This window comes from Micromonospora sp. NPDC049662, from assembly GCF_040675055.1.
Classification (GTDB): Bacteria; Actinomycetota; Actinomycetes; order Mycobacteriales; family Micromonosporaceae; genus Micromonospora.
In genome coordinates this window covers 1-52290 of sequence record NZ_JBFAOC010000045.1, presented here as the reverse complement: position 1 = coordinate 52290, position 52290 = coordinate 1, and the positions used below count along the sequence as shown (strand labels likewise).

The window sequence follows — 52290 nt, the reverse complement described above, 5'->3', positions numbered from 1 at the left end:
CGCGTCCGTACCCATCACGTCATGCTCCCGTCTCGTCGTGTCCCGTCACACCTATGACGGGTGCGGGCACGAGAACTCATCACCCGCGCCGACCGGGCGCGGCCCCACCCAGGCCACGGCGACGTCCGTCTCACCCTTGAGGAACCGGTGGGCACGCACGCCGCCGGTCGCCCGGCCCTTCGCCGGGTACGCCTGAAACGGCGTGACCTTGACCGTCGCTCCGGTGGAGGTGACCACCATCGGCTCGCCGTGACCCGGATCGTCGGTGCGTACCGCGCCGAAGAAGACCACCCGCGCCCCGGCCGGCAGGCTGATGCCGGCCATGCCACCGCCCTTGAGGCCCTGCGGGCGCACCACTGAAGCCGCGAAGCGCAGCAACGACGCCTCCGAGGTCACGAACGTCAGCGTCTCGGTGTTGTCGGTCAGCCAGGTCGCCCCGACCACCTCGTCACCGTCCCGCAGGCCGATCACCTCGAACTCGTCGGACCGCACCGGCCACTCCGGGGCGCAGATCTTGACCACGCCCTGCCGGGTGCCCAGCGCCAGCCCGGCTGAGGCGTCGGCGGCGCCGGCGAGCGGGGCCAGACCGACGACGGTCTCCCCCGCCTCCAGCGGCACCAACTCGGCCGCGGACATGCCGCCGCGCAGCGACACCGTGCCGGCCTGCTCGGGCAGCACCGGTAGCGGCAGTACGTCGATCTTGAAGGCGCGACCCGCGCTGGTTACCAGCAGCACCCGGCCACGGGCCGTGGAGTGCACGATCGCGCGTACCGTGTCGTGCTTGACCCGGCCGTTGCGCCGACGCCCCTCGGCGCTCTCCTCCGACTCGGCCGCGGTCCGGGCGACCAGCCCGGTCGCCGAGAGGATCACCTGGCACGGGTCGTCCGCGACCTCCAGCGGGCCGGCCGGCGCGGACGCCGCCAGCACCTCCTTCAGGTCACCGTCGACAAGGGTCGTACGCCGTTCGGTACTGAACTGCTTGACCACGGCCGCCAGCTCGTCGGAGACCAGCTTCTTGAGCACCCGCTCATCGTCGAGGATCGTGGACAGCTCGGCGATCTCACCGCGCAGCCGGTCCTGCTCGGCCTCCAGCTCAATCCGGTCGAATTTCGTGAGGCGGCGCAGCGGCGTGTCCAGGATGTAGGTGGCCTGGATGTCGGAGAGGCCGAACTGGCTCATCAGAGCGTCCTTGGCCGCCTGCGCGTCGTCGCTGCCACGGATCAGACGGACCACCCGGTCGATGTCGAGCAGCGCGATCAGCAGACCGTCGACCAGGTGCAGGCGCTCTTCGCGCTTACGGCGGCGGTAGGAGCTGCGCCGGGTGACCACCTCGTACCGGTGGGCGAGGAAGACCTCCAAAAGCGCCTTCAACCCGAGGGTACGGGGCTGACCGTCGACCAGCACGAGGTTGTTGACGCCGAACGACTGCTCCAACGGGGTCAACCGGTACAGGTCGGCGAGGAGCGCCTGCGGGTTGACCCCCACCTTGCACTCGACCACGAGGCGGGTGCCGCTCTCGCGGTCGGTGAGGTCCTTGACGTCCGCGATGCCGGTCAGCCGCTTGGTCTTGGTGACCTCGTTGGTGATCGCCGCGATGACCTTCTCCGCGCCGACGCCGTAGGGCAGCTCGACCACGGTGATGGCCTGGCGGCCCCGGCTGCCCTCGATCGGGCCGATCTCCACCTTGCCGCGCATCCGCACCACGCCGCGCCCGGTCTCGTACGCCCGGCGCACCTCGTCGAGGCCGAGCAGCACGCCACCGGTGGGCAGGTCGGGGCCGGGGACGAACTCCATGAGCTTGTCCAGGGTGGCGTCCGGGTGGTTGATCAGCCAACGGGCCGCGGAGACCACCTCGGCGAGGTTGTGCGGGATCATGTTGGTGGCCATCCCGACCGCGATCCCGGACGCGCCGTTGACCAGCAGGTTCGGGAAGGCCGCCGGCAGCACGGTCGGCTGCGTCAACGACCCGTCGTAGTTGGGCTCGACGTCGACCGTGTCCTCGCCCAGCTCACCGACGAGCAGCATGGCCTCGCGGGACATCCGGGCTTCGGTGTAGCGGCTGGCGGCCGGGCCGTCGTCCGGAGATCCAAAATTTCCATGTCCGTCGATGAGCGGCACGTTGAGCGAGAAGTCCTGCGCCAGGCGGACCATGGCGTCGTAGATCGCCGTGTCGCCGTGCGGATGATACTTTCCCATCGCATCCCCGACAATTCGGGCGGACTTCACGTGCCCTCGGTCGGGGCGGTAGCCCTGCTCGTACATCGACCAGAGGATCCGCCGGTGCACCGGCTTGAGGCCGTCGCGGGCGTCCGGCAGGGCACGGGAGTGGATGACCGAGAAGGCGTACTCCAGGTAGGAGTCGGAGACCTCGGTGACCAGCGGATTGTCGAAGACCCGCGCGCCGGCCTGGTCGAACGAGGAGAGGTCGACCTTGTTGTCCTTGCGGCGTGCCATGACTCAGCTCTCCACTCGAATGAAACGTCGGCTCATGCGTCGATCGCCTCCCGGTCGACCCGGTCGGCGGAGTCGATCAGCCAGTTGCGGCGCGGCTCGACCTTCTCGCCCATCAGCAGTTCGAGGATGCGCTCGGCGGCGTCCACGTCGTCGAGGGTGATCCGGCGGACCGCGCGGGTGGCCGGGTTCATCGTGGTCTCCCACAGCTCGTCGGCGTCCATCTCACCGAGGCCCTTGAAGCGCGGGATGGGCGTGACGATCTGCTTGCCGGCCTTTTCCAGCTTGCGGACCGTCGCCTCCATCTCGGCCTGGGTGTAGGTGTAGACGGTCTGCGGGTTCCGCCCCTTGGTGGTGATCTTGTGCAGGGGCGGCATCGCGGCGTAGAGCCGGCCGGCCTCGATCAACGGCCGCATGTAGCGGGCGAAGAGGGTGATCAGCAGCGTACGGATGTGCGCGCCGTCCACGTCGGCGTCGGCCATGATCAGTACGCGGCCGTAGCGCAGCGCGGACAGGTCGAACGACCGCCCCGAACCCGCACCGAGCACCTGCACGATCGCCGCGCACTCGGCATTGTCCAGCACCTGCTGCAGGTTGGCCTTCTGCACGTTGAGGATCTTGCCCCGGATCGGCAGCAACGCCTGGTATTCCGACGAACGGGCCATCCGGCTCGTGCCGAGGGCGCTGTCACCCTCCACGATGAACAGCTCGCTACGGTCGATGCCCGTGGCGCGGCAGTCGACCAGTTTCGGCGGCATGGACGCGCCCTCCAGGGCGGTCTTGCGCCGGGCGGCGTCCTTCTGCTGCTTCTGGGTGAGCCGCACCCGCGCCGCGTCGACGATCTTCTGCAGGACGACGCGCGCCTCGGCCTTGGTGCGCCGGTCCTCCAGCCAGGCCTTGACGTGCGCGTCGACGAGGCTCTGGATGACCTTGGTGATGCCGGTGGTCGACAGCTCGTCCTTGGTCTGCGAGGTGAACTGCGGCTCGGGAAGCCGCACGTGCACCACGGCGGTCATCCCCTCCAGGACGTCGTCCAGGGTGGGCGGCTCCTCCTTGGCCTTGAGCAGGCCGCGGGTGTTGCGGACGGCGTCGGCGAGGGTGCGCACCAGGGCCCGCTCGAAGCCCTTGCGGTGGGTGCCGCCGTGGGCGTTGCGGATGGTGTTGGTGAAGCACTCGAGGGTGCGCTCGTAGCCGGTGCCCCAGCGGAACGCCACCTCGACCTCGGCGCGGCGCTGCACGTTGGACTGCATGACGCCGTTGGCGTCGGCGGCGTTCTCCCGGTACGTCCCCTCGCCGTTGACCAGCAGGATGCCGGAGACCGGCCGGTCGCCGGCCGGCGCGAGGAACTCGACCATGTCGCTGAGCCCGTTGGGGTAGTGGAACCGCTCCTCGACGGGCGCCTCACCGGTCAGGTCGCGCAGCAGGTACGTCACGCCGGGGACCAGGAACGCCGTGTTGCGCAGCTTCATCCGGACCGCGTCGACGTCCAGCGCCGCGCCGGTCTCGAAGTAGCGCGCGTCGTGCCACCAGCGGATGGAGGTGCCGGTGCGCTGGCCGCGCTTCATCGCCCCGGTCACCTGGAGCCCCGGTCCGGCGGTGAAGGGCGCGTCCGGCCCGGCGCCGTCGAAGATCCCGGGTACGCCGTGCCGGAACGACATGGCGTGGATCTTGCCGGCGCGGCGGACGGTCACGTCGAACCGACGGGACAGCGCGTTGACCGCCGAGGCGCCAACGCCGTGCAGGCCGCCGGAGGTCTTGTAGCCGGAGCCGCCGAACTTGCCGCCCGCGTGCAGGCGGGTCAGCACCAACTCGACGCCGGAGATGCCGGATTTGGCGTGCACGTCGGTGGGGATGCCCCGGCCGTCGTCGTCGACCTGGACCGAGCCGTCGGGGTGCAGGATCACCTCGACGTGGCTGGCGTGGCCGGCGACGCCCTCGTCAGTGGAGTTGTCGAGGATCTCGTTGACGAGGTGACCCACGCCACGGCTGTCGGTGGAACCGATGTACATGCCGGGCCGCTTGCGAACGGCGTCCAGCCCCTCAAGGTGGGTGAGGTCATCGGCCCCGTACAGGGTGTCAGGCTCTGCGGTCAACTGGTCGTACTCCCCGGTCTCGGCGGTGTGGTGCGGCGTCCCAACTGTGGGTCGGCCGGCGCGCGCCGCAGCGAGCCTAGCCCGAGACTGAGACAACTCCCGGAGCACCTACGCGACCCGCCGTGCTCGGCCCGACGAACGTGAGCCACCGAACAGCCGCACGGTGAGCAGGGGACCACGCAGAGATACCCACCTCGGTACGATTCCTCACTTGCGGGGACGACGGACGCGGGGAGGCGGCCGGGGTGGACGACACGACACGCGACGCCCTGCGGCGCTCGGTCGGTACGCGTGCCCGGCGTTGGCTGCTCGCGGGCACCCTCCTGGCGGGGCTGCTCACCGCCGTGGCGCTCGTCGCGACCGCGGCGCCCGCCGATCGGACGTTCGTCGACCTGTCGGGTGCGGTCCAGAGTCTGCTGTCGGTGGCGACGCCACTGTTCGGCATCCTGCTCGCGCACGATCCGCGCCGGGAGTCCGGCGGTGTCGTCCCGACGGCGCTCGGAGTGCTGCTGCCGGCCGTCGTGATCGGGGTGGCCGGTGTGGTGATCTGCGCCGCGACGCTGGCGCTGAGCCCGGCCGACGGGGCGGCTGACCCGTGGCGGCATGCCGGCACGGTCGCGGTGGGCAGCGTGCTGGTGCAGGTGGTCGCCGGTCTGGTCGGCACCGGGCTCGGTCTGCTGCTGCGCTCGCGGGTGGTCGCGTTCCTCGCCACGATCGTCCTCCCGCTGGGCCTGTTCGGGCTGTTGGACGCCGTCGACGCGCTGCGTCCGGCGCTGCCGTGGCTCACCCCGTTCGGCAGCGTCCGCAACCTGCTCTCCGGGGAGATGAGCGTGCTGCGGTGGGCGCAGTGGCTGTGCGTACTCCTGATCTGGGGTGTTGGTCTGAACGCGCTCGGCGCGGCCGTGCGCGGCCGGCGTCACCCCTGACGTAGCCGACGGTCCGGCGTTCATCGCCCGTCCAGAGTGGGCGCCCACCGCTGCGCCGACATCCACGTGTCGATCGTCGAAAGATTCTGTTACGGGCCATTGACGCCCGTTGCACGGGGGTGATCTGATCGCGCTCTCAGAGAATCTTTCATCTTTCGATGGATGGGAGCCCCATGCCCAGGTTCCGCCGCACCGCGCTCGCCGCGGCACTCACGATCGTCACGGCCGCGCTGTCGACCGCCATCGCGCTGCCCGCCCCAGCGACCGCCGCGCTGCCCACCGCAGCCGTGGCGCTCGGCGACAGCTTCATCAGCGGGGAGGGCGCCGGCGCGTACACGCCGGTGGTCGACGCCAACGGGGTCACCCAGGGCTTCCCCGGCTGGTCCGCCCCGAACAACAACGCGTACTTCTGCCACCGGTCGGCCAACGCCTCGCTGAACCAGGCGAACCTGCCGGGCATCCAGAACCGGTTCAACCTGGCCTGCTCCGGCGGCCAGCCGCACGACATCGCGACCGCCTCGCAGGCCCGGACCAACGGCCGTACGGTGGCCGCGCAGCTCGACCAGCTCCGTGCCGTCGCGCAGACCCAGGACATCGACCTGGTGCTGATCGGCCTTGGTTCCAACAACAGCTCGTTCACCTTCGGCAGCGTCGCGGAGACGTGCGCCAACCGGTTCATCGCCGACGCCTGGACCGGCTGGTGGGAGTTCTGGGCGTACCTGAACGGTCCGGTCGAGCAGAAGCCGTGCAGCGACGCCGACCTGGCCACCGCCGCGCAGCTCAGCGCCGCGACCGCGGAGACCACCGCCGCCGTACGCCAGATCCTCACCACCCTCGACCAGGTGGACGCGGACGGACAGCACCGGGTGGTGTTCCAGGACTACACCAACCCGCTGCCGCAGGAGCTGAACGCGGCGTTCCACGAGGAGGACGGCCGCGACGACACCCGGGACAAGTTCCGTGACCTCGGCGCCGAGCGGTACGCGGCCGGCTGCCCGATCCACCGGGCCAGCCTCGCCCCCGGGCACCGCTTCTCGCAGGGACTCGGCGGCATCGTGAAGTCCACCCGGGACACCCTGGCCGCCGAGTTCCCCAACGACGATCTGGTCTATCTGAACGTGCAGCGGGCCTTCGACGGCGCGCGGCTGTGCGAGTCGACGTCCAGCCCGGCCGGCGCGCTGGCCACCCCGATCCGGTTGCAGGACGGCGCCACGGGCACCTTCGTGACGAGCCTCGCCGGTAAGGACAAGATCGCCATCCAGCGGATCGCCAACACCTGCGTCAGCTACTTCCAGACGTGCCAGGAGTCGTGGCACCCCAACGCCACCGGACACCAGGTGCTCGGCCAGTGCCTCGCCGGCGCCGCCGTCACCGCCGCCCGCGCGGTGTCGTGTGTCCGTGCGAGCAACGGGGCGATCTCGGTCTCCTGACCGGTCTCGCCACCGGAGGCCCCGTCATCCGACGGGGCCTCCGTCGTGTCGACTCAGTCCTCCTGCTCGACCGGCGTCCGTTCGCCGTCGCGCTCCACCTCGATCGGCGCGTGGTCCTTGCGCGGCGCGACCTCGGCGGTGGTGCGGTGCGGATCGTTGTCCGGGTGCATGAGCACCGCGTCGGTCTTGGGGGTCTTCTCGCGGACCTCGTCCGGCTGCGACATGCCGTTCCCCTCTCCGTCGGCGTCCGCCTGACCTACCCACCGCCGCGCCGACGACTCCTCGGCGAAGACGGTTCGGCCCCCGAAGCCCGAATGTCCCCGTCGCGGGGATCGACCGGCGGACGACGGGGTTAGCCGTCCGGGCGACGGGTAAGCCGCCTCGCCCGACACGGCGGAAGGGGATCACACATGTCCGAACGACACACCGCACTGCGCTCGATGCACGATCTGGGTCTGGCGGCCTGGTTCGGCGGCTCCCTCATGGGTGCCTTCGGCGTCAACGGCGCGGCAGCGAAGATCAACGACTCGACCCAGCGGCTCCCGGTCGCCTCGGCCGGATGGTCCAAGTGGACACCGGTCAACGCGGCCGCGATCGGCGCGCACCTCGCCGGCGCGGTCGGCGAACTGGTCACCGAGAGCCCGCGGGTGGCGGCCCAGCGTGGAGTTGGCCGCGCCAGCGCCATCAAGACGGCGCTGACGATCGGCGCGCTGGCCGTCACCGGCTACAGCCGGTTGGTCGGTATGCGGTTGGAGAAGGCGGGCGGACCGCCGGTGAGCGGCGCCACCGAGCCCAACCACCAGACACCGGCCAGCGTCGCCTCATCGCAGCGGCAGATGAAGCTGCTCCAGTGGGCGATCCCGGCGCTGACCGGATCGCTGGTCGTGGTCACCGCGTACATGGGTGAGCAGCAGAAGCCCGGTCAGGTGCTGCGGGGCCTGATGAGCCGTGCCGGCGGGATGCGCAGCGCCCCGATGGGCCTGGCCAAGATCGGCATGAGCGTCGGCGGCAAGCGCCAGATGGCGATGGCCGGACGCTGAGCGTCGGGCCGGCCGGGGCCCCGCCGGACCGTCGACGGCGGGACGCCGGCCGGCCCTGCGCCGCGCGGCACTTCGGGGTGGGCACGGGTCGCACCGGCGCCGGCCCACCCCGCGCCCACGCCCGGTGGACAGGACCGGGAGGGGCAACCCGTCCGTCGACAGCGGCGGACCGACCGAAGAGGTGGCCATGACGGCACACGAGGGACGCGGCGGTGACCGGCTCGAACCGGAGGCGACCAACCCGTGGGGAACCAGCGACGGCCTCGACGCCGACGCGCCCTGGGGCGCGGGCGACGACTCCCCGATGGACGAGGGCAGCGAGGAGACGGCGGTGCCCGAGGGGCGGCGCGGTGAACGGCGGGCGGGCTTGCCGGACGGGCAGAGCGGCCCGGCCGGACGGCACGGCTTCGGCTCGGTCGAGCCCACCCGCACCACGATGGCGGGGCCGGGCGCGCCGCCCGATCCCGCGCCCAGCGGACGGACGTTCCCCGACGAGGCGGAGGTCACCGAGCGGTCCCAGGACGCGCTGCGCAGCCGGGGTCGCCGCTCCTGAACGCCGGCGCTGCCCGCAGGCCCGGACGGTGGGCACGCGCGAAGGCCGTCGGTCAGCCGCGCGACGCCGCGACGGCCGGACCGTCGGACGTCCGACGCGGCCCGACGGGCACCGGTGTGTCGCCGAGCATCGTCTCGGCGAGCAGCTGCGCCAGCCGCGTCGCGTCCCGCTGGGCCTGCCCGGCGCAGCAGTTGTTGAACAGGACGTGCAGGTCGTCGACGTCCTCGGCCAACCCGGCCAGCCGTTCCGCCCAGGCGCGTAGCTCCTGCTCGGCGTACGCGTAGCGGAACTTGTCCTGCTTGTCGCCGTCGCGCCACGCGTCACTGTGGCCGTGGAAACGGACGATCGCCGGCTCAGCCGTCCGCACCAGGATCGGCGGCACCGACGAGGGGTGCCCCTGCGGCATGTCGACGCAGACCAGTGAGAGGTCGTGCGCGCGCAGCAGATCCAGGGTCGCGGTCGTGGCCGCGCCGTCGAACCAGGACCCGTGCCGCAGCTCCACCGCCACCCGCCACGGCCGGCAGCGCTGCGCCAGCTCCACGATGCGCCGCTCGGCGGCGGCGCTTCGGGCCAGCCAGGGCGGAAACTGCAGGAGGACAGTGCCCAACTTGCCGGCGGCCGCGATCGGGGCCAGCGCCGCCCGGAAGCGGGACCACAGCTCCTCGTACGCCTGCTCGGGCAGGTCGCGGCGACGGACCCGGCCGGCGCCGGCGGTCGGCCGCAGGTCGCGTGGCAGCGCGGCGACCGGCGTGGGATGCCCGGTGAAGAGGCTGAACGCCTTGACGTCGAAGGTGAAGTCGTCGGGCGTGGCGTCGACCCAGCCCTGTGTCGTCTCCGGGACCGGGACGGCGTAGTAGGAGGTGTCCACCTCGACGAGCGGGAACCGGCCCGCGTAGAAGGCCAGCCGGCCGGCCGGCGTGTTGGCCGAGCGGGGATACCAGCCCGAGCGCAGCAGCGACTGGTCCGCCCAGGACGACGTGCCCACCTTGATGACACCCATGTCATTCAGTGGACAGTCCCGCACCGCGATCGGCAACCGCTGACGCCCGATGCCCACGTCGTGTCCGACCTGGAAGTGTCGGTGCCCGGTCCTAGGCTGCGGGCCGACGGACTTCGAGGAGAGGGCGACACCATGACCAGCACCGCGCAGCTCACCGGGGAACGGGCCGACCTGTTGCAGACGCTGCGCCGGCACCGGGGCTTCCTCCTGCAGACCGTCGACGGTCTGACCGACGAGCAGGCCGGCACCCGCAGCACCGTGAGCGAGCTCTGCCCCGGCGGGCTGATCAAGCACGTCGCGACCACCGAGGAGCGGTGGATGCTGTTCGCCGTGGGTGGCGCCGAGGAGATGCAGCGGACCGAGATCGACTGGGTCGGCCAGTTCCAGATGTCGCCGGGCGAGACCCTGGCCGGGCTGGTCGAGCGGTTCCAGGCGGTGGCCGCGCACACCGACGAGCTGATCGCCACCCTCGACCTGGACGCGGCGCACCCGCTGCCGCAGGCGCCCTGGTTCGAGCCGGGCGCGAGTTGGACGGTGCGTCGGGTCCTGCTGCACCTGATCGCCGAGACGTCCCAGCACGCCGGGCACGCCGACATCCTGCGGGAGGCGATCGACGGGGCGAAGACCATGGGCTGACCCGCGATCCGGCGGTCACCGGCCCGCGTGCACGTCGTGTTCCTCGTCCCCCGCGCGAGCGGATGTGACATCGCCCGCCAGAGCGGCGCTGAGGGACACGAGATGAACGCGGACCGGATGGACGGCGAGACCGCCGAGCAGCTGCTCGGCGGTCTTCCCGTCGACGAGTCCGCCGGCACGCATCCGGTCGGGCTGCTGCTGACGGCGGCCCGCGCCGCTGCGCGGCCCGGCGAGCTGGCCGGTCTGGGCAGCGCCGTGCGGGGCTTCCGCCAGGCCCAGGCACACCGCCACCGGTCTCCCCCGGCCCAGCGGGACGCGCCCGTGCAGGAGCAGGGCTCGACGGCTGCCGATCTCAGGACCGGAACGGGGACGTCGGGGGCCTGACCGGCTGGGTGGAGCGCTCGCCGGCGTACGCGTCGGTGCGGCCCCAGCGCCCGGGAACGCCGAGCAGGTCGACACGGCCGAACCCCGCGGGCAGAGCGGGCCTGACCAACAGGTCCTCACCGGTGGGTCGCAGACCCAGCAGGGTGCCGAGCAACATCAGCAGGCCTCCCGAGGACCACGACTTCGGGCGTCCGGCCGACGGCAACTGGACCGGATACTTCGTCAAGCTCCGTTCGTAGCCGGCGATCAGCTCGGGTACCGCCCCGCCGAGCGTCTGGGCCAGGTCGAAGATGCCCTTCGCGATCCGGGCCGCGTGCGCGTCGAACCGGTAGTGCCGCAGCCCGGCGGCGATCAGGGCGTTGTCCGACGGCCACACCGCCCCCAGGTGCGACCCCACCGGGTTGTACGGGCGCTGACCGGCGGCGTACGTCCGCACGCCCCAGCCGTTGAAGAGCTGGGGCCCCAGGAGGTGCTCGGCGACCGCCTCGGCCCGATCGTCCGCGACGATCCCGCTCCACAGCAGGTGCCCGATGTTTGACGACAGGGCGTCGACCGGTTCGCCGTACGGGTCCAGCGCCAGCGCGTAGTACTCCCGGTGGGGCAGCCAGAAGTCCCGGTTGAACCGCTCCTTCAGCGCCGTGGCCTCCCGGTCGAGACGGTCGGCGTACTCCGGGTCGCCCCAGAACTCGCGGGCCAGCCGGGCGCCGCGCCGCTTCGCGTCGTACGCGTAACCCTGCAACTCACAGGTGGCGCGGGGGAACTCGGGCAGCCGTCCCTGCGCGTCGATGATCGCGTCCGAGGAGTCCTTCCAGGACTGGTTGACCGCGCCGACGCGCTCATTGCGGCGCTGGTAGCGCACGTAGCCGTCGCCGGTCATGTCGCCGTACTCGTCGATCCAGTCCAGCGCCATCCGGGCCGGCTGGCGCAGCTCGCGGACGAGCTGGGCGTCACCGGACCAGCGCTCGTACTCGTCGAGCAGCACCACGAACAACGGGGTGATGTCCGCGGCGGCGTAGTACACCGCGCTCGGTCGCTCACCGAAGACGCTCGACTCGCCGTAACGGAGCTCAGAGACGATCTTGCCGGGCTCCTCCTCGCGTTCGTCGTCGAGGTGCCCGCCCTGCAGCAGGGCCAGCATCCGCAGCGTGGCCGGCGTCAACTCCGGGGTGAAGGCCAGCGTCTCCAGGCAGGTGATGATGCTGTCCCGCCCCAGGAAGGCCATCGACCACGGGAGGCCGGCGACCGGCACGCGCTCGGCGGTCGACAGTGGCCGGTACCGCAGCGCGGCCAGGTCGGCGAGGCTCCCCCGGTACATCTCCTCCAGGCCCCCGCGCTCGGCCACCAACCGCGGCGCACGGTCCAGCCAGGCCGCCAGGTCCTCCCGCATCCCGGTGCGGACGGCCCGCTGGTGCGCATGGAGGCTGGCGCGCATGTCCTGGCCGCCCTCCCCGACGACGGTCAGGACGACGTGCAGGTCGGTCTCCCAGCGCCCGTGCGGGGGGATGCGGATCCGGAACGTCATCCCGCCCTCGTCGACGTCGACCGCGGCGGTGCTGCTGACCGTCGTCTCCCGGACGAACCGCTGCCGCTCGTAGCGCAGGGTGAGCCGTTGGCGCGCGGAGTCGACGTCGACCCGTACGTCCCGCCACCGCAGGTTCCCGATCTCGGTGATGTCGGCGAAGTCGCTGCCCATCTCCATCCGTACGGTCAGCTCGGCGGGCTGCGGCGAGTGGTTCAGCACGGTGATCTTCTCGTGGAAGCAATCGTGGACCGAGCGGTGCCGGATGATCGACAGGTCGGCGTCGACGTAGTGGCTCGCGGCGCCGGGCACCAGGAAGAACCGGGTCTCGAAGTACGTCATGTCGTCCCGGGAGAGGGCGTTGATCCGCTCGCCGTCGACGGTCAGCACCCAGTGCGAGAGGAAGCGCGTGTCGAACGCGAAGAGCCCGACGGGCGCCTGCGGATCCACCTCGACGTCACCCTGGGCGTCGCTGATGGCGAACACGTTGCCGGCGAGGACGTGCACGAGCTCCTGCCTCATGGCCGGCCGTCCGGCCCGCCGGTCGCCGCCCGCCCGGCCGGCGCGCTCCGCCGGGCCAACGCGGCCCGCCCCAGCTCGCGCGGGTGCCGGGCGCCCCTCGGCCCTGGCAGGACACGCCGCAGCACCAGCAGCAGCCGCATGTCGCCCCGCAGCGTCAGCTCGTTGCGCAGCAGCGCCGTGCCCGGGGGCAGGTCACCGTTGACCAACTCGTCGAAGACCGCCCGGGGCGCGCGGACGACCAGGTCGGCGTCGTCGGCCGAGCGGCTGACCCGGATGTGCTGGTCCGCCACGGTCAGGTACCAGTGCTCGGTGTACCCGTCGTCGCGCAGGTCCAGCCGGAGCGTCCCGGCCATCGTCTCGGGCAGGTCGAAAGGCCGGCCCGTCTCCAGGTGCTCCAGGTAGCTCGTCGCCGTCGTGCCCATCACATCCCCTCCCGCATCCCCGCAGAGTCCCTCGCGCCAGGGTGATCGGGAGTCACCCGAATCGGGTGAACCCGCGAGCTCCGCGCCCCCGCGATCTTGCACTTTCGGTGGTGACATATCGGTCGAGAGAACGCGAATCGACAGCAGAAACTGCAAGATCGCGCGGGGACTCGGGGGCGGGGAGGGTTGGGTTTGTTTGGCACGGGGGGTGGTGGGCAGGCAGCGACGCCAGGACGGCGACGGCAAGGGGGGGTCGACATGCGGGCGCTGCGGCTGCGGGAGTGGAAGTCGACACCGGAGCTGGTCGAGGTTCCCGAGCCGACGCCAGGTCCAGGTCAGGTGGTGGTACGGATCGGAGGCGCGGGTGCCTGCCACTCGGATCTGCACCTGATGGACGAGTTCGAGCCGGGCGCGATGCCGTGGAATCCGCCGTTCACCCTCGGGCATGAGAACGCGGGCTGGGTACACACACTCGGCGACGGGGTCTCCGGGTTGACGGTGGGGCAGCCCGTGGCGGTGTTCGGCTCGTGGGGGTGCGGCACCTGCGCCCGGTGCCGCCTCGGCATCGACCCGTACTGCGAGAACCCGGCCGGCGCGCCGGTGCCGAGCGGAGGTGGTGGGCTGGGCCTGGACGGCGGGATGGCCGAGTACCAGTTGGTCCCGGACGCGCGGCATCTCGTGCCGCTGCCGAACGGGCTCGACCCGGTGCACGCCGCCCCGCTGACCGACGCGGGTCTCACCCCGTACCACGCCATCCGGCGGTCCTGGCCGAACCTGCCGCCGGGCAGCACCGCCGTCGTGATCGGCGTCGGGGGGCTGGGACACGTCGGCGTGCAGATCCTCAAGGCGACCACGGCCGCGCGGGTGATCGCCGTGGACACCCGCGCCGAGGCGCTCGACCTGGCGCGGCAGTACGGCGCCGACCGCACAGTCACCCCGGGCCCCGAGGCCACCGAGGAGATCCGGCGGGCCACCGGTGGGCGGGGCGCCGACGTGGTGCTGGACTTCGTCGGCAGCGACGCCACCCTGACGCTCGGCGCGGCGGTGGCCCGCACCGTGGGTGATCTCACGATCGTGGGCATCGGTGGGGGCACGCTGGGAGTCTCGTTCTTCTCCGTGCCGTACGAGGTGAGCATCGCGACGACGTACTGGGGGAGCCGGCCCGAACTGGTGGAGGTGCTGGACCTCGGCGCGCGGGGCCTGGTCCGGCCGAAGATCACCACGTTCGCGTTGGAGGACGCGCTTGACGCGTACCGGCAGATGCGCGACGGGACGCTCGAAGGCCGGGCGGTGATCGTGCCGTGAGCCCGGCAGACGCCGGGCGTCAGCCGCGCTCGAGCAGGCCCCGGACGTAGGCGGCCTGGCCGGCATGCTGCGCGTCGTCGTCGGCGATGCTGACCAGCCGCACGCCGAGGCTGACCGGCGGGTCCCACGACTCGTCGACGATGCGGTCCAGGTCCGCCGGGCGCAAGCCGGCGAGAAACGATCGGGTACGCGCCGCGACCGCGCCGTAGTAGTCGACGAGCGCCTGCGCGCTCTCCGGCCGTACCCCTGCGACCTGGGCGGGCGTGTGACCGTAGCCGGTGTCGTGCGGGTCGGCGACGAGCCCGAAGCGCCCCGCCCAGTCGCCACCGGTCCAGATCTGCTCGGCGTCGAGCAGGTCGGCGACGTGGTGGTCCTGGACGCGGGTCAGGTGCCAGACGAGCCAGCCGATCGAGTTGGCCCCCTCGGCGGGCGCCCAGCGCAGCTGCTCCGGCGTGAGGCCGTCGACCGCCGCGCGGACGAGGTCGGGCAGCCGGTCGTACGTCTCGGTCAGCAGGTCACTCACGTCCACGGGTACGCCTCCTGGTGGGTCTTGGATCACCGTACCGCCGGCCACCGACGGCCGAACCTCGGCCGCTACCGTGATCACGTGGTCGCCGCGCTGGAGCTGTATCTGGACCCGGACGCCACGCGGCGGATCCGGGTGCTGTGGGACGCCTTGGAGGCCGAGGGTGTGCAGAGCATGCGCTCGCTGCTCCAGCAGCGTCACCGCCCGCACGTGTCCCTCGCGGTGGCGCCCCGTTTCGACCCGGAGCGGGTGGCCGAGGCGCTGAGCGGAACGGTCGTGGCGGCTCCGCTGCGCCTCGACTTCCAGCACGCCGGGCAGTTTGTCGGTCGGGTGCTGTGGCTCGGTCCGACGCCGACGGCGGAACTGCTGGCGCATCACCGGCTGGTGCACGGCCGACTCGCCGCCGCCGGTATCGAACTGGTCGAGCACTACCAGCCGGGGCGCTGGGTGCCGCACTGCACGCTGTCCATGCGGGTGCCGAACACGTTGATGGCCGCCGCGGTGCGCCGCTGTCTGGAGGTGCTGCCGCTGACGGCGACCGTGGTCGGCGCGGCGCTCACCGACCACGCCCGTGGTATCGCCCACCCGCTGCGCTGAGCAGGCCCGGCCGCCGGGCAAGTTGTCCGGTTTGGCGGGCCTGAGTCGGGAAACCGAAAACAGGGGGTGCGGACGCGGCCCGACGTGGGATGGTTCGACGTGGATGCCGTACCGGTGGCGACCCGCGTGCGCGGGTCGCCCGGCCGGGCGCGCGGGGCACACCGCGTCGCCCGCGACGGCTTCGACGACGAGAGGCAGGGCCCATGCAGGCTCAGCGCAGGCCACCGCGGAGCGAGCGGAGCCAGACCAAGCACGACCGCACCGGCGGTGGCCTGACCGGTGCCGCCACCCCGCTGACCATCTGGGCCGCCGCCGTGCTGCTCGGTCGCATCGGCGCCGGCGACGACGACCTCGAGGACGAGCGGCACATCCTGCGCGGCATCGAGTGAGCGTCGTTCACAGCCAGCCGCGGCGCTTGAAGACCAGGTAGAGGGTGCCGCAGACCAGCACCATGAGCAGGAGCGCGAACAGGTAGCCGAAGCGCCAGTTCAACTCGGGCATGTGCACGAAGTTCATCCCGTACACCGTGCCGATCAGGGTGGGGGCGAACAGGATCGCGGCCCACGAGGAGACCTTCTTCAACTCCTCGTTCTGCGCGTAGCTGGCGGCCGTGAGGCTGCGCATCTCCTCGTTCTGCTGCTGCGAGACCAGCGTGGCGTTGACGGTGAGGATGTTCTGCAGCAGGTGCCGGAACCCGTCCACCCGCTCCACCACCTGGGTGAGGTGGTCGATGACGTCACGCAGGTAGCGGCGCAGCTCCTCGTCGGTGCCGTAGCTGCCGGCGCCGGCCGCCAGGGAGTCGAGCATGCCCAGCAGTGGGCGGGCGGCCCGCTGGAACTCGATGACCTCCCGGCTGAGCCCGTAGATGCGCCGGCTGGCGTTCGGGTCACCACCGAACACCTGGGTCTCGATCTCGTCGATGTCGTTCTCCAACCCGGCGACCACCGGCGCGTACCCGTCGACGACCTGGTCCAGGATCGCGTACAGCACCGCCTCGGGGCCCCGGGCGAGCATCGGCGCGTCGGCCTCCATGCGACGTCGTACCGCGGCCAGGTCGGGCGCCTCTCCGTGCCGGACCGTGACCACGAAACCGGGCCCGATGAACAGGTGCAGCTCGGAGAACTCCACCTCCTCCCGCAGGTCGTCGTAGCGGGCGGCGCGCAGCACCACGAAGAGGGTGTGCCCGTACCGTTCCAGCTTGGGCCGCTGGTGCGCGTTGATCGCGTCCTCAACCGCCAGGTCGTGCAGACGAAACTCGCGCGCCAACGAGGAGATCTGGTCGATGTCGGGGCGGTACAACCCGATCCAGGCCATCGCGTGGTCCTGCGTCTGCAGGCAGGCGTACGTCTCGGCGAGACCGGCCGGTGAGGCGAACCGGTGTCCGCGGATGTAGACCGCGCTGTCCACCAGACGGCCGGTGGACGGGCTCCCCGGCTGTGCGGGCGGGACGGCCCCGACCCGGGCCTCGTGCTCGTCGAGCTGACGGCCGAAGCCGTCGCCCCGGCGGAAGCGGCGGCCACCAACCACGAGCCCGCTCCCCTCCCGGCGCTGCCCGGCCCGGGGTTCGGGACGGGGGCGCTGCTTCCCCGGTGCTTACGACCCGAAACCCGGGGCCCCGGGCCGGTGCACGCGACGGACGGTTTCCGCACACCGCCGGACGGATGGCGACCACACGGCGGATACTCGCGGTGACCATGGGCGGGACGGGGGTGACGCCGGTGGAGGTGAACAGGCGTGCCGGCCGGCGGACCGACCGGGTACGGCGCTGGCTGCTCGCCGACGAGTCGCAGCAGCCCGTGCCGCAGGGCCCCGGCGGTCGCCCACCCGAGCAGCGCCACCACCCGTGGTGGAAGGTGATGTGCCTGACCGGCGTCGACTACTTCTCGACGCTGGGCTACCAGCCGGGGATCGCGGCGCTGGCGGCGGGGGCGCTCTCGCCGGTGGCGACCCTGGTGCTGGTGCTGGTGACGCTGCTGGGCGCGCTGCCCGTCTACCGGCGGGTGGCGGTGGAGAGCCCGCACGGCGAGGGTTCGATCGCGATGCTCGTACGCCTGCTCAGCTACTGGCCGGGCAAGCTGTTCGTGCTGGTGCTGCTGGGCTTCGCGGCCACCGACTTCATCATCACCATCACCCTGTCCGCGGCCGACGCGACCGCCCACCTCGACGAGAACCCGTTCCTGCCCAGCGGCCTCAAGGGTCACGAGGTGGTCATCACGCTGCTGCTGGTGGCGCTGCTCGGCGCGGTGTTCCTCAAGGGGTTCGGCGAGGCCATCGGGATCGCCGTCGTCCTGGTCGCGGTCTACCTGACGCTGAACGCGGTGGTGATCGCCGACGCGCTGTGGCGGGTGGTGAGCCACCCGAGCGCGGTCGGGGACTGGACGAACGCCCTGACCACCGGACACGGGGATCCCCTGCTGGTGGTCGGGCTGTCCCTGCTCGTGTTCCCGAAGCTGGCGCTGGGTCTGTCCGGTTTCGAGACCGGGGTGGCGGTGATGCCGCACATCCGAGGGGACCGCCAAGACTCGGAGGACCGGCCGTTGGGCCGCATCCGGGGCGCGCGGCGGCTGCTCACCACGGCCGCCGCGACGATGAGCGTCTTCCTGATCACCAGCAGCGTGACCACCACCGTGCTGATCCCGCCCGAGGCCTTCCGGCCTGGCGGGGCCGCCAACGGCCGGGCACTGGCCTACCTGGCCCACCAGCATCTCGGCGGGGTGTTCGGCACCGTCTACGACCTCTCCACCATCGCGATCCTCTGGTTCGCGGGGGCGTCCGCGATGGCCGGGCTGCTGAACCTCGTACCCCGGTATCTGCCCCGCTACGGCATGGCGCCGACGTGGGCTCGCGCGGTCCGGCCGCTGGTCCTGGTGTTCACCGGCGTGGCGTTCCTCATCACGATCATTTTCTCCGCCAGCGTCGACGCGCAGGGCGGCGCGTACGCCACCGGGGTTCTGGTGTTGATCACCTCGGCGGCGACGGCCGTGACGCTCGCGGCGCGGCGGCGGCGTCAGCGCGGTCGCGCGGTCGCGTTCGGGGTCATCACGGTGGCGTTCGTCTACACCACCGTGGCGAACGTGGCAGAGCGGCCCGACGGCGTGAAGATCGCCGCCTGCTTCATCGGCGCGATGATCCTGGTGTCGGCGCTGTCGCGGGTGTCGCGGGCGTTCGAGCTGCGGGTCGACCGCGTCCAGCTCGACGAGCTGGCGAGCGCGATGATCGACGAGCGCTCCGGACGTCGCATCCGCCTGGTCGCGCACGAGCCGGAGCGCCGCGACCTCGCGGAGTACCGCGACAAGCTGGCCCAGACCATGGCGGACAACGACTTCCCCGACGACAGCGACGTGATCTTCGTCGAGGTCCGGGTCACCGATCCGTCGGACTTCGAGACGGGGTTGCTGGTACGCGGCAGCGTGGCGCACGACCGTTTCCCGGTGCTCAGCCTGGCCAGCTCCTCGGTGCCGAACGCGCTGGCCGCGCTGCTGCTGGAGATCCGCGACCGCAGCACGCGCCGCCCCCACATCTACTTCGAGTGGACCGAGGGCGGCCCGGCCCGCAACGTGCTGCGTTACCTGGCGTTCGGGCAGGGCGAGATCGTCTCGGTCACCCGGGAGATCCTGCGCCGCCAGGAGCCGGACCGGACGCGCCGGCCCCACGTGCACGCCGGCTGACCGGCTCGCCGAGCGCGGGTCGCGGCCGGTGAGGGTGGTCATATCGGCTGGACGACCGACCGGTGGCTGCTGCTAGCCTCGGCGCAGGTCATGAGTGCCAGCGCGAAGCCCCGGCTCGCTGGCCGGCAACCCTCCTCCGCGGTGGGGTGCCCCGGGTGAAGACCAGGCACCGGCGGGACGTCGGTGCAAGCGTGGCCTGGCACCCAGGTCAGCACCAAGACCCGGGAGACCGCATGCACATCCTCAGCCCCACGCCACCGGCCGTCCGGCGTACGCCGGCCCTGACCCGGCGCCGCCACGTGGACCTGATGCGAATGCGCAGCGCGGCGTGTACCGCCGCCTAAAGCGCTGACCCCTCCCCACCCCGCCCCACCCTTCTTCGCGTCGATCATGAAGTTGTTGCCCGCCTGACCGGCGTGTCGCGGCAATAACTTCATGATCGACGGGATCGACGCATCCCTTTGGAGTTAGTTATGCGTATTTCTTCTCGTTTTGTTGCTGTTGGGGTTTCTTTGTTGACCGTTGGTTTGCTGGGTGCTTGCTCGGGTGGAGGTGACTCTTCGGAAAGTGGCGGCGGGAACCCGTACGGTCTGGCGCAGCCGGGTGTGCTGCGGGCCGGCACGCTGACCGACGCCCCACCCAACGTCTACCTCACGGACGGCAAGTTCACCGGCTTCGACAACGACCTGCTGACCGCCGTGGCCGGCAAGCTCGGCCTGAAGGTGGAGTTCGTCGGCACCGACTTCTCCGCGCTGCTCTCCCAGGTCAACAACCACAAGTTCGACGTCGGAAGCTCCTCGATCACCATCACCGAGGCGCGCAAGAAGACCGTCGACTTCGGCAACGGGTACGACTTCGGCTACTTCGGGCTGGACGTGCCGGCCGGCTCGCCGATCAAGGGATTCGACCAGCTCACCGGCGAGCGTGTCGTGGTGGTGCAGGGCACCGTCCAGGACGACTACGCCACCGGCAAGCAGCTCGACCCGGTCCGCGTGCCGGACTACAACGGCGCGATCAACCAGCTCAAGGCGGGCACGGCCGACGCCTGGATCGCACCGGCCGAGATCGGCGAGAAGTCCGCCGCCGACAGCAACGGCAAGATCACCGTGGCGGCCAAGCAGCTCAGCCCGGCGCCGACCGCGTACGCCGTCGCCAAGGGCAGCGACAAGCTGCGCGAGGCGCTGAACAAGGCCCTCGACGAGGTCATCGCCGACGGCACCTGGAGCCGGTTGCAGGCGCAGTACTACCCGGGCCGGCCGATCCCGGCGGACTTCAAGCCGGGCAGCGGCAAGGCGACAGCCCCGTCCGCGTCCGGGTCGGCGCAACCGTCGGCGTCCGCGTCGGCCGCCTCCTGAGCGGCCGGCGGTGACGAGCGAGCAGGGCGGCAGGAGAGGCGAACGATGGATCCGTTGAGCACCCTCTGGGAAACGTTCTTCGACGTCGACGCGATGCGCGAGGCGTTGCCCGAGATGCTGACCGTCGGGCTGCCCAACACGCTGATCCTGGCGGTCTCCGCCGCCCTGCTCGGCACGGTGCTGGGTCTGCTGCTGGCCGTGGCCGGCATCTCCCGCAGTCGGTGGCTACGCTGGCCGGCGCGCGTCTACACGGACGTGTTCCGAGGGCTGCCGGCCGCGGCGACGATCCTGCTGATCGGCGTCGGGTTGGCGCCGCTGGGCATGCGGGTCTGGGGACCGGAACCGTACCCGCTGGGCATCCTCGCGCTGTCGCTGATCGCCGCCGCGTACATCGGGGAGATCTTCCGCTCCGGCATCCAGTCGGTGGAGGCCGCCCAACTGGAGGGCGCCCGGGCGCTCGGCTTCTCCTGGGCCGACGCGATGCGGCTGGTGATCATCCCGCAGGGCATCCGGCGGGTGCTGCCCGCCTGGGTCAACCAGCTCATCGCGCTGATCAAGGACTCCAGTCTGGTGTACTTCCTCGGCCTGGTGGCCAGCCAGCGCGAGCTGTTCCGGATCGGGCAGGACTACGCGGCCACCACCGGGAACGAATCCGCGCTGCTGCTGGCGGGCCTGTTCTACCTGGCGTTGACCGTCCCGCTGACCCACCTCGTCAACTGGATCGACCGGCGGCTGCGCCACGGCCGCCCGGCCACCGCGCCGGACGACGAGGACGACGACACGGCGCTGCCCGCCACGACGCAGGGAGACCGGCGATGACCACGACCTCGGTGAGCGTGCAGGCGCGCGACGTCCACCTGGCCTTCGGGCCGAACCGCGTGCTGCGCGGCGTCGACCTGACCGTGCCCCGCGGCGCGACGGCCTGCGTGATCGGACCGTCCGGTTCGGGCAAGTCCACCCTGCTGCGTACGCTCAACCGCCTCATCGAACCCGACCGCGGCGACGTGCTGCTGGACGGACGCAGCGTGCTGCGGGACGACCCGGACGCGCTACGCCAGCGGGTCGGCATGGTGTTCCAGCAGTTCAACCTCTTTCCGCACCTGAGCGTGCTGCGCAACGTCACGCTGGCGCTGCGCCGACTGCGCAAGCTCGGCCAGGACGAGGCGGTCCAGGTCGCCCGCGCGCAGTTGGAGCTGGTGGGGCTCGCCGGCAAGGCCGACGCCCGGCCCGCGCAGCTCTCCGGCGGTCAGCAGCAGCGGGTGGCGATCGCCCGGGCGCTGGCGCTGCGACCCGAGGTGATGCTCTTCGACGAGGCCACCTCGGCGCTCGACCCGGAGCTGGTCAAGGGGGTCCTCGGGGTGATGGCCGACCTGTCCGCCGCCGGAATGACCATGGTGGTGGTCACCCACGAGATGGGCTTCGCCCGGCAGGTCGCCGACACCGTGGCCTTCATGGACCGGGGCGTGGTGCTGGAGGCCGGCCCGCCGGAGCGGATCTTCGAGGGGGCCGAGCATCCCCGGCTGCGAAGCTTCCTCGCCCAGGTGCTCTGAGGAGACCGCTCAGCCAGCCTGGTGGCGCAGGTGCGCGGCGAACGCCTGCAGGTCGCCGAGCAGTTCCAGGATGGCGTTGCGGTAGGCCACCGACGCCCACAGGTGCAGCTCCTCGTCGTCCAGCCCGCCGAACGCGAGCGACAACGCCTTGCGGCGACGTCGGTCGAGCACCTTGTGCGGGCGCGCGAGCAGGTCACCCTCGCGCCGCAACGCCTGGAGGTAGGCGGCCACCGCCTCCTGGTAGTGCCGCCCGGCGACCCGTTCCAGCAGGGTGAACTCGAAGACGTTCAACGCCGCCTCGGAATCCCAGTACGCGCTGTCGCGCACCGGCGCGCTCGCCACGTGCCGGCCCATGGCGTGCCGGGCCTCGTAGAGCAGCAGCACACCCCGGCCGGTGGTGCTCAGCGGCCGGCGCGGCGTCGGCAGCCGCAGCGTCCGCACCGGCGCGGCGGCGGTCAGGTCCACCGCACCTGCGTACGTCGGCAGGCGCTGCGTCGTCGACGCCGGCTCGGGCAGCAGGCAGGCCAGCTCCTGGTAGGGCACCGGGCCGCCGGAGGGCAGGGCGCGTACGGTCGCCTCGTGCAGCTCGCCGAGCGGCCGGTCGTCCGGGGGGCGCCCCGGCGGCAGCGTGAGCACGAGGCCGTTGGCGCCGGGCACGGGCACAGCCAGCACGCAGGAGTTACGCAGGAACGCCCAGGTCGCCGCCGCTTCGCGGATACCACTCGCAACGGCCTGCGCGTCCGCCCGCCAGTCCTGGGCGATCCGTAGCCGCCGCGCCAGGTCGGCGGTGGCCGCGCCGTCGTGCGGATACAGCTCCCGTACGGCCCGGGGCAGCGACCCGGGGCGCAGCGCCAACGGGTCACCGGTGGGCGCGGGCACGGCGTGCCTCGGGCAGTCGGCGTCGGAGTGCGGGTCACCGTCGACCGCGTGGCAGTCGCCCAGCCAACTCGCCCCGGGTGGTCCTGGCGGACGGGCGAACGCCAGGTGGGGCAACCGTCCGGTACGCAGGACCGTCTCGTACTGCGGCCGGGCGCGACCGGCCCGCAGCCCGTCCAGCGGCAGCACGGGGGCGAGGGTCACCACGGCGGCGAGGACGACGCAGTGCGGGCAGGCGTCGCGGACGCGGTAGCGCCGGAGGTGGTCCACGCCGGGCTGTTCCCACTGGACGCCGACGACGGCACCCTCCTGCGCCATCAGGTAGAGAAACTGGGTGGCGACACGCTCGCGGGTGACCGAGGCCAGCTCGTCGAGGAACTGCCGCTCGGTGACCACCCGCGGCTCGGCCGCGCTCGCCCCGCTGGTCATGGACACCCCCACCCGGACCGAACGCATCGACGATCGCCGAATGGCTTTCACCGTACCCGCCGACGAGCGGCCCGAATGCCCCGTACCCGGCCGAGCCCATGTCACCAATCCGTCACGGGATACCGCCGCTGGTCACTCGTTCGGGTTGCGGCCCAGCAGTCGGATCTCCTCGTTGTCCAACGCCGACTGGAGCTCCTGGAGCACCAGGTCGTCGATCTCCCGGTTGTCGCGCAGCCGCGTCAGCTCCCGTCGCTTGTGGGCGAGGACGCCGAGACGCAGCCGGAGCTCCAGCTTGCGCTCCTGAGCGGTCCGACCACCGGTCTCGTTGAGGTCGGCCAGGTGTCGCTGGTACTCGGCGCGCAGCCGGCGTACGGCCTCCTCCTCGGCCCCCACCTTCTCGGCGACTCCGGGCAGGGCGTCCAGGCCGGCCTGGGTGGCACGGCGGCGGGCGTGTCGGGTCTCGTCGACGCGCTCGGGGTCGCCGGACAGGCCCGCCCAGCGCACCACCAGCGGCAGCGTGGTGCCCTGCACCAGCATGATCAGGACGATCACCAGCGCCGTGACGAAGATGATCAGATCCCGCTCGACCACCGGACGACCGGAGACCGTCATCGTCGGCACGGCCAGCGCGGCGGCGAGCGACACGGCGCCCCGGAAACCGGACCAGCCCGCGACCGTGCCGACCCGCCAACTCGGTGTCGTGCGCTCCTGCTCCGCCATCCGAAGACGCCGCAGCCGCACCGACTGCGACGTCAGGTAGACGAAGCCCAACCGAGTGAGCACCACGGCGAGCGTCACCGCGAGCACGATCAGCACGGCCCTCGGGGGCGAGGTGCTGACGATGCCGCGCACGGCGCGGGGAATCTGGGTGCCGAGCAGCACGAACAGGCCGCCGTTGATCAGGAAGGTGGACAGGTCCCAGAACGCGTACGCCAGCACCCGGGAGCGGGCGCGGATGACCCGTGGGCCGGCGTACGCGAGCACCAGACCGGCGACCACGACGGCCAGCACACCACTGGCGTGCACCGCGCTGGCGAGCAGGAAGGCGGCGAACGGCGTCAGGACGCTCAGCGCGCCCTCGCGCAGCGGATCGTCGAGCCGCTTGCGGATCAACACCACGATGACGCCCACCAGCAGACCGGCGACCACCCCGCCGAGGCTGGCCCCGACGAACTCCTCGCCGATGCCCAGCGCCCCCGGTTCCCCGCGCTGGGTGAGCAGGCCCACGGTCACCGCGAAGATCACCAGGGCGGTTCCGTCGTTGATCAGGCTCTCGGCGTGCAGGGTGGTGAGGAGCTTGCGGGGCAGCCGCTTGGCCAGACCGGTGACCGCGGCGGCATCGGTCGGCGCGAGGACCGCGCCGAGCACCCAGGCGGCGGCGGGGTTCACGCCGAACGCCTGGGCGGTCAGGGAGACGGTGATCATGGTGAGGACCACGAGCACGACGGCGAGCAGCCCGATCACCGGCAGGTTGGCCCGGATCTCCCGCAGGCTGATGGTCAGGCTCTCCCGGTAGAGGATCGCCGGCAGGAAGATCAGCAGTACCAGGTCCGGTTCCAGGACCAGGTCGGACAGCGGCGGCGCGAGCCCGAGCAGCACTCCGAACGCGATGAGCAGCACCGGCGGCGCGACCCGGTAGCGGCCGCCGAGGGTGGTGCCGATCAGGACGGTGACGCCCAGCACCACGATCAGCACGAGCCCCTGCACGGCGTACCCCCTAGATCCCCGATTGGCGGCGCAGGCCGGTGGTTCCATCTGACCGCACACCGGTTGCCGGTTCCACCGGAACCGGCAAGTCGCCGGCTGCCGAGCGCGGCAGTGCTCAGGTCGGGTCGACTGCGCGGACGCGCGCGGTGAGCAGGCGGGCGGTGCGGCGGTGCGTGCCGGCCTCCTCGTCGTGGCCGAGCGCGGCGGCGAGATCGGCCAGGTGCCCGGCGACCGGTCCGGCGGTGAGCACGCCGCTGCCGGCGGCCAGTTCGGCGGCGGCCGGCCGGAGCGCGGCGGCGGCGCGCTCGATGGCGGGCCGGTCGTCCAGGGCGAGCGCAGCCCGGGCGACGAGGCACAGTCGCACCTCGCGCAGCAGGTCGTGTGGCCCGTCCGGGACGGCCCGCAACGCCGACACGGCGGCGCCGCGGTCACCGGAGTGGGCGAGCAGCAGCGGTCGGACCCACGGCTCGTGCGGGCCCCAGTCCAGCCCCGCCCAGTCCTCGTCGCCGAGACCGTCGACCGGCCGCCCGTCGGCCGGGACCAACCGATCACCCGACGGCTCGGCGACGGCGTCGGCCAGGCGCAGGCCGAGCAGCGCGAGCGGCAGCAGCCCCTGGGCCAGGCCCGGCATGCCGTCGGTCGGCAGCCGCTCGGCGGCGCTCCGGTACGCGGTCACCGCCGCGCCCCGGTCACCGACCCACGCCCGGCGCAGCGCGGCGTACCAGCCGGTGAAGACACCGACGAGCGGCAGCTCGTACCGCTGCGCCAGGCGGTCGGCGGCGCGCGCGTGCTCGTCCGCGCCGGTCCGGTCGGCCCGCGCGCAGCACGCCTGGAGCAGGATGAGGTGGCCCAGCACCTCGAAGGTCACCAGGTGCCGCCGGGCGGCGAGGTCGACCAGTTCGGCGCCGATCCGGGCCCGGGCGTCGGCCAGCCCGACGCGGTCGAAGGCGTGCATGAAGCGCGCGTTCAGCGCGAAGGCCAGCAGCCCGGGGTCGTCGAGGGTCCGGGCGATCCGTTCGGCCTCGACGGCGGCGCGGCGGCCACGGTCATCGGTGACGCCCCGCAGTTCCAGCGCGAGGGTGCTCAGCAGCCGACTGCGGTGCGCCGATCCGGACGGGCCGAGGCCGGTCAGGGCGTGCTCGGCGGCGCGGACGATCCGCCCGGAGAGCGGGTCGTCGTCGTTGCGGGTCCAGATGGCGGGCACGTCGAAACCGGCCAGCACCTGGGCGGTCAGTCGGGCGTCACCGAGCGCCTCGGCGTCGGCGATCGCCTCGGCACGGTGACGCCGCGCCTCGGCCAGCCGACCCGTCACCGCCAGCGAGCGCCCGAGGCCGAGCAGAGCCGTCAGCCGCTCGCGCCGCTCGGTCCCCCCGGCCCGGTCGTACGCCTCGACGACCTGCGCCCACAGCCGGGTGGCCTCGTGCGGGTTGCCGCCACGTTCGGCCCGTTCGGCGGCGGTACGGGCGTAGTCGGCGGCCCGGCGGGCGGCCGTCGGCCCCCCGGCGGACAGCAGGTGGTGGGCGAGCGTGGCGGGGTCGACGGGCTGGTGCCGCTGCAACGCCTCGGCCACGGCGGCGTGCCAGGCGGCGCGGCGCGGCGCGGACAGGTCGGCGTAGAGCGTGTCGCGGACCAGGATGTGGGTGAACCGTAGCCGCCCGTCGGACGCCTGCTCGGTCAGGAAGCCGGCCTGCAACGCGCGGTCGACGGCGTCCAGCAGCACCGCCGGGTCGTCGGTCAACGCGCCGAGCACGGCGGGGTCGACGTCCCGGCCGAGCACCGCCGCCTGCCGCAGCACGGTACGGGTTGGTGGGGGCAGCTGCGCGAGGCGGTGCCGGATGACGTCGCGCACCCCGGGCGGTACCGCCTCCAGCGCCGCGCCGCCCGCCTCGGCGTAGAGCTGGACCAGCTCCCGGACGAAGAACGGGTTACCCGCGCTGCGGCGGTGGATCAGCGCGACGGCGGGCGGGGTCAGTTCGGTGCCGGCGACGGCGCGGGCCAGTTCGCCGGTGGCTTCCAGGGACAGGCCTGCGAGGTACTCCCGCACGGGTTCGAGCCCGGCGGCGCGGGCCAGGGCGGCGGTCAACCCCCCGGTGATCTCGGTGGCCCGGTACGTGCCCAGGACCAGCACCGGGCCGGTGGCGGGTTGCGGCCCGGCGAGCAGTGCGGTGAGCAGGTCCAACGTGTCACCGTCGGCCCGGTGCAGGTCGTCCAGGACCAGCAGCAGCGGGCCCCGGTCGGCAGCGGCGGAGAGCACCGACGCCACCGCGCGGTGTCGGCGGAACCGGGCCACGGCGGGATCATCGACGCTGTCGGCGTCCGCCGCCCCGCCGTCGGACGACACACCGCCCGCAGAGGACGACACGCCGCCCGGAGTGGACGACACGCCGCCCGGAGTGGACGACACGCCGCCCGGAGTGGACGGCTCGTCCGAGCCGGTGAGCGCTTCGACGATCTGGGTCCACGGCCAGGCGGCCGGGGCGCCCTCGTACTCGGGGCTGCGGCCCCACGCCGTGGTCCAGCCCTCGGCGGCCAACTCTCGCGTCAGCGCCTCGGCCAGGGCCGTCTTGCCGGCGCCCGGGTCGCCGCTGAGCAGAGCGAGCGTGGGCCGCCCGGAACGGGTGGCGGCCTCGGCGGCACGCCGCAGCCGCTTCCGCTCCGCGTCCCGCCCGACGAACGGCCGTGGTGACGCCGATCCGCCGTCGGGGACGGCTCCGGCCCGGTCCGCAACGGCCACCGTGGGGGTGACGATGAGGTGTGCGGCCTGCGCGAGGATGTCGGCCTCCAGCCGGCGCAACTCGGGGCCCGGGTCCACCCCCAGCTCCGCCACCAGGACGGCGCGGGCCTCGCGCAGGGCGGCCAGCGCCTCGCCCTGTCGACCGGCGCGGTACCGGGCCAGGGCGAGCAGCCGCCAGGCGTCCTCGCGCAGCGGATGGGCGGCGAGGTGGCCGGGCAGGTCGGCGGCGGCCTCGTCCGGCCGACCGAGCGCGAGCAGCGCCTCGGCCCGGCGTTCCACGGCGAGCATCCGCAGCTCGTCCAGCCGGTTGACCTCCGCCACGGCCCAGCCCTCGCCCACGCAGTCCGCGTACGCGGGCCCACGCCACAGCCCGAGCGCCGCGTCCAGCGCCGCGAGGGCCGGCGCGGGCAGCTCCGCCGTCAGGAACCGACCGGCCTCGCCGACCGCCGCCTCGAAACGGTCGGCGTCCACCGCGTCCGGGGTGGTCCGCAGCGCGTACCCCGAGGGCTCGGTGACCAGGAGGCCAGATGGCTGCCGGGGCGGCCGGTCGGGCTCCAACGCCCGGCGGAGGTCGGCGACGAACGTCCGGATCGCGCCCACCGCGCGCTCCGGCGGAACCTCCCACAGGTCGTCGACGAGACGTTCCACCGGCACCACCCGGCCACCGGCGATGAGCAACCGGGCCAGCACCAGGCGCTGCCGGTGCCCCCGCAGCGGAACCGGGCCGGTCCCGGCGACGGCGGTCACCGGCCCGAGCACGCCGAACGTCACCGGTGCCGTCGGCTGCCTGGTCATGGCCTCAATCTAGCCCGCACTGATCCGACACTGACCGTCCGCTGATCACCCCCGGGCAGGCTCGATGAACTACGCCGACGACGGGCATCCCCCCGCGCCGGACCCGCTCACCAGGAAGGCTCACCCGTGCAGCCGAGGATCAACGGATTCGACTACCAGCGCGTCACCGTCGCCGACGGCGTGACGCTCAGCGCCGCCGTGGGCGGCTCCGGGCCACCGATCGTGCTGTTGCACGGCTTCCCGCAGACCCACCTCATGTGGCGGCACGTCGCGGCCGACCTCGCCGCCGACCACACCGTCATCTGCCCGGACCTGCGCGGCTACGGCGAGAGCGACAAGCCCGTGGACGGCGACGGCACCGCGTACTCGAAGCGGACCATGGCCGCCGACGTCGTGGCGCTGGCCCACGCGCTCGGCCATGACCGCTTCGCCCTGGCCGGGCACGACCGGGGCGCTCTCGTGGCGTTCCGCGCCGGCCTCGACCACCCGGCGGCGATCAGCCGGCTCACCCTGCTCGACGTGCTACCCACCCTGGACATGTGGGATGTGCTGCACGGGGTCGACGCCTCCGTCGCCTTCCACCTCTACCTGATGGCGCAGCCGCCCGGCCTGCCCGAGAAGCTGATCGCTGGCAGCCCGGACGCGTTCTTCGGCCACTTCCTCGACGTCTGGACCCGGGACCCGGACGCGCTGCCGGCCGACGTGCGCGCCGAATACCTGCGCGCGTCGCGCGAGGCGGTGACCTCGATCGTCGCCGACTACCGGGCGTCCGCGGCGATCGACGTCGCGCACGACGAGGCCGACCGGGCGGGCGGCAACCGGCTGCGGATGCCGGTGACCGTGCTTCAGCAGGACTGGGGGGCCGCTCTCGGCTACGACGCGGCGGCCGTGTGGCGGGCCTGGGCGCCGGACCTCTCGCACCAGACCGTCACCTGCGGGCACTTCATGGCCGAGGAGGCGCCGGCCGTCGTGGTGGGGGCGCTACGCGGCCACGGGAAGTTGGATATCCGACACTGAATGTAACGAGCGGTCGAGGGGTGGCCGGGTTGCCGCAGACCGCCCGGCCACCCACCCCCGAATGCTCTGACCTGCGGAAATACGACGTTACACCAGGTGGACGCAAACCGGTCGGCGGTGATACACAGGCAGATATCGGCGACCAACGACGGCACGTCGGTCATCTCCTCGACCATCGTCTCTCCACCACCGCCGGTCCCGGACCAAGCCGCCCTCTCTGGTGGCCGGCAGGCGGCAGGGTCTTCGCCAGGGAGTTGCCGTGAGGTATCTGCGTAGCCGGTTCCACCAGCAGCCGTACGAGGTCGCTGTCCTGGGCATGGCGCCCGTCTGCGGCCTCCTCATGGTGCTCCTCGACGTGCGGCCGGCCTCCGTCCAGACGTCCATGCCCACGCCGCTGCAGGTCGCCTGGGAGATCGGTCTGATCACGGCGGGTGTCTGTGGGCTGCTGGGCCTGTCGTGGCCGGGCCGGCTCTCCACCGGGCTCGGCATGGAACTCGCGGCGATCCTGGTGCTCGGCACGATCACCGGCATGTACGCGGTGGCCCTGGTCGCCCTCTGGAGCCAGCAGTCCCTGGTCGCCTCGTCGTTCATCGTCGCGGTGACGGTCGGATCGCTGTGGCGGGCCTGGCAACTCGCCGTCGACCTACGCCGTCTCGTCCGTGCATGTGAATGTGTGAGCTACGAAGAACTACAGGGAAGTGCACCATGAACACCTCCCCCGCGCCAACCGCGCCGCACTGGGTGCAGGTGGCGCTCAGCGTGCTCGGCATCCTCGGCGGTTCGACCGGCCTGGCCGCGATCGCCACCGTGCTGGTCCAGCGAGGCAAGTTCAAAGCCGATGCCGCCGACACCCTCACCGAGGCCGCCCTCACCCTGGTGCAGCCGCTCCAGACCCGGATCACCGAACTGGAGGGCGAGGCGCTGCACGCCCGCACCGAGCTGGGGACGCTGCGCGAGCAGGTCAACCAGTTGCAGTTCGTCGTCCGCGTGCTGAACCGCACGTTGGACCGGTGGCGGGCGGCGATCCGCGCGCCGGACGCCACGCTGCGCAGGGTGCGCGCGGTGGTGGCGGAGTCCGACCGGATCCCCGAGTGACGCGCGCACTGTTCACTCCGCGTCGGCGCCGCGGAGCCGGCCGACGAGGTCACGTACGACCGCCCGGAACGCCGGGTCGGACTCGCCCGGGTGGTGCCCGCGCAGCGGCGGAGGCCGGCGCTCGCCGGGTGCCGGCAGCAGGCCGTCCGGATCCCGCAGCCGCCGGTCGACGCGACCGGCGGGGTCGGTGGGGTCCGGCGAAGGATCGCCGGGTCGGTGCGCGGCGAAGATCCAGCCGCCGACCGGATCGGTGTCCCGCCACAGGTTGACCCACCGCCATCCGACCCGCTCCCCCACCTGACGCAGCGTCCTGTCGTCGAGGTAGGCGGGGAAGAGCCGGGCGTAGAGGCGGTCCAGTGGGGAGCCGTAGGTCAGCAGCGCGACCCGTCGCCGCGCGGCCGGCGGCAGCCGCAGCACCGCGAGCGCCAGCAGCGCCGAACCGTGACTGTGCCCGCACAGCAGCACTCCGGCGTGCCGCTCGGCCAGGTGGCCGATCCGGTCGGCCAACTCCGGTACCGCCCGGTCGGCGTAGCTCGGCGGCGCGAACGGGTGGGCGGCCCGGGGCCAGAAGGTGCCCAGGTCCCACAGGATCCCGACGTGCCGGCGGAACCACGCCGTCCGGTACGCGAACAGGCCGCCGGACAGCAGCGCCAGAGCCACTGCGGCGACGAGGTAGGTGCCTCCCGCCAGGCCCATCCCGACCACACCGGCCGGTAGGCCGAGAACCCGCCACGCCAGCTCGTCCGGTTCGCGTCCGAACTGCCCGAGCAGACTCGTGGCCAGCCCGATCAGGGCGAGCACCGCGTAGGTGCCGGCCAACAGGCCCAGCCACTCGGTGAACCGCGCACGGGCCACGGCCTTGGTGACCTGTCGCAACCGCACGGTCGCCTCCGGCGGCGGCGCGGGAAAATCGCGGGTGGTGATCGTCGCCGCCGCGCTGCGGCGACGCCGACGCGACAGGAGGGTCAGCACCACACCCAACAGCACCGCCGCGTCGACGTGCAGGAAGAAGGCCAGCACCGTCCAGCGGTACGGCAACGGCGGCCCGCCGTCACCGCGATATCCGCCGAGCAGCACCCCGCTCTGGTAGACCAGGCCGGAGGCGAGAGCGCCAGCCAGGCCGACCGCGATGGCCGCGATGACCGCGGCGCCCGCGCCTCCCGGCAGCGCCCGGCGACCGCGAGCGCGACCCCGTCGCCCCAACACCAGTGCACTGAGCAACACCAGCAACGCCATCTGGCCGAACAGCGTGCCGCCCGCGATCCCGCCGTAGCCGGGGAGTCCGCCCGACGCCGGCCAGCCCCGCCCGTCGCCCGCGACGACGACGAGGGTCGCCACGGTCAGGGCGGCCGCCGCCACGGCGGTGGCGCGGGCGGTCACGGTCGCCGTCCGCGCGGTCGCGGCCCGGTCGATCAGGCCGGGGACGGCGAGCAGACCGACGCAGGCCACCAGGACCGCCGCGGTGGACGCCAGCAACAGGTTCGTCCCGACCGTCGCGCCGCCGGCCCGCCGGGCCGTGAGCAGCAGCAGATCGAGTACGCCGAGCGCGGCGGCGACGTGGATCGCCCGCAACCGCTCCACCAGCGGCTCCACGGCCCAGAGCGGGCTGCCGGACAGTCGGCGACGGCGGGTCCCGAGCAGTCGCAGCAGCCCCACGGCGGCGATCGGCAGCAACGCCAACACCGCCAGCCGCTGCCCGACGTGTCGGTCGTCCAGCCCGAACAGCGTGTCGAAGGGCGCCCGGCAGGGTGTCGCGCCGAGACAACGCCAGGCGAGCAGGTCGAGGGCGACCCCGGCGATGGACACCACGTACACCAGGGTGAGGTTGAGCGCGAGGAGCCGGCTGAGGACGGTGACTCCGGCGGCGCGCTCGCCGGTGGGTCGCATCCACGCCGCCGCGTTACTGAGCATGAACGGCAGCAGCAGGACCATGGAGATCGTCCGGGCCACCGTGTCCGAGGGCAGATCACCCCAGCGGTACGCCTCGAGCGTCAACCCGTCGGGGGCGTCGCGGCCCGGCCCATCCGGCCGGTAGAAGCCGCCACGATCGTCGCCCGCGACCTGGCGGGCCGACGCCGAGCCCAGAACGACCGAGGGTTCCGCCCCCGACACGCCGTGCACGCGCAACTCCACCACGTCGGCGGATCGTGGTGGGGCATCCCGTCGCGGTGCTGACATCGGCGGGTTACCCGGGCCGCCGGGGATCGGGCCTGCCGTCCCGCCTGCTGCTGGCGGCGGAGCGCCGGAGGCCGGGCGTCCCGTCGATCAGGACGATCAGCACCAGCACCCCGGCGACGACGGCGCTGTTGGCGACGTGCGGAAGCCGCTGGGTCGCGAACCCGAACCCGATGATCGCCGGCACGCCCACCAGGCGTGCCCAGGGCCGGCTGCCGTCGACCGCCCACGCGAGCAGGATCCGGGCGGTCAGGAACAGCGCCGGGCCGACGATGCCGAGGGCCAGTTGCGCCGTCTCCTCGGTGCGGGGGTTCTCGATCGTCATCTCCATGGCCACCGAGGTGGCCAGGACGCCGGCGATCATGAGCAGGTGCAGGTAGCCGGCGAGCAGCGCCAGCTTGCTGCCGGGCGGACCGGCCGCCATGATGCTCGCGCCCAGCCGCGAGCCGGCCGGCACCAGGTAGAGCCGGGCGAGGGCCACCGCGGTGACGAACGCCAGGGCGAAGGCCAGCGTGCTCTCGACGTGCAGGCCGGCGTCGCTGTAGGCGATGCCGGCGAACAGGATCAGCTCGCCCAACGCGATGATGAAGATCTGCTGGTACCGCTCGGAGAGGTGCTCACCGTTGACCTGGAGGTCCGGCCACGAGCTGCGCCCGAGCCACGGAAACGGCCAACGCAGCCGGGCCAGGGAGTACTCCAGCACCAGGGCGAGGGTCCAGAGCACCTCCCGGGCCGGCGCGACGGCCGCGCCCACCAACCACATCGCACCGGAGATCGCGAACCAGATCGCCACCCGCAGGCTCCGCAGTTGCAGCGGGTGCCCGCGCAGCGCCGGGATCAGCAGGGCGCCCCGGCCGACGTGGATCGCCACGTAGGCGCTGGCGAACAGCGCGGCGTGCGAGCCGAACGCGGTGGGCACGGCCGCGGCCATCAGCAGGCCGCCGAACATCACCCAGAGCAGGAGTACGACGATCAGCGGCGCCCGGGGGTCGAACCAGTCCGCCGACCACGCGGTCACGAACCACACCCACCAGATCGCCGCCAGCATCACCATGACCTGGAAGCCACCGTTGACGCTGGGGTCGTCGACCACCGCCCGGGACAGCCGGGTCAACGCGAAGATGAAGGCCAGGTCGAAGAAGAGCTCCAGGAACGAGGTCCGCCGGGGGTCCTCCCGCTTCTGGAGCAGCCGCCCGGGAAGCCCGTTCGCCATCGCCCCCCTTCCCGGACGTCACCCGCCGACCCAGTCGTACCATCCGCAGGGCCCCGCTCGGGCGGGTTCCGGGGTCAGCGGGCGATCAGGTCCGCCGCCACGTTCCAGAGGCGCTCGGCGTTGCCCGGGTCGAGGGCGTACGCCGCCACACCGGTGTAGTCGGCGGGTCGCTCGGTCCGGACCGGGGCCTCGGCGCAGTCCTCGAAGTAGCGACCGCCGACGCCGTCGAGCAGCGGGGACGCGGCGAGCAGCACCGAGGTGGCGGCACCCTGCTGCGGGGTCTTCTGCCGCTCCTTCGGGGTACGCAGCCCGCCGGTGTGCTTCTGCAGCCCGGTCGCGATCGCGCCCGGGTTCAAGGCGTTGGCGTGGATGCCCTCGGCGGCCCAGCGACGGTCGGCCTCGACGGCGAGCAGGGCCTCGGCGCTCTTGGACTGCCCGTACGCCAGGAGCGGGTCGTACGGCCGGAACGCGAAGTGCAGGTCGTCGAAGATCACCGGGGAGAAGAGGTTGCCGCTGGAGCTGACCGACACGACCCGGGCGCCACCGGCGGCGGCGAGGGCGTCGTGCAGGCCGACGGTCAGCGCGTAGTGCCCCACGAAGTTGGTGGCGAACTGCATCTCCCAGCCCTCGGTGGTGCGCTCCAACTCGGGCAGCGCCATGATCCCGGCATTGTTGATCAGAATGTGCAGCGGCCCCTCCCAGCCGGCGACGAACCGGCGTACCGAGTCCTGGTTGGCCACATCCAGCTCGCGGACCGTGACCCGGTCCGCGCCGACGCTGGCCGCGATGTTCCTTGCGGCCTCCTCGCCGGCCGGGACGCGACGCACCGCGAGCACCACCTCGGCGCCGGCGGCGGCCAGGGAGCGGGCGGTCTCGATGCCGATGCCGGCCGCGCCGCCGGTGATGACGGCCCGCTTGCCGGTCAGGTCAACTCCGGCCAGCACCTCGTCGGCGGTCGAGGCGAAACCGAACGGCGTCGTGATGAGCTTGGTCATCTTTGTCCCATCTCTCTCGGAATCCGTATGCGACCCACTGTCACCCGGCCGGACGGCGATATCCGGGTTACCGGTTTTCCTGGTAGTGGCAGGACCAGGCTGGGCGGCGGCGGGCGCTCCTACGATGGGCTGGTGAGCATGGCCGGCCCGCTGGGCGAGTACCTGCGTGCCCGGCGCGAGCTGGTCGGGCCGGGTGACGTCGGTCTGCCGGCACATGGTCGCCGACGGGTGCCGGGGCTGCGACGCGAGGAGGTGGCCCTGCTCGCCGGCATCAGCGCCGACTACTACCTGCGGTTGGAGCAGGGCCGGGACCGCAACCCGTCGGCCCAGGTGCTCGAAGCGCTGGCCCGGGCGCTGCTGTTGGACACGGAGGCCACCGCGCACCTGCGCCGCCTCGGTGGGCACGCCCCGCCCGAGCGCCCGGCACGACGCCCGGAGCGGGTACCGGTGGGCATCCGGCAGTTGGTGGGTTCCTGGGCGCAAACGCCGGCCTTCGTGCACGGCCGACACCTGGACGTCCTCTTCGCCAACCCGATGGCGACCGCGCTGACACCGATCTACCGGGTCGGGGTGAACCTGCTGCGCGAGGTCTTCCTGGGCCCGCGCGTGCCGGCGCTCTACCCGGCCCCGGAGGCGGTCGCCGCCAGCGCGGTGGCGGGCCTGCGCGCGCAGGTGGGAGCGGAGGTGGACGATCCACGGCTCACCGAGCTGGTCGACGAGTTGACGGCCGGCAGCGAGTTGTTCCGGCGGCTGTGGGCGCGCCACGACGTCACCGCCCGCGCGGGCGGCGGGTTGCGCGTGTTCCGCCATCCGCAGGTGGGCGAGTTGGAGCTGCGCTACGAGAAGCTGACGATCAGCGGCACGACCCAGTCGCTGGTCGTCTACCACGCCGAGCCGGGCAGCCCGTCCGCCCGCTCCCTCGCCCGGCTCGGCAACGCCGTCCCCGCGCTGGACGGCTAGGGCCTGTTTCATAAGAACTGGCCGGTCTGCGGCGGGCCCGGGCTCGACCGCCCTTATGAAACAGGCCCTAGTCGGCCGCCCGCTCGGCGACCACCACCGAGATGCCGTCGAGGACGCGTTGCAGGCCGAACTCGAAGGCGTACTCCGGGCCGTAGGCGGCGCCGTGCTGCTGGCCGGCCGCCGTGCCGACCCGCGACGCGGTCGGGTAGCTGTCGGGGTTCAGGAACGTTTCCAGCCAGGGCGCGTGCGACTGCCACCACTGGCCGTCGGTCATGCCGGTCTCCCGTTCCAGGTCGACCACCTCGGAGGCGGCGCGCGCGGAACTCTTCACGTGCCCGAGCACGAGGGTGAGCACGGCGTCCATCTCGACGTCGGAGAGCCCGATGTCGGCGACCGCGCCGAGTTCGTGGTCGTACTTGGCCACCAGGTGCGGCCCGAGCACCGGGCGGGTGGTCTCGGCCCGCACCATCCACCGGTGCCGCTGGTAGAGCGCCAGGTTGTCCCGGGCGATCCGTTCCAGCCGGGCCCGCCAGTCCCCCTCGGCGGCGGAACGCGGCATCTCGCCGTACGCGGTGTCGATCATGACGTCGACGAGTTCGGCCTTGCCCGGCACGTATGTGTAGACCGACATGGTGCCCACCCCCAGCGCCTCGGCGACCCGACGCATGGTCACCGCGTCGAGCCCCTCGGCGTCGGCGATGTCGATGGCGGCCCGGACGATCCGGTCGACGGTGAGCCCCTGCCCGGCGCCGCGGCTGGTCGGTTCCCGGGTGCGCCAGAGGATCGCCAGGCTGCGGGCCGGGTCCGCGGTCGGCTTGCGCTCAGTCGCCATGGTCCGGCCATCCTAACAACGCGGGCGTACGCGGTACGGTGCCGGCGCGGTCCACAGGTGGCGGCCCGTCGGCACCGACGGGTACGACGCGTCAAACCTCTTCGCGGGCGTCGGACAGCCGCGGTCCGGCGGCGGCCGGCACGAGGTGGCGTACCTGCGGGATGCCATCGGTCAGCTCCCGGGCCTGCGCCTCGGCCTCGCGGTCCGCGCCGGTCAACCGACCGCCGTGCTGGCGCAGGTGCTCGTCCCACGACGGCACCAGGTACACCTCGACGAACCGGCCGGTCGTCTCGGCCGGCCGGAACAGCCCCCAGCGCATCGCGCCGGTGCGCTGCCGGGCTGCGCGTACCACGTTCATCGCCGCGAGGAACGGTCCCTCCCGCTCCGGCCGGACGGTGTACCGCACCGTCACCAGCACCGGCCCCACCCACGGGTCCGGCTCGTGTTCCAGGTGCAGTTGCGGCCAGTAGGCCGCCGGTTCCCGGTTCACCGACCGCAGGTCCGGCAGCGGCCAGATCCGGCTGGTCACCGTTCCGACGAACATCAACGCCGCCGCCGTGAGGTAGGCGGGGAGCAGCCCGCCCATCTCGGCCACCAGACCCCACAGCAGCGCGCCCACGGCCTGCCCGCCGGCGAAACACACCTGGTAGACGGCCAGGCCCCGGGCCCGTACCCAGCTGGGCAGGAAGAGCTGCATCTCGGCGTTGATGTTGGCCAGCACCGTCACCCAGGCCATCCCCGCCGGCAGCAGGGCCACGAGCACCAGTGGCACCACCCGGACGGTGCCGACGACCGCCAGCGCGGCGGTGAACAGCGCGCCGGAGATGAGCAGGAGCTGGTTGGCCGAAAGCCGGGTACGGATCAGGGCCAGCAGCACGCCGCCCGCGATGGCGCCCACCCCGAGCGCGCCCAGGAGCAGCCCGTACCCGCCGGAACCCAGCCCGAGCCGCCGGGCCGCCACCAGCGGCAGCAGCGCCCACAGCGCGCTGGCCGGGATCACGAAGACCAACGCGCGGCGCAGCAGCCGGCGCACGGTCGGCGAGTGGCGTACGTAGCGGCTCCCGGCGCGCAGCGCGGCGGTGAACCGCTCGGGCACCTCGACGGCGCGGGCGTTGCCGGGCCGCCAGCGCCACAGCGCGTACGCGAAGATGGCGAACGCCAGCGCGTTCAGCCCGAACACCGGGGCGACGCCGGTCCGGGAGATCAGCACGCCGGCCACCGCCGGTCCCACCGCCCGCGCCACGTTCACACTGATCGAGCCCAGCGCGGACGCCGAGCGCAGTTGTTCCTGCGGCACCAACTCCGGGATCACCGCCGACCAGGCCGGCAGGGTGAGCGCCTGCCCGACGCCGAACGCGAAGGTCAGGGTGAGCAGCAGGGCCGGTGGCATCCGATCGGTCAGGGTGAGCAGGGCCAACGCCACCGCCACCGCGACCAGGAACAGCTGTACGGCGATCAGCAGGTGGCGGCGGTCGAAACTGTCGGCCAGCACACCGGCGGGCAGCGCCAGCAGCAGCACCGGCAGGAGGCTGGCGGTCTGCACCAGGGCGACCAGCGTGGCGGCGTTGGCGTGGTGGATCAGCAGCCACTGCGCGCCGACGGTCTGCATCCAGGTGCCGACGTTGGCGGCGAGCAGGGCCAGCCACAGGTTGCGGTAGACGGCGCCGCGCAGGGGCGCCCACGCGGAGGCCGGACGGTCCCCCGCCCCGGGCCCCGCCGTCACCACCGTCCGTCCGCGCGGAGCACGCGCTCACCGGAGACGTAGAGGTCGTCGGGTCGCAGCAGCAGCAGTCGGACGACCTCGGTGGCGACCTGCTCGGGCAGGGCGTAGATCTCGTCGAGGAACTCGGCCCCGACGCGCTCCTGGAGGCGGGTCGGCATCGGCCCGGGATGCAACTGCATCACCTTGACCCGGTTGCTGTGCTGGGCCTCGGCCAGCGAGTCGACGAGGCTGCTGCCGTAGCTCTTGGTCGCCCGGTAGACCGGTATGCCGGGCCTGGGCGCCGCCAGCGCCATCGCCCCGACGTACACGATGTTGCCGTAGCCCTGCCGGTTCAGGTGCGCCAACGCCTCCCGCAACAGGAACGTGGTGCCCAGCACGTTGATCTCCACGGCCCGCCGGATGTGCTCCACGGACAGGTCGTCCAGATCACCGCCCGCCCACATCGACGCGCACGCCGCAACCCCGTCGACGGTGCCGTAGCGCCCCACCACCTCGGCGAAGGCGTCCCGGACCTGCTCGTAGGAGGAGACGTCGCAGACCGCGCCGTCGCACCCCAGCTCGTCGGTCGTCGCGGCGACCTCGGCCGGCACGTTGCCGAACACCACGACGCGGTACTCGTCGAGCAGCAGCCGGGCCACCGCGAGGCCCAGCCCGCTGGTTCCGCCGACCACCACGAACGTTCTGGCACCCATGTCGCTCCCGCCGTCGCCACCACAGGTCACACGTCGCGCGTCCTTCCCGTTTCCCGACGTCGCACACCCCGGCGCGGGTAGTGCTGGGCATACCCCGCAAAGGGGATCTGGACGGCTGGGGCCGCCCCTGGTCGGCGATTAGCGTCAGCGGCATGACCTCGGAACACCCCCGTCACCTCGCCGCCGCCCTGCGAAGGCGCGACTGGCTGATCTCCGCCTGGCCCTGGCGCGCGCTGGCCTACCTGGTCACCACCGTGCCGATCGCCGGTGTGCTCACCGTCGGGCTGCTCATCATCGGCGCGCCCCTACTGGCCGCCGCCAACGCGCTGCGACAGCACGGTCGGCCGCCGGAGATACCGCTGATGCTGTTCCTGGCAGTCGGCAGCCTCACGATGGTGGCCCTCGCGCCGCTCGCGAGCGTCCCGGTCGCCGCCGTCGAACGCTGGCGACTCGGCCTCGTGGACGGCCGCCCGCTGCCCACGTCGCGGTGGCCGGGCCTGGTCGCCCGCTACCGCAGCGCGGCCGGCTGGCGGGAGGTGGCGTACCTGTTCTGGCTGGGCGGTGTGGTGCCGGTCGCGTACTGGACGTTCCTGGTGTTGGTGCTGCTGGACCTCGGGATGGTCACCAGCCCCTGGGTGGTCGGCGAGGCCGATCCGGTGGTGATCTGGCGCCCGATCGAGAGCACCGGCGAAGCCGTCCCGTACGCGATCGTGGGTGTGCTGCTCGTCCCGGTGCTCTGCTACGCGGCGGGACTGCTCGCCGCCGCCCAGGCCACGGTCGCCCGGTGGGCGCTGGCCAGCCCCGCCGACGCCGCCGCGCTGCGCGAGGTCGCCCGTTCCCGGACCCGGCTGGTCGGCGCGTACGAGGCGGAACGGCGGCGCATCGAACGGGACCTGCACGACGGCGCGCAGCCCCGGCTGACCAGCCTCACCCTCCAACTGGGCCTGGCCCGGCTGGACGTACCCGAGGACTCCCCCGCCGCCCGGCCCCTCGCCGTGGCGCACGACCAGGCGCGGGGACTGATGGTGATGTTGCGGCAGTTGGTGCACGGCATCCGGCCGCAGAGCCTCACCGATCTCGGCCTCGCCGACGCCGTCCGCGAGGTGGCCGACGCCTCTCCCGTCGCGGTCACGGTGCACGCCGACGTCGACGGTGAGTTGCCCGAGATCGTCGAGACCACCGCGTACTTCGTGGTGTCCGAGGCGTTGGGCAACGTGGCCCGGCACGCCGGGGCGACCCGCGCCGACGTACGCCTGACCCGGACCGGCGGCGACCTCGTCGTCGAGGTGTCCGACGACGGGCGCGGCGGCGCCGACCCCGCCCGGGGCACCGGCCTGACCGGCCTCGCCGACCGGGTCGCCGCCGCCGACGGCCGGTTGCTGCTGGCCAGCCCTCCCGGCGGGCCCACCCTGGTCCGGGTGGAGCTGCCATGTCGCCGGTGACCCGGGTGGTGCTCGCCGAGGACGAGGTGCTGCTGCGCGAGGGGCTGGTCGCGCTCCTGACCCGCTTCGAGTTCGCGGTGTGCGCGGCCGTCGGCTCCGCGCCGGAACTGCTGGAGGCGGCCCGCACGCACCAGCCGGATCTCGTGCTGACCGACATCCGGATGCCACCGGGTCGGCGTGACGACGGGCTACGCGCCGCCGTCGCGCTGCGCGCCGAGCGGCCCGGCCTGCCCGTGGTGGTGCTCAGCCAGTTCGTGCAGACCGGGTACGCGGCGGCGCTGCTGGACAGCGGCGACGGCCAGCGGGTCGGCTACCTGCTCAAGGACCGGGTGGCCGAGGTCACCGAGTTCGTCGACACGCTGCGCCGCGTCACCGACGGCGGCACCGCCATCGACCCGGACGTGGTGCGGCAACTGCTGCACCGGCCCCGCGACCCGCTCGCCGCGCTCTCCGCCCGCGAACGGGAGGTGCTGGCGCTGCTGGCCGAGGGCCGCTCCAACGCGTCCATCGCCGCCCGGCTGCACGTCACCGAGGCCGCCATCGGCAAGCACGTCGGCAACATCCTGCTGAAGCTCGACCTGCCGCCCAGCGACGACACGAACCGCCGGGTGCTCGCCGTGCTCACCTATCTGCGCGCCGACCCGGTGGGCTGACCAGCGCCGGGCGATGATCGGAGCGTAGATTCGATCGGCGGTACCGCCGCCGAACCGGGCGCGGGCCAGGAGAAAGGGGTACGGCATGGCGGAGGCGCTGCGGGTCGGTCTGCTGGGGTACGGGCTGGCGGGTCGGGTCTTCCACGCTCCGCTGATCGCCGCGACACCCGGTCTGCGGCTGGACGCCATCGTGACGCGCGATCCGCAGCGGCGCGAGCAGGCCCAGCAGCACTTCCCCGACGCCCGCCTGGTGGACGACGCCGACGAGCTGTGGCGTACCCCCGAAGCTCTGGACCTGGTCGTGGTCGCGACGCCGAACCGGCAGCACGTGCCGATGGCGCGGGCGGCCCTCGCCGCCGGCCTGCCGGTCGTCGTCGACAAGCCCCTGGCCCCCACCGCCGCCGACGCCCGGGCGCTCGTCGAGGAGGCCGAGCGGCGCGGAGTGCCGCTGACGGTGTTCCAGAACCGCCGCTGGGACGGCGACTTCCTGACCGCCCGCGCGCTCGTGGAGAGCGGCGAGCTGGGTCGGGTGCTGCGGTTCGAGTCCCGGTTCGAGCGGTTCCGCCCCACGATCAAGCCGGGTTGGCGAGAGCTGGCCGGGGTGGACGAGGCCGGGGGCGCCCTGTTCGACCTGGGCGCGCACCTCGTCGATCAGGCCGTGCAGCTCTTCGGCACCGTAGAGCGGGTCTACGCCGAGGTCGACCGCCGCCGCGCGGGCGCCGAGGTCGACGACGACGCGTTCGTGGCGTTGACCCACACCAACGGCGTGCGTTCGCACCTGTGGATGGGGGCGATCACCGCGCAGCTCGGCCCCCGCCTGCGGGTGCTCGGCGACCGCGCCGGCTACACGACCTACGGGCTGGACGTGCAGGAGGCCGCGCTGCACGACGGCGGCCGACCGGACCAGCCGGGCTGGGGCGAGGTCCCACCGGAGCGGTACGGCCTGCTCGGCGTCGACGGTGACCTGCGCCCGACACCGACGCTGCCCGGGGCGTACCAGAGCTTCTACGCCGAGGTGGCGGCGGCGCTGCGCGACGGCACCCCGATGCCGGTGGACCCGCGCGACTCGGCCGCCACGGTCGAGCTGATCGAGCTGGCGCACCGGTCGGCGGCCGAGGGCGCGGTGCTGCCGGTCCCGACGTCCTGAGCGTTACTTCGTCTCCTGCTCGGAGGGGGCCTTCTCCTACTCGGAGGAGGCCTCGTCCCGCTCGGAGCGGGCAATTTCCTGCTCGGAGAGAGCTTCGTCCCGCTCGGAGAGGGCATCGTCCGGCACGCGGGCGTCGTCGTCGGTCAGCGCGTCGCCCGACGGGGTGACGAGGTCGGCGAGACGGCGTTCGGCCTCCCGTACCTCCTCGTCGAGCCGAGGGTTGTCCTCGTCGGGACCCTGCGACATGAGCGACCTCCATCGCGCGCGGACCACCCCTGCCTACCCGGCCTGCGGCGGGGAATGCGCCCACGGGACCTGGCCGCGCCCGGGGTTGATCCACTCCACTTCCACGATGTCGCGGTATCCCGGCCTCGGGATGCCCCCGGATCGGCGAAGTCGAGTTGATCGAGCGCTCTCGGCTTGATCACTTGATGCTCACCAGTTCCAGGAAGCCTCTCCGAACTGGTGAGCATCAAGTGATCAAGGAAGACGAAGGGCGCGCCGATCAGGTGGGCGACTTCTCCGCGACCCACAGGCCGCGACCCTGAAGACCTATGACCAGACCACGAGTCTGTAGGACGATGACCGCCCTCTGGACCGTGGTCACGCTGACGTCATAGAGGGCGGAGAGTTCGTTGTACGTGGGCAGCCGCTCACCCGGCGCGTACTCCCCACTTGCGATGCGTGCGGCGAGATCCTCGGCCACCTCGCGGTATCCGCCAGTCGGTATGGGCATGTGAAGGTTCCTTCGTTCGGCACCTTCCATCGGATCACGCCGATCACACCCCTTCAAGACCAACATTGCCTTAGGTACTAAAGGTCTCTAAGGTCAAGCGAAGGTGGTCGGTTCCTTCGTTCGGCAAACGGTGGAGCCTGACCCCGGCACCCGCTCAGGGGATTGGCGCGATCGGTTCGCCAACCTCTGGGCGGGACTCATCGTGATATCGCGAAAGGTGCCGAGCATGCCGATCGACGAACCCGTGTCCAGGGCCACCGAGCTTTTCACCGCCAAACGCGTGCTCGACACGCACTGGACGGATGCGCTCGACTCACCGTGGCGGGCAGGTGGGTGCCTGGAATGCAGAGGGCGGGACGACTGTCCTCAGCTTGAGTGGGCATCGGCCCTCGCGGCAGAGGTCGCCGCGATCATGATTCAGAAGGGGTGACCTCGGGGCGCGAAAAGGGGGTGGGGTCGAGCACCGGGTGGGCCGGGGGGCGCGGGGGGCGTTGCCGGCCCGACCCGGTGCCGGATCAGCGCTGCTTCAGCTCGCGCCAGGATGGGTGCGTACCGCGCCAGGCGTCGGCGAGGATGGTCGCCGAGGCCCGGCTGGGGCACTGCTGCACCCGCTCACGGCCCGACGCCCCACCGATCTGGGCGCGAACCTCCCAACCTTGCCCGTCAGTACGGATGTACACGTCCCGGCGCCCGCGCGGGGTCGTGTCACCGTTCCACCAGTGTTCCTCCACCTTCATTCGCCGACCGTATAGCAATTTTCGCGCCGGGGGTACGGCGCAGGTGGGCAGATACGGGGTCGATAGCCGCAATCCGGGCGCAGATCCACCTGTGTGTCGACGGGGAGGAACCGCAACGGCGGCTCCTCCCCGTCTGAGCGATGACTCAGGAGCGACTCAGATGCCGTTCAGCACACTGGCCAGGGTGTTGGCCAGCTTGTCCTGACCCGAGGGGCTGGGATGTGGCGACCCTCCCTCGGCGGTGATCTGAATGTCACCCGGCGTGAACGGTGGTGGAAGCGCCACCCGTACGGCCGGGTCGAACGGGACTCCCATCTGGATGGCCCAGTTGAGGTCGCTGATCACGCCCCGCACGGTGCCCACCCAGAGCGGGTCGATCAACGGCGACAGCATCGACACCGGTTGCGGCGGTACGTAGGTCAGCAGAGCCGCCGGCAGGTACGCCTTGAGCTGCATCCAGCCGTACTGCCCGATGTCGATGTTGGCCGGTGTGATGTCGTAGTAGAGCATCCACACCACCTTGTCGGCGCCGGCCGCCAACAGGGAGTTGACGATGAAGGTGGCATCGGCGCTGACGCCGGCGTACTGGCTCGGGCCGTCGTAGCGGGGCACCTGGACGTTGATGTAGTAGTCCTCGCCGACCGGCAGGTCGAGCCAGAAGTTGCAGCCGCCGCCGTTGGTGACGATGCCGGCCTTGCCACCCTGGGCCGCCCACTCGAAGCGGAACACGCCGTACGGGTCCAGGGTTTCCGCCGCGAACTCGTAACCCCGGCACTTCGCCAGCCGGGTCAGCACCGTCGTCCAGTTGGTGTTGTTCACGCCGCCGGTCGTGACGTGGTACGCGTCGTGCTTGTCGCTCTTCGCCTTGGCGATGCGGGCCGTGGCGAGACCGAGCGGACTGGCCACCCGGGCCCACGGGTTGCCGCACGAGTCGGGGCCGGCCCGGCCGGCGATGATGTCGCCGGTGCCGTACCCGGTCCGGGCGTAGTTGTCGTAGTCGACGATGCTGCCGTTCATGTCGTAGTAGCGCCGGGCGTAGCTGTAGACGCCGTTGTTGCCGGGCATGCCCCGATCGTCGAACGAGGTGTTCGGGCAGCCGGGACCCATGAACCCAAAGCCGAACTGGTGGTGCGACGAGCTGATCGAGTCGCCGGTGACGGTGAGGACGGTGTCATCCTCGACGGTCTGCACCTCGCGGCAGCGGATGCGGTCCTTGTTGGCGTCCACGAGGGTGGGGTTGCCGTTGACCTGCGGGCAGCCGGTCGGCGGCGGCGGTGGCGGCGACCCCGGCCCGCCGGTGGGCCAGGGCGGCCCGTCGGTGGGGTCGGTCGGGTTGCTGGGTGACGACGACCCACTGGGTGAGGCGCTGCTCGACGGTGAGGAACTGCCCGACGGCGACGCGCTGCCCGACGGCGACGCACTGCCGGACGGCGAGGCACTGCCCGACGGCGACGCGCTCCCCGAGGGAGACGAGCTACCCGACGGCGACGCACTCCCCGAGGGAGACGCACTCCCCGACGGCGACGAACTGCCCGACGGCGACGAGCTACCCGACGGCGACGCACTCCCCGAGGGAGACGCACTCCCCGACGGTGACGCGCTGCCCGACGGAGACGCGCTGCCCGAGGGGCAGGGCGTGCCGCTGGGCGACGAGGTGGGCGAACCGCTGGGCGAGGCCGGCGATGTCGGCGCTGTCGCGGTCGCGGCGGGGGCGCGCTGGGCGACCGCCTGGGCCGTCACCGGCGGTCGGGTCTGCCGGGTCGGCGACGCCGACGCCGAGGCCGACGCCGACGCCGAACCGGTCGGGGTCGGGCAGTCGTCGGCTGCCGCCCGGTTCTGGGTACGGATCTGCGCGAGCCGCGCCTCGACCTCCGCCGGGAGCTTCCCGCCCGGCTTGACGCACGGGTCGAGCAGCCAGGTCGTACCCTCCAACTCGCGGGTGCAGGGCGCCGCGTCGTACGACTCGGACGCGGGGGCGGCGCTCGCCGGGGTGGGTGAGGCGCCCCCGGCGGTCGGGGCCACCACCGCGGTGAGCGTGGCCACCGCCAGCGCCATCCCGGCGGCGAAGAGAACGTTCTGGAACGACCTCGTGGGTCGTGCTCCTGGTGGTCCGCTTGGATCCAACTGGCTCATTGCCGTCCTCCAGGGACTGAGTGCACCGGTAGGTTGTTACCGCACGGTAGGGACGCGCGCGGTAACCCGGTAGATCAGTCGGCCTTACCTACTGTCGAGCGGGGATCGCTCGCGGTGACCCTCTGGCGTACGCCCGACCGTCTCGTGACCGAGCACGACGGCCAGCTCCCGGCGGTTGCGGACGCCCAGTTTGGTGAAGACCCGGGCCAGGTTGTTGTTCACGGTGTTGACCGACAGTCCGAGCCGGTCAGCGATGCTGCGGCTGGACAGGGCGACCGCGAGCAGCGCGACGTCCCGCTCGCGGCGGGTCAACGTCGCCTGCTCGACGCCCGGGGCGGTCGCGGCGAGCAGCGGTGTCCGTACGCCCCGGCAGGCCTCGGCCAGCGTCGCGGCCCGCTGCGCCACCGCCAGTCGAGGTCGACCCCGTCGGGCGTACGCCCGGGCGGCGACGCCGACCGCCTCGGCGGCGAGCAGCGTGTGCCCGCGGGCGACGAGGTCGTCCGCGGCTGCCTCCAGGGCCGGCCCGTCGTCGTGGAGCAGACCGTCGACCGCGTCGGCGAGGGTCGACGCCAAGCCGCCGAGCTGGTCGGCGAGGGTACGCAGCCGGTCCCGGACCGGCTCCGGGGCGCCGAGGCGCGCGCACTCGTAGAGCGCCACCGCCTCGATGGTGGGCTGCTCGCTGCCCCGGGCCAGGTCGGCCGCGTGCCGGGCGGTACGGATCGCCGCGGTGAGGTCCCCCTCGGCGACCTGCACCCAGGCGCGGTTCAGCTCCACCCAGGCGTGGAAGATCCGGTTGGCGGTCCGCTCCCGGGCGTCTGCGGCGGCCAGCCAGCGCCGCGCGCCGGACAGGTCGCCGGCCAGGGCCCGTACGCCGGCCAGCTCGGCCCAGTACGTCCGTACCAGGTGGTACTGGTCGTTCTCCTCGACCAGGGCGATGGCCTCGCGCAGGTCTGCCTCGGCGGCGTCGAGCTGCCCCTGCGCCTTGCCGATGATCCCCCGGAACCCGGCCCACACGGCCACCATCCCCCGCGCGTCGCTGGCGACCGCCGCGCGGTAGCCCTCGTCGGCCAGCTCGACGGCCTCGGCCAGCTCACCGGCGGCGTACCAGGCGTAGCAGAGCCCCAGCCCGACCTGGGCCTCGTTCCAGGGCAGGTGTTCGGGCGCCGCGGCGAGCACGGCCCGGCCCCGCCGCGCCAGCTCCGCCGCGAGCCCGAGCCGGCCGAGCATGCCCGCCGCCGAGGCCGCGCCCATGGTCGCCCAGCTCGCCGCGCGTACGCCGGTGTCGGCGCGGGCGAGCACGGCCTGACCGACCGCCAACGCCGCCTCGCACCGGCCGTCGTAGAACAGCACCCACGACCGGGTGGCCTCGGCCAGGTCGTGGCCGGGCGAGCCCTCCGGCACCATTCGCAGCGTCTCGTGCGCCTCGTCGATCCGGTCCAGACCCCAGTAGAGCAGCCCGGCCCGGGTGATCGCCCAGATGGCGAGCCGCTTGCTGCCCGGCGGCGGGGCCGGCGGGAGCATGTCGAACGCCTCCTGGCTGCGCGCCTGGTACTGCAGCACCCGGGCCAGCAGCCACTGTGCCTCCCAACCCGGCCCGGCGTCGTACGCCGTGCGGGCCAGCCGCTCGGCCAGGTCGATGTCGAACCGGTCGATCGCCTGTCGGGCGGCGGCCAACGCGATACCCGGGTGCCGGACGCTGCCGGAGCGCAGCTGCCAGACACCGGCGACCAGCGCGTCGTCGCGGCGGCGCAGCGGCATGCTCGCCAACACGTCGGCGAGCTGCCCGAACACGGTCCGGGAACGGCTGGCGGGCATGCTGGCGCGCAGCGCCTCGCCGTAGAGCGGATGGGCCATCCGCAGGGCCGTACGCGCGCCGGAGCGTTCCGCGACCACCATGCCGCTGCGCTCGGCCGCCTCGATGGCGGTCGGGTCGACGAACCGTTCCAGCAGGGCCAGGGAGAGTGGTTCGCCGCAGGCGACCACCTCCAGCACCTGCCGGGCCGCCGGTTCGAGGGCGCGCAGCCGGGCGCTGACCAGCTCGGCGAGCCGGGGGCTGCCGGAGGCGGTGCCGCGCCAGCGCCAGACGCCCCGCACCTCGTGCAGGCCGCCGGTCTCCATCGCGTCGGCGAGCAGCTCCCGCAGCAGCAGCGGGTTGCCGTCGGCGAGCTGCCGCAGCCGGCGGCGGCTGAGCGCGTCGAGCGGACCGGGCGCGGCCTCGTCGAGCAGATGGTCCACGGCGGTGGACGGCAGCGGACGCACCTCCAGGCGCCGACCGGAACCGGTCCACAGTGAGGTGAGGGCGTCGGAGAGGGGTTCGCCCGCGCGGACCGTCGCCACCGCCACCGCCAGACCGTGCACGGCGAGCTGGTGCAGCAGCCCGGCGGACGGTTCGTCGAGCAGGTGCGCGTCGTCGATCCCGATCATGACCGTGCGTCCGGCGCTGCGCCGGGCGAAGTCGCGTTCCACGGTGACGACCAGCCCCATCGGGTCGGCGTGCGGCCGGGTCGGCGCGGGGATGAGGTGCGAGACCGCGCCGAACGGGATCGAGCGGGCGGCGCCGGTCGCCGACACCCAGTGGCACTCCACACCGCTGTCAGCGGCGCGCGCCAACGCCTCCCGCAGCAACCGCGTCTTGCCCACGCCGGCGTCGCCCACCAGCACCAGGCCGGGCACCCGCGCCGCCACGACGTCCTCGATGGTCTTCAGCTCGACGTCGCGGCCGACGAGTGTCCATTCCCCACGTCCCGGCATGACGACCCTCACCTCGCCCTCGGGGCAGCCCTGCCGTCCACCCTATGGGCAGTCCCGACACTTCCGCTCGACAGCGGTCGATGCGGTCAGGACGAGCTGGTGAGCAGGTAGTCGTCCGCCTCCGGGCTCCACCGCAGGTCGACCGCGCCGCTGGTGGCGGCGGCCTTGCAGAACTGCAGGAAGCTGCGGTAGCCGAGCTTCTTCTCGCTGAAGTCGGGCCGCACCCGGCGGAGCTGGTTCTTCAGGCCGGAGAGCGCCACCGGGTTGCCGGCGCTGCCCAGGTCGCCCACCACGCCCCGGAGCAGGCCGAACGCCACCTCCCGGTCGCCGTGCTCGGGCAGGGACACCTCCGGGTCACCCTTGGCGGGCCCCTCGGCCAGGTCGACCACGTTGTGCTCGGCGAGGTGGCGCAGCAGCTCGCCGAAGGTACGGAAGCCGTAGTCGGACTCGCTGAAGGTCGGGTCCTTGCGCAGCAGGGTGCGCTTGAGCCGGGAGGCGGTCACCTCGCCGCTCGCGCTGCCCTGCAGACCGGCCACCGTCTGGGCGACCTGCACGGCGAGCGTGTCGACGTCCCGGCCGGGCTCCTCCCCCACCGGCGGCTCCTCCACCTCCGGCTCCCGCTGCTGCTCCGGCCCGGTCGGCCGCTGGTCGGGGCCGGTCTGCCGGACCGGCCGGGCATGCCGGGCGCGGACGGGCGGGATGTCCACGCCCTCCAGCCGGTCGTAGTACAGGAACTCGTCGCAGGCCGGTGGCAGCAGCGCCGACGTGGACCCCTCCACCCCGACGCCGATGACCCGCTTGTTGAGCTCACGGAGCTTGTGGACGAGCGGCGTGAAGTCGCTGTCGCCGCTACAGATGACGAAGGTGGAGATGTAGTCGCGTTCGAACGCCAACTCGATCGCGTCGACGGCCATCTTGATGTCGGCGGCGTTCTTGCGGGACGCCCCCATCCGCTGCGGGATCTCGATCAGCTCCACGTGGGACCGGGTGAGCATCCGGCGGTCCTCGTCGAAGTACGACCAGTCGGCGTACGCCCGGCGCACCACGACCCGCCCGCGCTCGGCCAACGCGTCGGCGATCGGCCGGAAGTCGAAGGCCCCGCCGCCACGATGGTCGCGGGCCCCCAACGCCAGGTTCTCGTAGTCGAGGAAGAGGGCGATCCGATCTTCGTGCTCCACGCGGCCCAGCGTACGCCCGCTCCGGCTCAGCGGGACGCAGGCGAGGCGCGACACCGCCGCCGTCCTTTCGTCCAATTCTTGCGGCTTTACAGTCGTCTCTTTTCGTTCGTTGATTGATGTCTTGCAGGAGACTGCGGGGTGCTGCATCATGACGCTCAATGTCGGGCGTCCAGGGGAACGCCGGGCGGACCTCCACCACCACCCACCCAGGAGGGTCACCGATGTCTCGCAGCATCCTGCCGGCGCGCCGACGCCCGGGCCGCCGCCCGGTCGCCACCGCCGTCGCGCTCGCGACCGGCCTCGCCGTGCTGGTCGCCGGACCCACCGTCGCCGCGGCCGGCTCGGCCACGTCACCCGGCACGCAGCCGGTCGTCACCCGGGCGGCACTCGATCCGGCGCTGGTCGCCGGGCGCGGGGCCGACGTCGACTTCGTCGAACAGGAGGCCGAGAACGCCCGCACCAACGGCGAGATCATCGGCCCCGACCGGTCCGCCTACACCCTGCCCGCCGAGGCGTCCGGCCGCCGGGCCGTCCGACTCACCCCGGGCGAGTACGTCGAGTTCGTCCTGCCCAGCGCCGCCAACGGGATCACCGTGCGGTACAGCATCCCGGACGCGCCGTCTGGCGGCGGGATCACCGCGCCGCTGACGGTCGCCGTCAACGGCAAGCACGCGCGCACCATGACGCTGACCTCGCAGTACTCGTGGCTCTACAACCAGTACCCGTTCACCAACGACCCGCAGGCCGGCCTGCTGCACCCGGACTGGTGGATCACCGAGTGCCAGTGCGTGCCGTCGGCCACCACGCCGTACCCGAGCATCACCACGCCGTTCCGGCCCACCCACTTCTACGACGAGCAGCGACTGCTGCTCGGGCGCACCTACCGGGCCGGTGACAAGGTCCGGCTCACCGCGCCGACCGGCACCGCCGCCGCCTGGACGGTCATCGACCTGCTCGACTCCGAACTGGTCGCGCCGCCGCGGGTACGGCTGCTCGCGGCGAACGTCCTCGCGTTCGGCGCCGACCCGACCGGCCGACGGGACTCCGCCGACGCGATCGACAAGGCCATCGCCTTCGCCCGCCGCACCCACCTGAAGGTGTACATCCCGCCGGGCACGTACCAGGTCAACCGGCACATCATCGTCGACGACGTGACGATCGAGGGCGCCGGCAACTGGCACACCATCATCAAGGGCCGCGAGGTCGCCCTGTCGACCCCCGCGCCGGACGGCTCGGTGCACACCGGCGTCGGGTTCTATGGCCGCGACGCCGCCGACGGCGGCAGCCGCAACGTGCGCCTGTCCGGCTTCGCCATCGAGGGCGACGTCCGCGAGCGCATCGACACCGACCAGGTCAACGCCATCGGTGGCGCGATGAGTGACTCCACCATCGACGGGCTGCACCTGCGGCACACCAAGGTCGGCGTGTGGTTCGACGGGCCGATGCGCAACGTCCGCATCACCAACACCATCATCGTCGACCAGATCGCCGACGCGCTCAACTTCCACACCGGCGTGACCGACTCTCTCGTCGCGCACACCTTCGTCCGCAACACCGGCGACGACGGCCTGGCGATGTGGTCGGAGAAGACCGCCAACGCCCGCAACACGTTCGACCACAACACCGTGCAGTCCCCGACGCTGGCCAACGGCATCGCCATCTACGGCGGCACCGACACGACCGTCTCGCACAACCTCGTCGCCGACCCGGTCCGCGAGGGCAGCGGCCTGCACGCCGGCGCCCGCTTCGGCGCGGAGCCGTTCGCCGGGTACCTGCGGTTCACCGGCAACACCACGGCCCGTGCCGGCACGTACGAGCTGAACTGGAACATCGGGCTCGGCGCCATCTGGATGTTCGCGCTGGACCGCAGCATCGACGCGGCCATCGAGGTCACCGGCGACGCGTACCTGGACAGCACCTACAACGCGATCATGCTGGTCAGCGACTGGCCGGTGAAGGACCTCTACTCGATCACCAACGTGCGCTTCCGCGACGTCCGGGTCGACGGCACGGGCACCTCGGTGGTCAGCGCCCGTACGGCCGGCTCTGCCTCGTTCGCCAACGTGGACACCCGCAACGTGGGCGCGGTCGGCGTCAACAACTGCGGGTCGTTCCACTTCACCCCGGCCGGCTCGGAGTTCACGCTGACCGACCTGGGTGGCAACGACGGCGGCTGGCTCGCGCCGTGGCTGCTGCCCAACACGATCACCTGCGACGACCGGCCGCCGGTCGCACCGCCGCCGCCTCCGGCACAGTGGTGAACGCGGTGGGCGGCCCGGTCGACCGGGCCGCC

At 72.6% G+C, this 52290-nt stretch carries 45 protein-coding genes, 1 pseudogene and 1 riboswitch; of the genes and pseudogenes, 23 read left to right on the top strand and 23 right to left on the bottom strand.

The annotated features are described in order from the left end of the window. Positions 1–84: 84 nt before the first annotated feature. Together AB0J36_RS26210 and AB0J36_RS26205 are read right to left on the bottom strand one after the other, a co-directional pair. Positions 85–2454: pseudogene (locus tag AB0J36_RS26210) on the bottom strand (DNA topoisomerase IV subunit A); the annotation flags it as partial. 32 nt (positions 2455–2486) lie between these two features. Then, positions 2487–4544: a DNA topoisomerase IV subunit B gene (locus AB0J36_RS26205; RefSeq protein WP_363661211.1), complete on the bottom strand. Its 2058-nt coding sequence runs from the start codon at positions 4542–4544 to the stop codon at positions 2487–2489. 245 nt (positions 4545–4789) lie between these two features. Here AB0J36_RS26205 and AB0J36_RS26200 point away from each other — a divergent pair, with 245 nt between their 5' ends. Further along, a complete protein-coding gene (locus AB0J36_RS26200) occupies positions 4790–5470 on the top strand; it encodes a hypothetical protein (protein WP_363661210.1) in 681 nt (226 codons plus the stop codon). A gap of 173 nt (positions 5471–5643) precedes the next feature. After that, positions 5644–6900 carry a hypothetical protein gene (locus tag AB0J36_RS26195; RefSeq protein WP_363661209.1) on the top strand — a complete coding sequence of 419 codons (1257 nt, stop codon included), beginning with the start codon at positions 5644–5646 and terminating at the stop codon, positions 6898–6900. A gap of 53 nt (positions 6901–6953) precedes the next feature. Here the strand turns inward: AB0J36_RS26195 and AB0J36_RS26190 are convergent, their stop codons facing one another. Next, positions 6954–7124, bottom strand: a complete 171-nt coding sequence (locus AB0J36_RS26190) for a hypothetical protein (protein ID WP_355050353.1) — start codon at positions 7122–7124, stop codon at positions 6954–6956. Between the two features lie 186 nt (positions 7125–7310). On the opposite strand from AB0J36_RS26190, the gene AB0J36_RS26185 reads away from it, so the two are divergent. Both AB0J36_RS26185 and AB0J36_RS26180 read left to right on the top strand, forming a co-directional pair. Next, on the top strand, positions 7311–7940 hold the full coding sequence (locus AB0J36_RS26185; RefSeq protein ID WP_357120151.1) for a hypothetical protein: 630 nt from the start codon (positions 7311–7313) through the stop codon (positions 7938–7940). Positions 7941–8127: 187 nt separating this feature from the next. Further along, complete coding sequence (locus AB0J36_RS26180) at positions 8128–8493, top strand: hypothetical protein (protein ID WP_363661208.1); 366 nt, start codon at positions 8128–8130, stop codon at positions 8491–8493. Between the two features lie 52 nt (positions 8494–8545). Here AB0J36_RS26180 and AB0J36_RS26175 read toward each other — a convergent pair whose 3' ends face one another. Next, entirely contained in the window at positions 8546–9493 is a 948-nt protein-coding gene (locus tag AB0J36_RS26175) for a DUF72 domain-containing protein (RefSeq protein WP_363661207.1), read from the bottom strand. Between the two features lie 132 nt (positions 9494–9625). Here AB0J36_RS26175 and AB0J36_RS26170 point away from each other — a divergent pair, with 132 nt between their 5' ends. After that, entirely contained in the window at positions 9626–10129 is a 504-nt protein-coding gene (locus AB0J36_RS26170) for a DinB family protein (protein ID WP_357120160.1), read from the top strand. A gap of 102 nt (positions 10130–10231) precedes the next feature. Next, entirely contained in the window at positions 10232–10513 is a 282-nt protein-coding gene (locus AB0J36_RS26165; protein ID WP_357120163.1) for a hypothetical protein, read from the top strand. Here AB0J36_RS26165 and AB0J36_RS26160 read toward each other — a convergent pair. Then, positions 10482–12554 (bottom strand): glycogen debranching N-terminal domain-containing protein, encoded by a 2073-nt coding sequence (locus tag AB0J36_RS26160; protein ID WP_357396800.1) that lies wholly within the window; start codon positions 12552–12554, stop codon positions 10482–10484. The two genes, AB0J36_RS26165 and AB0J36_RS26160, sit on opposite strands and share 32 nt — an antisense overlap. Further along, entirely contained in the window at positions 12551–12976 is a 426-nt protein-coding gene (locus AB0J36_RS26155) for an SCP2 sterol-binding domain-containing protein (RefSeq protein WP_357120169.1), read from the bottom strand. The genes AB0J36_RS26160 and AB0J36_RS26155 overlap by 4 nt, the downstream gene beginning before the upstream one ends. A 258-nt stretch (positions 12977–13234) precedes the next feature. On the opposite strand from AB0J36_RS26155, the gene AB0J36_RS26150 reads away from it, so the two are divergent. Beyond that, a complete protein-coding gene (locus tag AB0J36_RS26150; RefSeq protein WP_357120172.1) occupies positions 13235–14281 on the top strand; it encodes an NAD(P)-dependent alcohol dehydrogenase in 1047 nt (348 codons plus the stop codon). A 19-nt stretch (positions 14282–14300) separates the two neighbouring features. Here the strand turns inward: AB0J36_RS26150 and AB0J36_RS26145 are convergent, their stop codons facing one another. Continuing rightward, positions 14301–14810 carry a DUF664 domain-containing protein gene (locus AB0J36_RS26145; RefSeq protein ID WP_357171536.1) on the bottom strand — a complete coding sequence of 170 codons (510 nt, stop codon included), beginning with the start codon at positions 14808–14810 and terminating at the stop codon, positions 14301–14303. A gap of 78 nt (positions 14811–14888) precedes the next feature. Between AB0J36_RS26145 and AB0J36_RS26140 the strand changes: the two genes are divergently transcribed. Both AB0J36_RS26140 and AB0J36_RS26135 read left to right on the top strand, forming a co-directional pair. Continuing rightward, the gene (locus AB0J36_RS26140) at positions 14889–15404 is read left to right on the top strand and encodes a 2'-5' RNA ligase family protein (RefSeq protein ID WP_357171535.1); all 516 of its coding nucleotides are present in this window, start codon (positions 14889–14891) and stop codon (positions 15402–15404) included. Positions 15405–15607: 203 nt separating this feature from the next. Next, positions 15608–15793, top strand: a complete 186-nt coding sequence (locus AB0J36_RS26135; RefSeq protein WP_357120179.1) for a hypothetical protein — start codon at positions 15608–15610, stop codon at positions 15791–15793. A gap of 7 nt (positions 15794–15800) precedes the next feature. Here the strand turns inward: AB0J36_RS26135 and corA are convergent, their stop codons facing one another. Continuing rightward, complete coding sequence (gene corA / locus AB0J36_RS26130) at positions 15801–16931, bottom strand: magnesium/cobalt transporter CorA (protein WP_357120182.1); 1131 nt, start codon at positions 16929–16931, stop codon at positions 15801–15803. Between the two features lie 134 nt (positions 16932–17065). Between corA and AB0J36_RS26125 the strand changes: the two genes are divergently transcribed. The 4 genes from AB0J36_RS26125 to AB0J36_RS26110 all read left to right on the top strand — a co-directional run bounded on the left by AB0J36_RS26125 (position 17066) and on the right by AB0J36_RS26110 (position 21977). Beyond that, a complete protein-coding gene (locus tag AB0J36_RS26125; protein ID WP_357120185.1) occupies positions 17066–19072 on the top strand; it encodes an amino acid transporter in 2007 nt (668 codons plus the stop codon). A gap of 86 nt (positions 19073–19158) precedes the next feature. Next, positions 19159–19270: riboswitch (SAM riboswitch) on the top strand. Positions 19271–19587: 317 nt separating this feature from the next. Next, positions 19588–20427 (top strand): ABC transporter substrate-binding protein, encoded by an 840-nt coding sequence (locus AB0J36_RS26120; RefSeq protein WP_363661206.1) that lies wholly within the window; start codon positions 19588–19590, stop codon positions 20425–20427. Positions 20428–20472: 45 nt separating this feature from the next. Then, entirely contained in the window at positions 20473–21246 is a 774-nt protein-coding gene (locus tag AB0J36_RS26115; protein ID WP_357120191.1) for an amino acid ABC transporter permease, read from the top strand. Then, a complete protein-coding gene (locus AB0J36_RS26110) occupies positions 21243–21977 on the top strand; it encodes an amino acid ABC transporter ATP-binding protein (protein WP_357120194.1) in 735 nt (244 codons plus the stop codon). Before AB0J36_RS26115 ends, AB0J36_RS26110 begins: the two co-directional genes overlap by 4 nt. Positions 21978–21986: 9 nt before the next feature. Here the strand turns inward: AB0J36_RS26110 and AB0J36_RS26105 are convergent, their stop codons facing one another. From AB0J36_RS26105 to AB0J36_RS26095, 3 genes are all read right to left on the bottom strand, one after another. Further along, the gene (locus tag AB0J36_RS26105) at positions 21987–23282 is read right to left on the bottom strand and encodes a hypothetical protein (RefSeq protein ID WP_357171532.1); all 1296 of its coding nucleotides are present in this window, start codon (positions 23280–23282) and stop codon (positions 21987–21989) included. Positions 23283–23414: 132 nt separating this feature from the next. Beyond that, complete coding sequence (locus AB0J36_RS26100) at positions 23415–24989, bottom strand: Na+/H+ antiporter (RefSeq protein ID WP_357120200.1); 1575 nt, start codon at positions 24987–24989, stop codon at positions 23415–23417. Positions 24990–25104: 115 nt separating this feature from the next. After that, positions 25105–28518, bottom strand: coding sequence for a BTAD domain-containing putative transcriptional regulator (locus AB0J36_RS26095; protein ID WP_357396783.1), 3414 nt, complete (start codon positions 28516–28518; stop codon positions 25105–25107). Positions 28519–28644: 126 nt separating this feature from the next. Between AB0J36_RS26095 and AB0J36_RS26090 the strand changes: the two genes are divergently transcribed. The 3 genes from AB0J36_RS26090 to AB0J36_RS26080 all read left to right on the top strand — a co-directional run bounded on the left by AB0J36_RS26090 (position 28645) and on the right by AB0J36_RS26080 (position 30630). Then, entirely contained in the window at positions 28645–29535 is an 891-nt protein-coding gene (locus AB0J36_RS26090; RefSeq protein ID WP_357396780.1) for an alpha/beta hydrolase, read from the top strand. Positions 29536–29794: 259 nt separating this feature from the next. Further along, complete coding sequence (locus tag AB0J36_RS26085) at positions 29795–30244, top strand: hypothetical protein (protein ID WP_357120209.1); 450 nt, start codon at positions 29795–29797, stop codon at positions 30242–30244. Next, the gene (locus tag AB0J36_RS26080) at positions 30241–30630 is read left to right on the top strand and encodes a hypothetical protein (protein ID WP_357120212.1); all 390 of its coding nucleotides are present in this window, start codon (positions 30241–30243) and stop codon (positions 30628–30630) included. The genes AB0J36_RS26085 and AB0J36_RS26080 overlap by 4 nt, the downstream gene beginning before the upstream one ends. Before the next feature lie 12 nt (positions 30631–30642). On the opposite strand, the gene AB0J36_RS26075 is transcribed toward AB0J36_RS26080, so the two are convergent. The 3 genes from AB0J36_RS26075 to AB0J36_RS26065 form a co-directional block, all read right to left on the bottom strand. Further along, positions 30643–32766, bottom strand: a complete 2124-nt coding sequence (locus tag AB0J36_RS26075) for a hypothetical protein (RefSeq protein ID WP_357396777.1) — start codon at positions 32764–32766, stop codon at positions 30643–30645. Positions 32767–32815: 49 nt separating this feature from the next. Next, positions 32816–34018: a low temperature requirement protein A gene (locus AB0J36_RS26070; protein ID WP_357120217.1), complete on the bottom strand. Its 1203-nt coding sequence runs from the start codon at positions 34016–34018 to the stop codon at positions 32816–32818. A 74-nt stretch (positions 34019–34092) separates the two neighbouring features. Then, on the bottom strand, positions 34093–35013 hold the full coding sequence (locus AB0J36_RS26065) for an SDR family NAD(P)-dependent oxidoreductase (protein WP_357120220.1): 921 nt from the start codon (positions 35011–35013) through the stop codon (positions 34093–34095). 138 nt (positions 35014–35151) lie between these two features. Between AB0J36_RS26065 and AB0J36_RS26060 the strand changes: the two genes are divergently transcribed. Beyond that, the gene (locus AB0J36_RS26060; protein ID WP_357171591.1) at positions 35152–35973 is read left to right on the top strand and encodes a helix-turn-helix transcriptional regulator; all 822 of its coding nucleotides are present in this window, start codon (positions 35152–35154) and stop codon (positions 35971–35973) included. 67 nt (positions 35974–36040) lie between these two features. Here the strand turns inward: AB0J36_RS26060 and AB0J36_RS26055 are convergent, their stop codons facing one another. From AB0J36_RS26055 to AB0J36_RS26045, 3 genes are all read right to left on the bottom strand, one after another. Then, on the bottom strand, positions 36041–36805 hold the full coding sequence (locus AB0J36_RS26055) for a TetR/AcrR family transcriptional regulator (RefSeq protein WP_357171528.1): 765 nt from the start codon (positions 36803–36805) through the stop codon (positions 36041–36043). A 91-nt stretch (positions 36806–36896) separates the two neighbouring features. Further along, entirely contained in the window at positions 36897–38531 is a 1635-nt protein-coding gene (locus tag AB0J36_RS26050) for an MFS transporter (protein WP_363661205.1), read from the bottom strand. Continuing rightward, the gene (locus AB0J36_RS26045) at positions 38525–39220 is read right to left on the bottom strand and encodes an SDR family NAD(P)-dependent oxidoreductase (RefSeq protein WP_357120228.1); all 696 of its coding nucleotides are present in this window, start codon (positions 39218–39220) and stop codon (positions 38525–38527) included. Before AB0J36_RS26045 ends, AB0J36_RS26050 begins: the two co-directional genes overlap by 7 nt. Before the next feature lie 152 nt (positions 39221–39372). Between AB0J36_RS26045 and AB0J36_RS26040 the strand changes: the two genes are divergently transcribed. The 3 genes from AB0J36_RS26040 to AB0J36_RS26030 all read left to right on the top strand — a co-directional run bounded on the left by AB0J36_RS26040 (position 39373) and on the right by AB0J36_RS26030 (position 42462). After that, positions 39373–40662 (top strand): histidine kinase, encoded by a 1290-nt coding sequence (locus tag AB0J36_RS26040; protein WP_357396769.1) that lies wholly within the window; start codon positions 39373–39375, stop codon positions 40660–40662. After that, positions 40650–41315: a response regulator transcription factor gene (locus tag AB0J36_RS26035; RefSeq protein ID WP_357171526.1), complete on the top strand. Its 666-nt coding sequence runs from the start codon at positions 40650–40652 to the stop codon at positions 41313–41315. The genes AB0J36_RS26040 and AB0J36_RS26035 overlap by 13 nt, the downstream gene beginning before the upstream one ends. A gap of 85 nt (positions 41316–41400) precedes the next feature. Next, positions 41401–42462: a Gfo/Idh/MocA family oxidoreductase gene (locus AB0J36_RS26030; protein ID WP_357120237.1), complete on the top strand. Its 1062-nt coding sequence runs from the start codon at positions 41401–41403 to the stop codon at positions 42460–42462. 36 nt (positions 42463–42498) lie between these two features. Here AB0J36_RS26030 and AB0J36_RS26025 read toward each other — a convergent pair whose 3' ends face one another. Beyond that, a complete protein-coding gene (locus tag AB0J36_RS26025) occupies positions 42499–42708 on the bottom strand; it encodes a hypothetical protein (protein ID WP_357120240.1) in 210 nt (69 codons plus the stop codon). A 259-nt stretch (positions 42709–42967) separates the two neighbouring features. After that, positions 42968–43198 carry a winged helix-turn-helix domain-containing protein gene (locus AB0J36_RS26020; RefSeq protein ID WP_357120243.1) on the bottom strand — a complete coding sequence of 77 codons (231 nt, stop codon included), beginning with the start codon at positions 43196–43198 and terminating at the stop codon, positions 42968–42970. A gap of 226 nt (positions 43199–43424) precedes the next feature. Between AB0J36_RS26020 and AB0J36_RS26015 the strand changes: the two genes are divergently transcribed. Continuing rightward, positions 43425–43628, top strand: a complete 204-nt coding sequence (locus AB0J36_RS26015) for a hypothetical protein (RefSeq protein WP_357120246.1) — start codon at positions 43425–43427, stop codon at positions 43626–43628. 85 nt (positions 43629–43713) lie between these two features. Here the strand turns inward: AB0J36_RS26015 and AB0J36_RS26010 are convergent, their stop codons facing one another. Together AB0J36_RS26010 and AB0J36_RS26005 are read right to left on the bottom strand one after the other, a co-directional pair. Next, positions 43714–43935 carry a hypothetical protein gene (locus AB0J36_RS26010; protein ID WP_355050387.1) on the bottom strand — a complete coding sequence of 74 codons (222 nt, stop codon included), beginning with the start codon at positions 43933–43935 and terminating at the stop codon, positions 43714–43716. Between the two features lie 156 nt (positions 43936–44091). Beyond that, on the bottom strand, positions 44092–45162 hold the full coding sequence (locus tag AB0J36_RS26005) for a hypothetical protein (RefSeq protein ID WP_357120251.1): 1071 nt from the start codon (positions 45160–45162) through the stop codon (positions 44092–44094). Between the two features lie 4 nt (positions 45163–45166). On the opposite strand from AB0J36_RS26005, the gene AB0J36_RS26000 reads away from it, so the two are divergent. Next, the gene (locus AB0J36_RS26000; protein ID WP_357120255.1) at positions 45167–46141 is read left to right on the top strand and encodes a hypothetical protein; all 975 of its coding nucleotides are present in this window, start codon (positions 45167–45169) and stop codon (positions 46139–46141) included. Positions 46142–46152: 11 nt separating this feature from the next. On the opposite strand, the gene AB0J36_RS25995 is transcribed toward AB0J36_RS26000, so the two are convergent. Together AB0J36_RS25995 and AB0J36_RS25990 are read right to left on the bottom strand one after the other, a co-directional pair. Beyond that, entirely contained in the window at positions 46153–48819 is a 2667-nt protein-coding gene (locus AB0J36_RS25995; RefSeq protein WP_357120259.1) for a LuxR C-terminal-related transcriptional regulator, read from the bottom strand. An 86-nt stretch (positions 48820–48905) separates the two neighbouring features. Further along, on the bottom strand, positions 48906–49997 hold the full coding sequence (locus AB0J36_RS25990) for an NYN domain-containing protein (protein WP_357120262.1): 1092 nt from the start codon (positions 49995–49997) through the stop codon (positions 48906–48908). 221 nt (positions 49998–50218) lie between these two features. On the opposite strand from AB0J36_RS25990, the gene AB0J36_RS25985 reads away from it, so the two are divergent. Continuing rightward, entirely contained in the window at positions 50219–52258 is a 2040-nt protein-coding gene (locus AB0J36_RS25985) for a glycosyl hydrolase family 28-related protein (protein WP_363661204.1), read from the top strand. Positions 52259–52290 lie beyond the last annotated feature (32 nt).

Coding starts and splice junctions, on each gene's coding strand:
- AB0J36_RS26115 (WP_357120191.1), top strand. CDS start 20,473: ATGGATCCGTTGAGCACCCTCTGGGAAACGTTCTTCGACGTCGACGCG.
- AB0J36_RS26025 (WP_357120240.1), bottom strand. CDS start 42,708: ATGTCGCAGGGTCCCGACGAGGACAACCCTCGGCTCGACGAGGAGGTA.
- AB0J36_RS26195 (WP_363661209.1), top strand. CDS start 5,644: ATGCCCAGGTTCCGCCGCACCGCGCTCGCCGCGGCACTCACGATCGTC.
- AB0J36_RS26105 (WP_357171532.1), bottom strand. CDS start 23,282: ATGACCAGCGGGGCGAGCGCGGCCGAGCCGCGGGTGGTCACCGAGCGG.
- AB0J36_RS26010 (WP_355050387.1), bottom strand. CDS start 43,935: ATGAAGGTGGAGGAACACTGGTGGAACGGTGACACGACCCCGCGCGGG.
- AB0J36_RS26160 (WP_357396800.1), bottom strand. CDS start 12,554: ATGAGGCAGGAGCTCGTGCACGTCCTCGCCGGCAACGTGTTCGCCATC.
- AB0J36_RS26040 (WP_357396769.1), top strand. CDS start 39,373: ATGACCTCGGAACACCCCCGTCACCTCGCCGCCGCCCTGCGAAGGCGC.
- AB0J36_RS26030 (WP_357120237.1), top strand. CDS start 41,401: ATGGCGGAGGCGCTGCGGGTCGGTCTGCTGGGGTACGGGCTGGCGGGT.
- AB0J36_RS26035 (WP_357171526.1), top strand. CDS start 40,650: ATGTCGCCGGTGACCCGGGTGGTGCTCGCCGAGGACGAGGTGCTGCTG.
- AB0J36_RS26080 (WP_357120212.1), top strand. CDS start 30,241: ATGAACACCTCCCCCGCGCCAACCGCGCCGCACTGGGTGCAGGTGGCG.
- AB0J36_RS26065 (WP_357120220.1), bottom strand. CDS start 35,013: ATGACCAAGCTCATCACGACGCCGTTCGGTTTCGCCTCGACCGCCGAC.
- AB0J36_RS26175 (WP_363661207.1), bottom strand. CDS start 9,493: ATGGGTGTCATCAAGGTGGGCACGTCGTCCTGGGCGGACCAGTCGCTG.
- AB0J36_RS26095 (WP_357396783.1), bottom strand. CDS start 28,518: ATGACCAGGCAGCCGACGGCACCGGTGACGTTCGGCGTGCTCGGGCCG.
- AB0J36_RS26135 (WP_357120179.1), top strand. CDS start 15,608: ATGCAGGCTCAGCGCAGGCCACCGCGGAGCGAGCGGAGCCAGACCAAG.
- AB0J36_RS26015 (WP_357120246.1), top strand. CDS start 43,425: ATGCCGATCGACGAACCCGTGTCCAGGGCCACCGAGCTTTTCACCGCC.
- AB0J36_RS26110 (WP_357120194.1), top strand. CDS start 21,243: ATGACCACGACCTCGGTGAGCGTGCAGGCGCGCGACGTCCACCTGGCC.
- AB0J36_RS26185 (WP_357120151.1), top strand. CDS start 7,311: ATGTCCGAACGACACACCGCACTGCGCTCGATGCACGATCTGGGTCTG.
- AB0J36_RS26150 (WP_357120172.1), top strand. CDS start 13,235: ATGCGGGCGCTGCGGCTGCGGGAGTGGAAGTCGACACCGGAGCTGGTC.
- AB0J36_RS25995 (WP_357120259.1), bottom strand. CDS start 48,819: ATGCCGGGACGTGGGGAATGGACACTCGTCGGCCGCGACGTCGAGCTG.
- AB0J36_RS26020 (WP_357120243.1), bottom strand. CDS start 43,198: ATGCCCATACCGACTGGCGGATACCGCGAGGTGGCCGAGGATCTCGCC.
- AB0J36_RS26170 (WP_357120160.1), top strand. CDS start 9,626: ATGACCAGCACCGCGCAGCTCACCGGGGAACGGGCCGACCTGTTGCAG.
- AB0J36_RS26190 (WP_355050353.1), bottom strand. CDS start 7,124: ATGTCGCAGCCGGACGAGGTCCGCGAGAAGACCCCCAAGACCGACGCG.
- AB0J36_RS26155 (WP_357120169.1), bottom strand. CDS start 12,976: ATGGGCACGACGGCGACGAGCTACCTGGAGCACCTGGAGACGGGCCGG.
- AB0J36_RS26125 (WP_357120185.1), top strand. CDS start 17,066: ATGGCGACCACACGGCGGATACTCGCGGTGACCATGGGCGGGACGGGG.
- AB0J36_RS26045 (WP_357120228.1), bottom strand. CDS start 39,220: ATGGGTGCCAGAACGTTCGTGGTGGTCGGCGGAACCAGCGGGCTGGGC.
- AB0J36_RS26165 (WP_357120163.1), top strand. CDS start 10,232: ATGAACGCGGACCGGATGGACGGCGAGACCGCCGAGCAGCTGCTCGGC.
- AB0J36_RS26060 (WP_357171591.1), top strand. CDS start 35,152: ATGGCCGGCCCGCTGGGCGAGTACCTGCGTGCCCGGCGCGAGCTGGTC.
- AB0J36_RS26055 (WP_357171528.1), bottom strand. CDS start 36,805: ATGGCGACTGAGCGCAAGCCGACCGCGGACCCGGCCCGCAGCCTGGCG.
- AB0J36_RS25985 (WP_363661204.1), top strand. CDS start 50,219: ATGTCTCGCAGCATCCTGCCGGCGCGCCGACGCCCGGGCCGCCGCCCG.
- AB0J36_RS26180 (WP_363661208.1), top strand. CDS start 8,128: ATGACGGCACACGAGGGACGCGGCGGTGACCGGCTCGAACCGGAGGCG.
- AB0J36_RS26070 (WP_357120217.1), bottom strand. CDS start 34,018: ATGGCGAACGGGCTTCCCGGGCGGCTGCTCCAGAAGCGGGAGGACCCC.